Origin of the sequence: Marinobacter sp. bablab_jr003 (assembly GCF_016464245.1) — a bacterium.
GTDB lineage: Bacteria > Pseudomonadota > Gammaproteobacteria > Pseudomonadales > Oleiphilaceae > Marinobacter > Marinobacter vinifirmus.
In genome coordinates this window covers 1-56,484 of sequence record NZ_JADARC010000124.1, presented here as the reverse complement: position 1 = coordinate 56,484, position 56,484 = coordinate 1, and the positions used below count along the sequence as shown (strand labels likewise).

The 56,484-nt window shown below is 57.5% G+C and carries 54 protein-coding genes and 1 pseudogene (1 of these 55 only partly in view); 41 read left to right on the top strand and 14 right to left on the bottom strand.

The features are described from left to right. Together H3Z84_RS15540 and gmtY are read right to left on the bottom strand one after the other, a co-directional pair. A protein-coding gene (locus H3Z84_RS15540) for an integrase repeat-containing protein (protein WP_228285893.1) crosses the window boundary here: on the bottom strand, positions 1–912 show its 5' portion. 789 nt of this gene lie to the left of the window's left edge; 912 of the gene's 1,701 nt are visible here — the first part of the coding sequence; its start codon is at positions 910–912; the stop codon falls past the left edge of the window. Further along, a complete protein-coding gene (gene gmtY, locus H3Z84_RS15535; RefSeq protein WP_092033916.1) occupies positions 902–2,281 on the bottom strand; it encodes a gamma-mobile-trio recombinase GmtY in 1,380 nt (459 codons plus the stop codon). The genes H3Z84_RS15540 and gmtY overlap by 11 nt, the downstream gene beginning before the upstream one ends. A 640-nt stretch (positions 2,282–2,921) precedes the next feature. Here gmtY and H3Z84_RS15530 point away from each other — a divergent pair. Next, a complete protein-coding gene (locus H3Z84_RS15530) occupies positions 2,922–3,530 on the top strand; it encodes a hypothetical protein (RefSeq protein WP_199458113.1) in 609 nt (202 codons plus the stop codon). 277 nt (positions 3,531–3,807) lie between these two features. Here H3Z84_RS15530 and H3Z84_RS15525 read toward each other — a convergent pair whose 3' ends face one another. Both H3Z84_RS15525 and H3Z84_RS15520 read right to left on the bottom strand, forming a co-directional pair. Continuing rightward, complete coding sequence (locus tag H3Z84_RS15525; RefSeq protein ID WP_228285901.1) at positions 3,808–5,205, bottom strand: DEAD/DEAH box helicase; 1,398 nt, start codon at positions 5,203–5,205, stop codon at positions 3,808–3,810. After that, positions 5,205–5,756: a hypothetical protein gene (locus tag H3Z84_RS15520; protein ID WP_199458109.1), complete on the bottom strand. Its 552-nt coding sequence runs from the start codon at positions 5,754–5,756 to the stop codon at positions 5,205–5,207. The genes H3Z84_RS15525 and H3Z84_RS15520 overlap by 1 nt, the downstream gene beginning before the upstream one ends. A gap of 115 nt (positions 5,757–5,871) precedes the next feature. On the opposite strand from H3Z84_RS15520, the gene H3Z84_RS15515 reads away from it, so the two are divergent. The 10 genes and pseudogenes from H3Z84_RS15515 to H3Z84_RS15470 all read left to right on the top strand — a co-directional run bounded on the left by H3Z84_RS15515 (position 5,872) and on the right by H3Z84_RS15470 (position 14,354). Next, complete coding sequence (locus tag H3Z84_RS15515) at positions 5,872–6,090, top strand: helix-turn-helix domain-containing protein (RefSeq protein WP_199458108.1); 219 nt, start codon at positions 5,872–5,874, stop codon at positions 6,088–6,090. 98 nt (positions 6,091–6,188) lie between these two features. Beyond that, positions 6,189–7,173, top strand: a pseudogene (locus H3Z84_RS15510) (transposase); the annotation flags it as partial. Between the two features lie 564 nt (positions 7,174–7,737). Further along, the gene (gene glyA / locus H3Z84_RS15505; protein WP_022987739.1) at positions 7,738–8,991 is read left to right on the top strand and encodes a serine hydroxymethyltransferase; all 1,254 of its coding nucleotides are present in this window, start codon (positions 7,738–7,740) and stop codon (positions 8,989–8,991) included. A gap of 74 nt (positions 8,992–9,065) precedes the next feature. Further along, positions 9,066–9,584, top strand: a complete 519-nt coding sequence (gene nrdR / locus H3Z84_RS15500; protein ID WP_022987740.1) for a transcriptional regulator NrdR — start codon at positions 9,066–9,068, stop codon at positions 9,582–9,584. Continuing rightward, entirely contained in the window at positions 9,581–10,696 is a 1,116-nt protein-coding gene (gene ribD / locus H3Z84_RS15495) for a bifunctional diaminohydroxyphosphoribosylaminopyrimidine deaminase/5-amino-6-(5-phosphoribosylamino)uracil reductase RibD (RefSeq protein ID WP_199458107.1), read from the top strand. The genes nrdR and ribD overlap by 4 nt, the downstream gene beginning before the upstream one ends. A 63-nt stretch (positions 10,697–10,759) precedes the next feature. Beyond that, positions 10,760–11,875 (top strand): bifunctional 3,4-dihydroxy-2-butanone-4-phosphate synthase/GTP cyclohydrolase II, encoded by a 1,116-nt coding sequence (ribBA, locus tag H3Z84_RS15490; protein ID WP_022987742.1) that lies wholly within the window; start codon positions 10,760–10,762, stop codon positions 11,873–11,875. 48 nt (positions 11,876–11,923) lie between these two features. Next, the gene (ribE, locus tag H3Z84_RS15485) at positions 11,924–12,400 is read left to right on the top strand and encodes a 6,7-dimethyl-8-ribityllumazine synthase (RefSeq protein WP_022987743.1); all 477 of its coding nucleotides are present in this window, start codon (positions 11,924–11,926) and stop codon (positions 12,398–12,400) included. Beyond that, a complete protein-coding gene (nusB, locus tag H3Z84_RS15480; RefSeq protein ID WP_022987744.1) occupies positions 12,400–12,876 on the top strand; it encodes a transcription antitermination factor NusB in 477 nt (158 codons plus the stop codon). Before ribE ends, nusB begins: the two co-directional genes overlap by 1 nt. A 3-nt stretch (positions 12,877–12,879) precedes the next feature. After that, complete coding sequence (gene thiL / locus H3Z84_RS15475; RefSeq protein WP_199458106.1) at positions 12,880–13,830, top strand: thiamine-phosphate kinase; 951 nt, start codon at positions 12,880–12,882, stop codon at positions 13,828–13,830. A 14-nt stretch (positions 13,831–13,844) separates the two neighbouring features. Further along, on the top strand, positions 13,845–14,354 hold the full coding sequence (locus tag H3Z84_RS15470; protein ID WP_094625711.1) for a phosphatidylglycerophosphatase A: 510 nt from the start codon (positions 13,845–13,847) through the stop codon (positions 14,352–14,354). Between the two features lie 9 nt (positions 14,355–14,363). Here H3Z84_RS15470 and H3Z84_RS15465 read toward each other — a convergent pair whose 3' ends face one another. Next, positions 14,364–14,567, bottom strand: coding sequence for a DUF6316 family protein (locus H3Z84_RS15465; protein ID WP_022987747.1), 204 nt, complete (start codon positions 14,565–14,567; stop codon positions 14,364–14,366). Positions 14,568–14,705: 138 nt separating this feature from the next. Between H3Z84_RS15465 and H3Z84_RS15460 the strand changes: the two genes are divergently transcribed. Next, complete coding sequence (locus H3Z84_RS15460; RefSeq protein ID WP_199458105.1) at positions 14,706–14,843, top strand: hypothetical protein; 138 nt, start codon at positions 14,706–14,708, stop codon at positions 14,841–14,843. Continuing rightward, the gene (locus H3Z84_RS17140) at positions 14,833–14,940 is read left to right on the top strand and encodes a DUF2057 domain-containing protein (RefSeq protein ID WP_228285886.1); all 108 of its coding nucleotides are present in this window, start codon (positions 14,833–14,835) and stop codon (positions 14,938–14,940) included. Before H3Z84_RS15460 ends, H3Z84_RS17140 begins: the two co-directional genes overlap by 11 nt. Positions 14,941–14,977: 37 nt before the next feature. Here H3Z84_RS17140 and H3Z84_RS15455 read toward each other — a convergent pair whose 3' ends face one another. Next, positions 14,978–16,504 carry a WS/DGAT/MGAT family O-acyltransferase gene (locus tag H3Z84_RS15455; protein WP_199458104.1) on the bottom strand — a complete coding sequence of 509 codons (1,527 nt, stop codon included), beginning with the start codon at positions 16,502–16,504 and terminating at the stop codon, positions 14,978–14,980. Positions 16,505–16,597: 93 nt separating this feature from the next. Then, entirely contained in the window at positions 16,598–17,512 is a 915-nt protein-coding gene (locus H3Z84_RS15450; RefSeq protein WP_199458103.1) for a LysR substrate-binding domain-containing protein, read from the bottom strand. Positions 17,513–17,814: 302 nt separating this feature from the next. Here H3Z84_RS15450 and H3Z84_RS15445 point away from each other — a divergent pair, with 302 nt between their 5' ends. After that, positions 17,815–18,801, top strand: a complete 987-nt coding sequence (locus H3Z84_RS15445; protein ID WP_199458102.1) for a glutathione S-transferase family protein — start codon at positions 17,815–17,817, stop codon at positions 18,799–18,801. A gap of 145 nt (positions 18,802–18,946) precedes the next feature. Here H3Z84_RS15445 and ispB read toward each other — a convergent pair whose 3' ends face one another. After that, the gene (gene ispB / locus H3Z84_RS15440) at positions 18,947–19,915 is read right to left on the bottom strand and encodes an octaprenyl diphosphate synthase (protein ID WP_199458101.1); all 969 of its coding nucleotides are present in this window, start codon (positions 19,913–19,915) and stop codon (positions 18,947–18,949) included. A 241-nt stretch (positions 19,916–20,156) separates the two neighbouring features. Here ispB and rplU point away from each other — a divergent pair, with 241 nt between their 5' ends. The 4 genes from rplU to proB all read left to right on the top strand — a co-directional run bounded on the left by rplU (position 20,157) and on the right by proB (position 23,245). Next, on the top strand, positions 20,157–20,468 hold the full coding sequence (rplU, locus tag H3Z84_RS15435; protein WP_094625716.1) for a 50S ribosomal protein L21: 312 nt from the start codon (positions 20,157–20,159) through the stop codon (positions 20,466–20,468). Between the two features lie 35 nt (positions 20,469–20,503). Next, positions 20,504–20,764, top strand: coding sequence for a 50S ribosomal protein L27 (rpmA, locus tag H3Z84_RS15430; protein WP_022987754.1), 261 nt, complete (start codon positions 20,504–20,506; stop codon positions 20,762–20,764). Between the two features lie 136 nt (positions 20,765–20,900). Beyond that, the gene (cgtA, locus tag H3Z84_RS15425; protein ID WP_199458100.1) at positions 20,901–22,094 is read left to right on the top strand and encodes an Obg family GTPase CgtA; all 1,194 of its coding nucleotides are present in this window, start codon (positions 20,901–20,903) and stop codon (positions 22,092–22,094) included. Positions 22,095–22,120: 26 nt separating this feature from the next. Next, a complete protein-coding gene (gene proB / locus H3Z84_RS15420) occupies positions 22,121–23,245 on the top strand; it encodes a glutamate 5-kinase (protein ID WP_199458099.1) in 1,125 nt (374 codons plus the stop codon). Between the two features lie 75 nt (positions 23,246–23,320). Here proB and rpsT read toward each other — a convergent pair whose 3' ends face one another. Then, entirely contained in the window at positions 23,321–23,590 is a 270-nt protein-coding gene (rpsT, locus tag H3Z84_RS17135; protein WP_022987757.1) for a 30S ribosomal protein S20, read from the bottom strand. Between the two features lie 267 nt (positions 23,591–23,857). On the opposite strand from rpsT, the gene murJ reads away from it, so the two are divergent. The 13 genes from murJ (at position 23,858) to H3Z84_RS15350 (ending at position 38,347) form a co-directional block, all read left to right on the top strand. Then, positions 23,858–25,447, top strand: a complete 1,590-nt coding sequence (murJ, locus tag H3Z84_RS15410; RefSeq protein ID WP_199458098.1) for a murein biosynthesis integral membrane protein MurJ — start codon at positions 23,858–23,860, stop codon at positions 25,445–25,447. A gap of 120 nt (positions 25,448–25,567) precedes the next feature. Further along, positions 25,568–26,536, top strand: a complete 969-nt coding sequence (ribF, locus tag H3Z84_RS15405) for a bifunctional riboflavin kinase/FAD synthetase (protein WP_199458097.1) — start codon at positions 25,568–25,570, stop codon at positions 26,534–26,536. A gap of 33 nt (positions 26,537–26,569) precedes the next feature. After that, positions 26,570–29,389, top strand: coding sequence for an isoleucine--tRNA ligase (ileS, locus tag H3Z84_RS15400; protein WP_199458096.1), 2,820 nt, complete (start codon positions 26,570–26,572; stop codon positions 29,387–29,389). Further along, entirely contained in the window at positions 29,389–29,913 is a 525-nt protein-coding gene (gene lspA / locus H3Z84_RS15395) for a signal peptidase II (RefSeq protein WP_199458095.1), read from the top strand. The genes ileS and lspA overlap by 1 nt, the downstream gene beginning before the upstream one ends. A 5-nt stretch (positions 29,914–29,918) precedes the next feature. After that, positions 29,919–30,371 (top strand): FKBP-type peptidyl-prolyl cis-trans isomerase, encoded by a 453-nt coding sequence (fkpB, locus tag H3Z84_RS15390; RefSeq protein ID WP_058341551.1) that lies wholly within the window; start codon positions 29,919–29,921, stop codon positions 30,369–30,371. Between the two features lie 2 nt (positions 30,372–30,373). Then, a complete protein-coding gene (gene ispH / locus H3Z84_RS15385) occupies positions 30,374–31,327 on the top strand; it encodes a 4-hydroxy-3-methylbut-2-enyl diphosphate reductase (RefSeq protein ID WP_199458094.1) in 954 nt (317 codons plus the stop codon). Between the two features lie 183 nt (positions 31,328–31,510). Continuing rightward, entirely contained in the window at positions 31,511–31,966 is a 456-nt protein-coding gene (locus H3Z84_RS15380; RefSeq protein WP_199458112.1) for a GspH/FimT family pseudopilin, read from the top strand. 14 nt (positions 31,967–31,980) lie between these two features. After that, complete coding sequence (gene pilV / locus H3Z84_RS15375) at positions 31,981–32,370, top strand: type IV pilus modification protein PilV (protein WP_199458093.1); 390 nt, start codon at positions 31,981–31,983, stop codon at positions 32,368–32,370. After that, positions 32,371–33,450, top strand: coding sequence for a PilW family protein (locus H3Z84_RS15370; protein ID WP_199458092.1), 1,080 nt, complete (start codon positions 32,371–32,373; stop codon positions 33,448–33,450). A 15-nt stretch (positions 33,451–33,465) separates the two neighbouring features. Then, on the top strand, positions 33,466–34,032 hold the full coding sequence (locus H3Z84_RS15365) for a pilus assembly PilX family protein (protein WP_199458091.1): 567 nt from the start codon (positions 33,466–33,468) through the stop codon (positions 34,030–34,032). After that, positions 34,029–37,529, top strand: a complete 3,501-nt coding sequence (locus H3Z84_RS15360) for a pilus assembly protein (RefSeq protein ID WP_199458090.1) — start codon at positions 34,029–34,031, stop codon at positions 37,527–37,529. Before H3Z84_RS15365 ends, H3Z84_RS15360 begins: the two co-directional genes overlap by 4 nt. Positions 37,530–37,577: 48 nt before the next feature. Then, entirely contained in the window at positions 37,578–37,922 is a 345-nt protein-coding gene (locus H3Z84_RS15355; protein WP_199458089.1) for a hypothetical protein, read from the top strand. A gap of 2 nt (positions 37,923–37,924) precedes the next feature. Beyond that, on the top strand, positions 37,925–38,347 hold the full coding sequence (locus H3Z84_RS15350; protein ID WP_206769022.1) for a type IV pilin protein: 423 nt from the start codon (positions 37,925–37,927) through the stop codon (positions 38,345–38,347). Positions 38,348–38,352: 5 nt separating this feature from the next. On the opposite strand, the gene H3Z84_RS15345 is transcribed toward H3Z84_RS15350, so the two are convergent. The 3 genes from H3Z84_RS15345 to H3Z84_RS15335 form a co-directional block, all read right to left on the bottom strand. After that, positions 38,353–38,910, bottom strand: a complete 558-nt coding sequence (locus tag H3Z84_RS15345) for a GspH/FimT family pseudopilin (protein ID WP_199458088.1) — start codon at positions 38,908–38,910, stop codon at positions 38,353–38,355. Between the two features lie 82 nt (positions 38,911–38,992). After that, positions 38,993–40,375, bottom strand: coding sequence for a sigma-54-dependent transcriptional regulator (locus H3Z84_RS15340; RefSeq protein ID WP_199458087.1), 1,383 nt, complete (start codon positions 40,373–40,375; stop codon positions 38,993–38,995). Positions 40,376–40,425: 50 nt separating this feature from the next. Beyond that, positions 40,426–42,072 carry a sensor histidine kinase gene (locus H3Z84_RS15335; RefSeq protein ID WP_199458086.1) on the bottom strand — a complete coding sequence of 549 codons (1,647 nt, stop codon included), beginning with the start codon at positions 42,070–42,072 and terminating at the stop codon, positions 40,426–40,428. A 90-nt stretch (positions 42,073–42,162) separates the two neighbouring features. Between H3Z84_RS15335 and H3Z84_RS15330 the strand changes: the two genes are divergently transcribed. After that, positions 42,163–43,827, top strand: coding sequence for an NAD+ synthase (locus tag H3Z84_RS15330; RefSeq protein ID WP_199458085.1), 1,665 nt, complete (start codon positions 42,163–42,165; stop codon positions 43,825–43,827). Between the two features lie 11 nt (positions 43,828–43,838). Here the strand turns inward: H3Z84_RS15330 and H3Z84_RS15325 are convergent, their stop codons facing one another. Then, positions 43,839–44,672 carry an outer membrane protein assembly factor BamD gene (locus H3Z84_RS15325; RefSeq protein ID WP_022987773.1) on the bottom strand — a complete coding sequence of 278 codons (834 nt, stop codon included), beginning with the start codon at positions 44,670–44,672 and terminating at the stop codon, positions 43,839–43,841. Between the two features lie 63 nt (positions 44,673–44,735). On the opposite strand from H3Z84_RS15325, the gene rluD reads away from it, so the two are divergent. From rluD to clpB, 3 genes are all read left to right on the top strand, one after another. Further along, on the top strand, positions 44,736–45,713 hold the full coding sequence (rluD, locus tag H3Z84_RS15320; protein ID WP_199458084.1) for a 23S rRNA pseudouridine(1911/1915/1917) synthase RluD: 978 nt from the start codon (positions 44,736–44,738) through the stop codon (positions 45,711–45,713). Continuing rightward, on the top strand, positions 45,703–46,458 hold the full coding sequence (gene pgeF, locus H3Z84_RS15315) for a peptidoglycan editing factor PgeF (protein WP_199458083.1): 756 nt from the start codon (positions 45,703–45,705) through the stop codon (positions 46,456–46,458). Before rluD ends, pgeF begins: the two co-directional genes overlap by 11 nt. 158 nt (positions 46,459–46,616) lie before the next feature. Further along, complete coding sequence (gene clpB, locus H3Z84_RS15310) at positions 46,617–49,193, top strand: ATP-dependent chaperone ClpB (RefSeq protein WP_199458082.1); 2,577 nt, start codon at positions 46,617–46,619, stop codon at positions 49,191–49,193. A gap of 86 nt (positions 49,194–49,279) precedes the next feature. Here clpB and H3Z84_RS15305 read toward each other — a convergent pair whose 3' ends face one another. Beyond that, entirely contained in the window at positions 49,280–49,756 is a 477-nt protein-coding gene (locus H3Z84_RS15305; protein WP_199458081.1) for a DUF4124 domain-containing protein, read from the bottom strand. A 470-nt stretch (positions 49,757–50,226) separates the two neighbouring features. On the opposite strand from H3Z84_RS15305, the gene H3Z84_RS15300 reads away from it, so the two are divergent. From H3Z84_RS15300 to H3Z84_RS15275, 6 genes are all read left to right on the top strand, one after another. Beyond that, complete coding sequence (locus tag H3Z84_RS15300; protein WP_199458080.1) at positions 50,227–51,945, top strand: acetolactate synthase 3 large subunit; 1,719 nt, start codon at positions 50,227–50,229, stop codon at positions 51,943–51,945. A gap of 2 nt (positions 51,946–51,947) precedes the next feature. After that, the gene (gene ilvN / locus H3Z84_RS15295; RefSeq protein WP_036218832.1) at positions 51,948–52,439 is read left to right on the top strand and encodes an acetolactate synthase small subunit; all 492 of its coding nucleotides are present in this window, start codon (positions 51,948–51,950) and stop codon (positions 52,437–52,439) included. A gap of 64 nt (positions 52,440–52,503) precedes the next feature. Continuing rightward, positions 52,504–53,520: a ketol-acid reductoisomerase gene (gene ilvC, locus H3Z84_RS15290; protein ID WP_058341567.1), complete on the top strand. Its 1,017-nt coding sequence runs from the start codon at positions 52,504–52,506 to the stop codon at positions 53,518–53,520. Positions 53,521–53,610: 90 nt separating this feature from the next. Beyond that, positions 53,611–54,423, top strand: a complete 813-nt coding sequence (gene pssA / locus H3Z84_RS15285; protein ID WP_022987781.1) for a CDP-diacylglycerol--serine O-phosphatidyltransferase — start codon at positions 53,611–53,613, stop codon at positions 54,421–54,423. 91 nt (positions 54,424–54,514) lie between these two features. Then, a complete protein-coding gene (gene msrP / locus H3Z84_RS15280; RefSeq protein ID WP_199458079.1) occupies positions 54,515–55,486 on the top strand; it encodes a protein-methionine-sulfoxide reductase catalytic subunit MsrP in 972 nt (323 codons plus the stop codon). 50 nt (positions 55,487–55,536) lie between these two features. Further along, positions 55,537–56,103 (top strand): protein-methionine-sulfoxide reductase heme-binding subunit MsrQ, encoded by a 567-nt coding sequence (locus H3Z84_RS15275; protein WP_323127007.1) that lies wholly within the window; start codon positions 55,537–55,539, stop codon positions 56,101–56,103. The last annotated feature ends 381 nt before the right edge of the window (positions 56,104–56,484 follow it).

Sequence of the window (56,484 nt, the reverse complement as noted above, 5' to 3'; positions counted from 1 at the left end):
CTCGGCGAGCGTCGCGTACTTGCCGTCGGGGCGTTCAGTGCCAAGGAAGCTGTACCAGTTACTCCAATCTTCGGCATAGAATTGACCGGGAGAAGCTGGCAGCTTCGGGTCTTTTTGGTAGTCCTCAAAGTATTCCGTCTGTGTTTTGACCCCCAAGCGTTGAGCGGCTTCGGACGCCTCGGCAACAGTGGCGTACTTCTCACTGGGGCGTTCAGTGCCAAGGAAGCTATACCAATCATCCCAATCTTCGGCATAGAAAACTGCGGGTTGTGATGGCAGCTTCGGGTCTTTTTGGTAGTCCTCAAAGTATTCCGTCTGTGTTTTGAACCCCAGGCGCTGAGCGGCTTCGGACGCCTCGGCAAGCGCCGCGTACCTCTCGGGGCGCTCAACGCCAAGGAAGCTATACCAATCATCCCAATCTCCGGCATAACTTCGGTGGGGATTCGATGGCAGCTTCGGGTCTTTTTGATAGTCATCAAAGTATTCGGTGCGTGTTCTGAAGCCCAATCGCTGAGCGGCTTCGGACGCCTCGGCGAGCGTCACGTACTTTTCTATGGGGCGCGCATTGCGAAGGAAGTTGGGCCAATCAGCCCAATCTTCGGCATAGTGTTTGTCGGGAGCTGCTGGCAGCTTCGGGTCTTTTTTGTAGCCCTTGTTGTATTCATCTCTTATTTTGAATCCCAAGCGTTGAGCGGCCTCGGACGCCTCGGCGACAGTGGCGTACTTCTCACCGGGGCGCTCAGTGCCAAGGAAGCTATACCAATCACCCCAATCTCCGGCATAGAATTGGTCGGGATTTGCTGGCAGCTTCGAATCGTTTCGGTAGCTCTTCTTGTATTCCGGCTGCGTTTTGAATCCCAAGCGCTGAGCGGCTTCTGAGGCTTCGGCGAGCGTGGCGTACTTAGTTGTCATGAATGAGTTCTTTCTTGATTGGAGAAATTAAGCCGTGCTCGGGCGACAATCTGCTCAAATGCGCCCGCATCTGCTTATCAGTGAGTTCGGTGTAGACCTGCTGACTTTCTATCGATTTATGGTGTAGGGCGTTTTTAATGATCAGAGAATCAGCGTTTGCATCAGCCAGAGCTTGCCCATACGAGTGTCGGTGGGCGTGCGCTGTCGTTCCCGCTTCTTTTGAAAACGGTAAACCAATTCTTTCAACGGCTCTTTTAAGCGATTGGTTATAGCCTTTGATTGAGTGCGGAGCGCCTGATTGCGTCGTGAATGCAAACGGATGTTTACCGCCATCGGGGTATCGCTGGTAGGTCAGGTAAAGCCGCCAAAGGTCGTTAAAGGTTTCACCAGCACTTCTTGGAAACCACCAAACCAGAAGAAAGTGGCGACTTTCATTGTCCTCTTTGGGCGCTTTCCAACCTGCATGCAGCGTATGGGATTTCGAATATTCAAATCGCGGTTGCATCCCATACTTGTTGAGCAACTCTTCGCGCCTGCTGGGGCCGTTTAGACGGGGCCGCCCTTTATCGGGATGAAAAATTTTGACCAGTGCGGTTCCGTCCTCCCACGGCACGACATCTTCTATCCAAAGGTGAAAGCACTCGCTGAGCCTGAGTCCGCCGTAATGCATCAGCATGGTAATGAGCACATTCTTCAGGTCCAAGCGCTCATGAACTACGTCGCTCGTTTCAAAGCCATATCGCGTAAGGCCATTCCACAAGAGGTCGTCAATTCGTCCAGGAGGAAAGCTTTTCTTACCCTCATTGCCGTTCGAACGCGACACCCTCCTGGGCATAACCTTCCGGAAATAAGCAGGGGCTGGTTTGTTAGCCCAAAGGTGGGAAAGAAAAGCCCGCCGTTTCTTTTGGTAGAAGGCTGCGAGGCCCATCCACTCCTCGTAACGAGTAGGTTTTACCGTTGGGTTTATCTGAAGCTTTTTCTCTTCATACTGCTCGGAGAGCCAGTCTGTGTATTGTGTTATGAGGCTGATTAGAAAGTTCGCGTCCTTATCCTCGCGTGGTTTCCACCGCAGCCAACTCGGATCGCTACCGTCCTCGCCAATCGTTCCGGTGTAGAGGCTGTTTGAAAACTCCTGAAACAGTTGGTGAGGAGTTTCAAAGCAGTCTTTATTCTGATTCGTGTAATCGATGAGGAGTCGAACCGCAAACGCGCTCCTGTCTTTCCAGCTCCGAGACTTGTATCGATGAACGATCAAATAATCCAAATAACTTTTCAGCAAACCATCTTGGGTGACGATCACCGGAAGACTTATCTTCGTCCCCGTGTTGTCTACTTTGATATTTGCCTCTATGCAGACGCTGTTCAGCACGCAATTTCCAATTGGTCAAATAGTATATTCGTGATTCCACTATATATGCATGTATGCTCAAAAAAAACCAGATTTCGACTTCTGGCATAGGTTTTTGATGCTTTTTAGGATATTTTTTCTATTCCACTAAGTAGTAAGGGAGCTAAAGGACCCGACGAATGGCTGCCGCCGGCTGGCCAGTGCAGCTATGTAGCTCGTTTCATTCGGGTGGTAAAGTTATACGGCCTCAAGCCCTCCTCCCGGGAGTTGGAATGGTTTCGGGCGTTTCTGGAGGAGTGTCGTCGTTGAATCAATCGTCCGGGATCACCATTAGTCACGGAATTGGGGCCTGTTTTGGCTATACGTCATAGAGTCTGTGGTCAAATCTGCCAGTCTTTTTGTGTGAGTGGTAGGAAATACGGAGCCAGTTCGGTTTTCCTGTAAGCGACAAATGTTCAGAAAAAGCAGGAGAACACATCACCGGTGTGATTCTTACGTTGTCACCGAATTCAGGCAAAAGCCCCGTCAGGCATACTCTGACAAGGTGTCGTACCTTAATGCTAGTAACGAGGGGCGCTTAGCACCGACAACGAAGTAACGGTACCAAAACTGCCATTACAGGTTGAGATACACTGGTAGGAAATACGGAGCACGCACCGATATGGCTACAAAACGCCCGACCGAAAAAGAACTCCTGGACGGCCTCGATGCCCACACTGCCCATGCCGACGAGCTGGCTGAACCGCTCCCTCAGGAGCTTACGCCTCTGGAACGACTCAAGGGCTCAGTCAAACGTTACGAGCGGCCAACTGATCCTGTCTGGGACGAATACGCGGGCAAAAACAATGCTGAGCGAAACGCTGACCTACGCCTCCCTGCCGAGCTAGAAGACCTCGTCACCGAGCTTGAAAGCAAGCTGATAGATCATTTGCGCCCACTGACAGTGCAAATTTATGAAGGAGCCTTGAAGGCAGCGCAAAGGCAGGTCTCAGAGACATCTCGTGAACTGAAGCAGCTACAGTCGGACGTAGAAGCTGAAATCCAGGACGCGAAAACCATCATCGAAGAACTGGAGCAACGACTGACACACACCACTAACCAGTTGCAAGAGTCGACGTTGGAACTTAAGCAATCGCAGGAAGCGAGTTATCAGTTCGAGCGACAAGCAATTGCACTTGGGGCCGAGGTTAAACAACTTCGAGAAAACTCAACGTATGAAGAGTTGATGAAAAGAATTATTGCACTCGAAAGCAAAGGTGAGGATGACTGACCTCCATCGCACATCTTGGAAGTGATACCTCTGGCGAGGTTCCTTGTCGTGCTTCGGACACCAGAGAAATACGCTGGGTGCCCATACTATTAAAAGTGCAAAGATGTATGTAGGAGGCAGAACGAAGCCAGGCCTCTCCCTGGCAGTCACACCACTATGCAGGTGTCGCTCTCGCCTGGCATCCATGCCGGCGGTGAGTCCTACGGTCATCCTAACCAAGGAGCTCATGAATAGGTTAATTGCTTCAATCTAAATGTGCTGCGTACGGAGTCACAGGTCACACCACTTTATTTTCGAATAGTGACAGTATCTCACTCCAATAATGGTTGCTCATAGAAAGCTCCGCGGACTCTCTTCGTCCGGCAGACTCCACTTCATTATCGAGAGTGTACTCGGAGCCAAAGTTAAGATCCCACCCTGAGATCTCATTGCCCTTGGCTATAATCTGGCCTTTTCCGGAGTTATCCGGATTCTGTTTCGAAGCTTTGGGTGAAAACGAAACCACATTCTGTTCCGGAAGGTCTTCACCGATTCTTCGCGCGAATTCTGTGAGGCTCGGTTCCGCAAGAATATAAAGCCAGCCTCCAATCTCTGACGGTTCACCGGCCTGGCGCCGCAGTATTCGTCCAAGAACTTGCCGAAAATGGAGTTCGGTTCGGATTCTGCTGAGGTGGCAGCACACTTGCAGCCTCGGAATGTCCGTTCCTTCGCTAATCATGCCCACAGAGATGATCCAAGGATCTTGGGACATTCTGAACTTATTGATTGTTTCGTGAGCGTCTGGTGTTCGACAACTGACAACGACGGACCTTTCACCCAGCGCCGCAAGTCTGGTCGCAATATGCTCTGCATGTGCGACGGTCGCTGCGACAACTAAGCCGCCGGCATTGGGGATTCGATGTCGAATCGCAGATAGTTTGTCTGATGCCTCCGAGAGCGTGTGGTCGATTACCTCATCTCGAAAAAGAAAGTCTGGATAAGAAATATGACCGTGCTTGATGGTCTCGCGAATACTCGAATAGGTTTTAAGGCCGATCTCAGAAGATCTCAGGTGGATCTCTCGATTATCCGTGAGCACGATCTTTGGGGCTCTGCATACCCCATCTGCGATTGCACGCCTGAGACCGTAATCATAGTCGCAATGTAGTTCGCCGTCTGGCTGCGTATATCGAGCCAAGGCGATGGGCGTATCGTCTGTTCTCCAGGGTGTTCCAGATAATGCGATGGTAAAGGATGCATTACCCTGAATTCGGTCTAGTATGATCCTCCCCCAACTGTTACCAAGCGTAAAGTCGTCCGAGCTGACTCCTGAGCAGTGATGGATTTCGTCCAAGACTACCAGCACTCGATGATCGCTCAACACGCGCCAAAGCTCCTTTGGCAGCGTGCCCATCGATTGATAAGTATAGGACCCGCCGGCAGCGCCAATGCGCCCATTGAACGTTCGTCCAAGAATATTGCTAAAAGTGCTGGCAACGCTTTGGGATATTGCTCGTGACGGGGAAAAACATACAACGAAATCAATCTTGTCTTGCTCAAACAGCGCCTTGGCTAAAGATGCGACCATAACGGTTTTTCCTGCCGCTGGCGTAGCATGACACAGAAAATGGGTTTGGTGCTCGAGGGATAACAGGGCCTGAGCAATGCACTCGCTCTGCCAAGCGCGGAGTTTCATCATGAGGTAAGGCCAATTTTGGTGATCACAGACTCAACTGCCCGAAGTTGCCCAAGCAGTTTCGTACTCCTCTCCCGAGACTCCAAATATTGCTCCTTCACAGCACCTCGAAGCGCGGGGTATTTGTTATAGAGACGTTGATACTCCTCCGCTTCCCCAATGCTGGCGACAAGTTCAACTCTTCTTTGGGAAAGCTCTTCTTGCAGGGCCCGCTGCGTCTCCCCATCCATCGTCGACTCAGTATCATGATCACGACTTTCAAACGGGGACGGCTTATCCTCAAGCTGAACATTTGAACGCTCTGGGCAGAAAATGAATTTGCACCCGCGGCCGGTTGATCCGTGGTGTCTTTCAACCAGCTTGGCTGATTCCAGTCGCAATAGTTCTCTATAGATATATTTTCGGAGCTGGTTGCGACTTGGTCGCTGACCTTCTGAAATCTGAAGCACATAGAGATCCCGAAGATCGGTGGTTGAGAAAGGAGCGTCTGATTGCCTCAGCAACAGTTCGATCAGCGTCTTATCGACTTGCAATGACTGTAAATTTTCCATCCAAAGGCCCAGTTGGTCTGTGTGTCGATCTGGTCGACCCTGTAAAATGGGTAGTATATGCCGTGGCCCCTTATGCCTCAAGCAACCATAGTCTTGCCTTTTGCGAGGGCAAGAAATGGGCTCACCGGTTTGTGTGGCGTTTGGCCAGAATCTACGGGCTATCCGAAAATCTAAAGGTTTATCGCAAGAGCGTCTTGCTTACGAAGCAGGAATAGACAGGAGCTATGTAGGGAAGATAGAGAGAGGCGAGGTAAACGTTACAATTGAAAAGATATACATGTTCGCGAACTTTCTCGAATGTTCCCCCAAGGAATTAGTGCCCGACTTGCAATAGCCCTAGCCCGGATTTCTCGCGCGGCACAAAAAACGGCTGAAAGTGATATATTTTCAGGGTGTTACACCATCAAAAAAACGCCAGCGGCCGTTTTCAAAATGGCGCCTGAAAAACTGACTTTCTCGCCACTAGCTCGCCGTAAGATTGAAGCCGATTTTCCGGGGGGGCGCATCACCTCCGATGCCAGATTACTGCTGCTCCTGTAGTAGACAAGCAATATCGACTGACTCACCGCTTGGCCATGGTACTGCAAGATCCGAAAACGCCGCAGCTGGTGCGGCACAAGCTGGACAAGATCGTTCGTCAACGTGTATTTGGCGTGGCTGCTGGCTATAAGACCTCAATTGCCACGTAGCCTTACGCTTTGATAAGGCGCTTCAGTCGGCAGTTGGCCGCGGCAGCGATCTGGGTGGCAAATCCACGTTATGTCGGATGGATGGAGTAGCGGGCGGACCGGCAAGTTCTTCAATGGCTACTATGACTACGATTGCTACTTCCCGCTGTACGTGTTCTGTGGTCGCCACCTTCTGGCCAGTTACCTGCGCACAAGCAGCTGCAGCGATAGCCGGCACAGCTGAACTATTCTGGCGCGCTTTATCCGGCAGTACTGGCCTGATATCCGCATCGTGTTCCGTGGTGACAGTGGTTTTCATTACCCTCGGATACTGAGCTGGTGTAACCGGAACGATGCCGATTATCTTGTCGACATCAGCAAGAACAGTCATCTGTTCAAGGAGGTCGATGTGCCCATGATGCTATTACAGAGAACACTGGGCAGCTCGGCGAAAAAGTAGCGCAGACCTTCCGCTTCCAGTACCAGTCCAAGTCCTGGAAATACCCTCCCTGGGTGATGGCTTTCCTGGAGGAATGCGAGCTGGGGTCCAGCCCCCCCCCTGATTCATCATCAGCTCCTGCGGCGATGAGGGCTCTAAGCTCAATAGCCTAGCATTACATTGCCCGAGGCGGCTGATCTTGTCAGGCTTTGCCTACACCTTGTTCGAGCGTATGAACGACAGTACGCTACGACTCAAGTTGATCAAGGTCGGCGCGGTCATCATCCTCAATACCTGACGCATAAGGGTATAGAGGAGCAAGGCCTTTCTTTACCGGGACGAGCTCACGGATCTGGTTCGTCGGCTGATAAGGATAGAAAATCGAAGCCAGCACTCATTCAAAATAGATTTTTCGATATCGTCAGTCAGGGGCATGCGTTTTGTAACCTTTCGGGCCATATTTGGCATTAGCGTTACAAAAAAACGCTGAATACTAGGTTTTGTTTTTCTTGTCTTTCTTTAGGGTTATGTTTTTTAGGACTTTTCAGGTTAAATTGTGTCTCGGTTACAAAAATTCATGAGGTTTTAGGGCATACTGGGCCATGTCGGCTAAAACCTCTTTGTTCCGTGGCAAAAAGTCACTAAGGCAGGCCCACTCACAACCTGCCTGAAAACAGAACCCCGTAAGGTATCTAAACCCCAAAGGGATAGCAATTGAGCAAAAACCGGGATCACCGGTGTGCCGGTATCTGCGGACGGCATAAAGGATGATTTCTAACCCGTAATCGCGATAGAATAGCGGCCCAAAATTTCAGGGGTTACGGCCTGCACAGGGGCAGCGCCGGGCCAGCATACAGACAGGGGCAGCACATCCATGTTTAATCGTGATATGAAAATCGCCGGATTCGATGACGCATTGTGGAACGCCATGCAGGCGGAAGAGAAGCGTCAGGAAGCGCACATCGAGCTGATCGCATCCGAAAACTACACCAGCCCGCGGGTGATGGAAGCCCAGGGCAGCGTGCTGACCAACAAATACGCCGAAGGCTACCCCGGCAAGCGCTACTACGGTGGTTGCGAGTTTGTCGATATTGCCGAGCAGCTGGCCATTGACCGTGCCAAGGAGCTGTTTGGTGCCGCCTACGCCAACGTGCAGCCGCACTCCGGTTCCCAGGCTAACTCCGCCGTATTCATGGCGCTGCTCAAGCCCGGCGACACCGTTCTGGGTATGAGCCTGGCCCACGGTGGTCACCTGACCCACGGTGCCAGCGTGAACTTCTCCGGCAAGATCTACCACGCCGTCCAGTATGGCCTGAACCCGGAAACCGGCCTGATCGACTACGACGAAGTGGAAGCCCTGGCCGTTGAGAACAAGCCGAAGATGATTATTGCCGGCTTCTCTGCCTACTCCCAGGAGCTGGACTTTGCCCGCTTCCGCGCCATCGCGGACAAAGTGGGTGCCTACCTGTTTGTAGACATGGCCCACGTGGCGGGCCTGGTTGCCGCTGGCGTGTATCCGGACCCGGTTCCACACGCCCACGTAGTGGCGACCACTACCCACAAAACCCTGCGCGGTCCCCGTGGCGGCCTGATCCTGGCCTGCGACGACGAAGACCTGCAGAAGAAACTGAACTCCGCCGTCTTCCCGGGTGGCCAGGGTGGCCCGCTGATGCACGTCATCGCGGCCAAGGCTGTGTGTTTCAAGGAAGCCATGAGCGACGAGTTCAAGGCCTACCAACAGCAGGTAGTTAAGAACGCTGCCGCCATGGCCGAAGTGTTCATCGAGCGCGGCTTTGACGTGGTTTCCGGTGGCACCAAAAACCACCTGTTCCTGGTCAGCCTGATCAAGCAAGACATCACCGGTAAAGATGCCGACGCCGCCCTGGGCCGTGCTCACATCACTGTAAACAAGAACGCCGTTCCGAACGATCCGCGTTCGCCGTTCGTCACCTCCGGCCTGCGTATCGGTACTCCGGCGGTTACTACTCGCGGCTTTGGTGAGCAGGAGTGCCGTGACCTGGCCGGCTGGATGTGCGACATCCTCGACAACCTTGAAGACGACGCCGTCATCAGCCGCGTACGTGAACAGGTTGAAGCGGTGTGCGCCCGCTTCCCGGTTTACGGCTGAATCGCACGGTAGTGTGCCTGCCCGGGTGCTCCGCAAGGACCACCCGGGTTCTTCCTTTCCGGAGCCTGTGAATTATGCATTGTCCTTTCTGTGGTGAAGCCGATACCAAGGTGATTGATTCACGTCTGGTGGCCGAGGGCGACCAGGTGCGCCGCCGCAGGGAGTGCTTGTCCTGCCACGAGCGTTTTACCACCTTTGAAACCGCCGAGCTGGTGATGCCCCGAGTGGTGAAACAGGACGGCACCCGTCAGCCCTTTGATGAAGAAAAGCTGCGGGCAGGGCTGATGAAGGCACTGGAAAAGCGGCCGGTGAGCATCGAGCAGATCGATGCCGCCCTGAACCGGATCAAATACCGCCTGAGAGCCACCGGCGAGCGTGAAGTAAAATCCATGCAGCTGGGCGAAGAGGTAATGACTGAACTGCGCCAGCTCGACAAAGTGGCCTATGTACGCTTTGCCTCGGTGTATCGCAGCTTTCAGGACATCAACGAGTTCAAGGAAGAAATCGAGCGCTTGTCTCAGGGTAATAGCGATGCCGCCGTGGATGTTGCCCGTGTGCTGGCGGATAACCAGTCAGACAAAGGCAAAGAATGATTTCAGACCGTGACCGGGCAATGATGGCCCGGGCCATCCAGCTGGCGTGGCGCGGCCGTTATTCCACCCATCCGAACCCCAGGGTTGGCTGCGTGATCGCCAGGGGTAACCGGATTGTTGGTGAAGGCTGGCACGAGCGAGCCGGCGAGGCCCATGCGGAAGTGCGGGCCCTGAGCCAGGCCGGGTATGAAGCCCGGGGCGCTACGGCCTACGTTACCCTTGAGCCCTGCAGCCACTACGGCCGCACGCCGCCCTGTGCGAAGGCGCTGATAGAGGCCGGAGTTGCCCAGGTGTTTGCGGCAACGACAGACCCCAATCCCTCGGTGTCTGGCCGGGGGCTGGATATGCTGCGGGACGCCGGTATCCGGGTTACTGAAGGCCTGATGGGGGATGAAGCCGCCCGCCTGAATCCGGGTTTTATGAAACGTATGCGCACCGGACGGCCCTGGGTACGGCTTAAGATGGCCGCGAGCCTGGATGGCCGCACCGCCATGGCTTCCGGTGAAAGCCAGTGGATTACCGGGCCCGAGGCACGACAAGACGTGCAAAGGCTGCGGGCCATGAGTGATGCTATTCTGACAGGTGTCGGTACGGTTTTGGCCGATGATCCGTCCCTGACGGTGCGTCGGGACGAAATGGGCGATATCGGCGATGCCACTGATCCGTCGCGTCAGCCGCTGCGGGTGATTGCAGACCGCGATGCCCGTACACCGTCCTCAGCCCGGATTCTTCGGGGTGGTAACGTGCAGGTGTTCTGTGCCAGCTCCACCCAGGCCACCGGCCCGGCGCAGGATTTGGCGGCACTGGGTGTTCGCCTCACCGGCGTGGCCTGGAAAGACAACGGCGTGGATGTCTCCGAGTTGCTGGATGCCCTGGGTGAACTGGGCATCAACGAATTACTGGTAGAGGCCGGCCCGACACTGGCAGGCACCTTTATCAACGAGAACCTGGTAGACGAACTCTGGCTCTACCAGGCACCGGTTTTTCTGGGCAGTACCGGGCGCCCGACCGCCCACCTGCCCATCGAAGTCATGGCAGACAAAGTGCAATGGAAGGTGCTGGATCGCCGCCAGGTAGGAGAGGATCAGCGATTGATCCTGGCCCGCCACTAAACATTCAATTCATTCCTCCGTGCCTTCAATGGTGAGGGCAGGAGTGACAGGGTGCGGAACCGTATGGCACTGAACAGTATTGAAGAAATTATCGAAGATATCCGTCAGGGCAAGATGGTTATCCTGATGGACGACGAGGATCGCGAAAACGAAGGCGACCTGGTAATGGCAGCAGAACACTGCACGCCGGAAGCCATCAACTTTATGGCGAGGTTCGGCCGCGGCCTGATCTGCATGCCCATGACCCGGCAGCGTTGCGAACAGCTGGGCCTGCCGCTGATGGTTCAGCAGAACGCCTCCGGCTTCGGCACCAAGTTCACGCTGTCTATCGAAGCCCGTGAAGGCGTCACCACCGGCATCTCGGCCGCTGACCGCGCCCGCACCGTACAGGCTGCCGTAGCGCGCGATGCCAAGGCGTCTGACCTGGTTCAGCCGGGCCATATCTTCCCGCTGATGTCCGATCCCGGCGGTGTATTGAGCCGTGCCGGCCACACCGAAGCCTCCTGTGACCTGGCTGCGCTGGCCGGTTGCGAACCGGCGGGTGTGATCTGCGAGATCATGAATGACGATGGGTCCATGGCCCGCCGTGAAGACCTGGAACGCTTTGCCGAAGAGCACGGCCTTAAGGTCGGCACCATCGCAGACCTGATCCACTACCGCACCATGAACGAGAAAACCGTGGAGTGTGTGGAAGAGCACGAGCTGGATACCGAATATGGCGTGTTCAAGTTGCGCACCTACCGGGACAATGTTCAGGGTGCCACCCACCTGGCCATGGTGATGGGCGACATCAGCCCGGATGAGCCGGTGTTTGTGCGGGTGCATATTACCGACACCCTGCGCGACCTGCTGGGTGCCCGGCGCAAGGATTCCCGCAGCTGGCCGCTGCACCATGCCCTTGAAAAAGTGGCCACTGAAGGGCGCGGCGTGGTGGTTCTGCTCAACAGTGCGGAAGACACCTACAACCTGGAAGACCGTATCCAGGAATTCTACGACCAGGGCCCGAAGTCAGCAGGCAAGGGCAGCTCCGGTGTGTACTTTACCGTGGGTACCGGTTCCCAGATTTTGCGCGACATCGGCGTGGGCAAAATGCGTCTGCTGAGCCCGCCTGTGAAATTCTCCGCCATCTCCGGTTTCGACCTGGAAGTGGTGGAATACGTACCCTATACCCACGAATGATCAACCCGGCTGCCGCCCTGATTCCGGCAGCCCGCGAAGGAGCCCGAGATGGCAGATATCAAAGTAATTGAAGGTGATTTTACCCAGTGCAGCGGCCGTTACGCGCTGGTGGTTGGCCGGTTTAACGGCTTTGTTGTAGAAAGCCTGGTGGAAGGTGCGGTAGATACCCTGCGCCGCCACGGTATTGCCGATGACGACATCACCATTATCCGCGTACCGGGTGCCTACGAAATGCCGCTGGCGGTCAAGCGTGTGGCGGAAACCTCCGACTACGACGCCATCATCGCCCTGGGCGCAGTGATTCGTGGTGGTACTCCACACTTTGAATACGTAGCCGGTGAAGCCTCCAGTGGCCTGGGCGCTGTCAGCCTGGAAACCGACGTGCCGGTCACCTTCGGTGTACTGACCGTGGACTCCATCGAGCAGGCCATCGAGCGCTCCGGCACCAAGGCCGGTAACAAAGGTGCGGAAGCTGCGATTACTGCCCTGGAAATGGTCAGTCTGTTCAAAAAGTTGGGTGAGTAATGAGCGAAGCGGGTGATACCTCTCCCCAACCGGGGAAAACCAGCCAGCCAAAAGCTGGCGACCGCCGCCGGGCACGGGCCCTTGCTATGCAGGGCCTGTATCAGCGGCACTTCAGCAAGTCTCCGATCTCTGATATTGAAGCCGAGTTCATGGTTGATAACGACATGAGCAAGGTGGATATCATGTACTTCCGCGACCTGCTGCGGGGCGTACACCGGGAGCAGGCCGAACTGGACAGGCTGATCGAGCCATTCCTCGACCGTCCCCTGAAAGAGGTGGACCCGGTTGAACTGGCCATCGTGCGCCTGGGTGCCTACGAGCTGAAATGCCGTATCGATGTGCCCTATAAAGTGGTGATCAACGAAGGTATCGAAATGGCCAAGCGCTTTGGCGGTACTGAAGGCCACAAGTTCGTGAACAGTGTGCTGGACAAGCTCAGCCGCCGCCTGCGGCTGGCCGAAACCCGTCCACGCTGATTCATGGGTGAATTCGAGCTGATCCGGCAGTACTTCCAGCCGCTGGCAAGCAACGCCAGGAACGATCAGCTTGTGCTTGGCCCCGGCGATGACTGCGCCATCCAGCGGGTGCCGCCGGGCCGCGACCTGGTGTTTTCAGTGGATACCCTGGTAGAGGGTGTCCACTTTCCCCCTCACTATGCTCCTTCCCACCTTGGTTGGCGGTCACTGGCAGTAGCCGTCAGTGACCTGGCGGCCATGGGCGCCGAGCCTGTTTGCTTTACCCTGGCCCTGAGCCTGCCGGAAGCAGATTCCGACTGGCTGGCGGGCTTTGCCGAAGGGCTGTCCCGGGCCAGCCAGGCGTTCGGTATTACCCTGGCCGGCGGTGACACCACCCGAGGCCCGTTAACGATCACTATCCAGGTTCATGGCACCGTAAAGGCCGGCCAGGCTTTGTTGCGCTCCGGCGCCCGAGAGGGTGACCGGGTATGCGTAACCGGCCCGCTGGGCAACGCCGGTGCTGCGCTGGACTATCTTGAGGATCCGGAACCGGGCGCACGGCAAAGGGCCCTGCTGGCCAGCTACCATAGCCCGCAACCTCAACTGAAACTCGGGGCAAGCCTGGCCGGTAAGGCCAGCGCAGCTATCGATATTTCTGACGGCCTGCTGGCAGACTTACAGCAGATTCTGGAGGCGTCTGGTGTGGGCGCCGAACTGGATGTGGCCAGCATTCCGATGTCGGAAGAGCTCAGGCAGTTGCAGGGAGCGCGGGCGCTGGACCTGGCCCTGACCGCCGGTGACGACTACCAGCTGTGCCTGACCATCGCCCCGGAAGCACTGGCCGCGCTGCCTGCGCCAGTCCGTGAACAACTGACGGTGATCGGCCGGATTGTGCCGGAGCCGGGGCTGACGTTAGCAGGCGCGCCTGCCGGCTACCAAACCCAGGGATATGACCATTTCGGGAGGTCTGATTGACAGACGATAACTTGATGCATGAACCGGATGCTCCGGCTGCGATCCTGCCGCCGGGCTTTCTGCGCCATCCGGTGCATTTCCTGGCCTTCGGCTTTGGCAGTGGTGCTGCGCCGAAAGCACCTGGCACCTGGGGTAGCCTGGCCGCTATTCCTGTGTGGTATGCGTTCGCCTGGTTGCCACCGATGGCTTACTGGCTGGTGGTGTTGGCTGCCTTTCTGGTGGGGATCTGGCTGTGCGGTAAAACCGCCGACGACCTGAAAGTGCACGACCACGGTGGCATCGTATGGGACGAGTTCGTGGGCATGTGGATTGCCCTGGGGCTGTTCCCGGACCAGATTTACGGCGTGCTGATGGCGTTCATGCTGTTCCGCTTCTTTGATGTGCTCAAGCCCTGGCCTATAAACTGGCTGGATGCCCGGCTACCCGGCGGGCTGGGAATTATGGTAGATGACGTCGTGGCAGGCATCATGGCGCTGGCCTGCCTGTGGGGAATCGACACCTGGGTGATGCCCTATATCGTGTAACGGTGCTGTTCAGTGCAGCTGCGGCTCGTCTGGCAGCATACGCACCACGTGCAGGAACCGCTTCAGCCCGATTTCCGCTCGCTCACGGGTGGCGAAGGGGCCGCTGTCAAAGCCTTCCCGGGTGGTGAAATACCACTTGCTGCCAACACAGAAAAATCGGCTGCTGCGAAAGGGTGGTGGTCCGTCTTCTCCGGTTCTTCGCTGGGTGTCCATGGTAACCTCCCGAGCTTTGATTGCGCAGTTTAAGGTTTGACGTTCTTTCCCTGAGCCCCGGGTATGTTCAGAATGCTTGGCAGTTGTCAGTCACGTGTCCTAGCCCACTGAAGGGCCGTCCTATGGAAAAGGAGCTAAATGAGTATGTGTCACGTTCGCGGGTTTTTCAAGCTGGTGGTTTTAATGCTCAGCGTTACCCTGGTGGGCTGCGCTTCCTCCCTTGCGCGCATTGATACCTGGCAGGGTGATCCCGCCGGGTGCTGGCGTGAGCGGTGATGCGCAATCCGGATCAACGCTGGACCGTATGAAATCCCTGTGGGGCGACGCCACTGAAGAAGAAAAGCGCGAGTTCCTGCGCTGGGCGTTCGAATAAACCTGCAAAAGGCCGGGCACAGTGCCCGGCCTTTGCATTAGCGTTTGAAGCGCTTCAGACCACTCTTCAGAAAACCTTCCATGTAGTTCATCAGTTCGTCGGTCAGGCTCTGGCTGCCGCTTGCCGGCAACTCGTTACCTTCGTCCGGGCCCAGTGAGGCGACCGCGGCTTCCATGCTGGCCAGGCTTTCCTCGGTTAACGCTTTAAATGCATCGCCATCCGCGACGACATCCGGGCACAGGGTGAAGTTGAGGGTCAGCTGGCCCTGATAGCTCACCGCAACAATTACCAGCCCCATGCTGTCGAACAGCGGTGCACTGTTGAACTGCTGTACCAGCCTGGCGCCTTGCAGGAACAGTGGTACCTGTGGGCCAGGCACATTGGTAATGGGCAGGTTGAACAGGGGCTGGTAGCGCTGGGCCACCTGCAGTTCCGAATACAGCCGGGCCGAGAGCGCCAGCAGGGTAGAGGGCAGCAGTTCGGTGAGCCGGTCGGCGGCAATGGCTTCGCGGTAGGGTTCCGAATCCACCGCGTTGCGGTGAATGCGGCGAATCCGCGCTGCCGGGTTTGGCTCGGTGGTGGCCAGGTCCAGCAGCATGGCAGACATCTGGTTGCCGGTAGCCCGTCGCAGACTACTGGAGCGCACGGAGATGGGGGTCATGGCAACCAGTGAGCGGTCGGTGCCGTTATCCTGCGCAAGCAGGTAGCGGCGCAGGATTTCGGCACACAGGCCCAGAACCACATCGTTCAGGGTTACGTCAGCCAGGCTGGATTTGATGGCTTTCAGCCGGTACAGGCTTACCTGGGTGGAAACCAGCCGCCGGTTAGCGGTGATCTGCCGGTTAAACGGGCTGTGGGGTGCGGTGAACAGGGGCAGCGGCAAGGGCAGCTTGCGAAGCTGCCGGTGGACGAGCCCGCGAGCGGTGACTTCGGCGGCATTGTAAGCCAGCGAGGCAAACTGCATCGGGGTTTTCAGCATATTGGCGCCGGCCTGCAGAAACACCCGTTCTTCAGACGGTTCCGGCCGGGGCAGCCAGGGCCGGGGCTGGGGAATGGCACGCGGCTCTGGCGTGTATTCCAGCAGCTTACCCATGATTTCCTCGCCACTGAAGGCATCGATAGCCGCGTGGTGCAGCTTTACGATCAGGGCAAAGCCTTCTTTCTCGCCTTCCCGGTCGTCCAGCTTGAAGCCATCCACGAAGGTGATATGCCACAGCGGGCGGTCCCGTTTCAGGGGTTCTTCCAGGATTTTGGACGCCAGCGACATCAGGCTCGACTGCTTGCCGTGTTCGCCCAGGTTCACATAGGCCAGGTGCCGCTCGATGCTGAAATCCGGGTCATCAATCCAGTAGGGGCGCCCCAGGCGCAGGGGGATTTCCTTGAGCTTCTGCCGGAACAGGGGAACCACGTGCAGGCGGCTGCGCAGATACGCGACAAAGGTGCTGAATGCCAGGGGGTATTGCAGGTCGCTGGCGTCGAACAGATACACGCCGCCAATATGCATGGGCGTGGTTTCCGACTCCAGGTACAGGAACGAGGCATCCAGTTCCGACAGCTGACGCATTGGGCGCACTCCCTTGTGTGTCACTTTTAACGATGCGGGTGGTCGAGTATATCGCAAACACCCGGGCTGCCGGTTGGCCTGGCTGCCCGGTATTTATTCCGGCTGAAGCCAGTTCTGGATGCCGTTGTCATTGCCCAGGTAATCCCAGAACCACATCAGGGCCTTGCCCTTGTCTTCGCTGTGCCGAGCCAGGTGGATGGCAATGGCCGGCCTTGGTTCGTGCACTTCCCTGGCAACCAGAGAACCACGGGCGAGCTGCTCCCGGATGCGGGGTACTGGCAGCCAGCCAACGCCGAGCCCGGCCTCCTGAACGGCAATTTTCTGATCAATATTACTGACCGTAAGCGTTCGCTGCCTGCGGAAAATACCGGCATGGCCGGGTGGTAGTGAGCGGGAAGTATCCGCCGCAACGGCGGCCGGATAGGGTGCAATATCCGCCTCCGCCAAAGGCTCTTGCGCGTTTGCCAGCGGATGGTTGGCGGCCACCGCAAACACAAACGGCACCTCGCCCAGCGCCTTGGTAGTAAAACTGCCGGCCGGCTTGCTGAGCTGGTCTGCACCCACAATCATATCCACCCGCCGGCTTTGAAGGGCATCCCAGGCACCGGCGAAAACTTCTTCCACAATCTGCACATCCACCGGCACGCCCAGCTGGTAAAAGGCCTCGATGGCGGGAAGCAGGCAGTCTGCCGGCATCAGTGAGTTAAACCCGATCCGCAACCGCGTTTCCCAGCCTTCCGCCACCTGGCGGGTGGAGTGGGCCAGGTTCTCCGCTGCCTCAAGCAAAGACCGTCCTTCCTCCAGCAGGTAACGCCCCGCCGGAGTCAGCACGGCTTTGTGGCCGCTACGGTCAAAGATACTGACGTTGAGGTCTTCTTCGAGCTTCTGAACCGTGTAACTGATGGCCGAAGGCACCCGAAACAACTCCCCCGCCGCCCCTGCAAAACTGCCCTTGCGGTCAATGGCGTCCAGTACTTTAAGTGCGTCTATGGTGATGGCTGTATGCATGTTCGAATTATCTGAAAGTGTTTGCCAGAAATGCTTGCTATCAGCGTAGCAGGGCAGGGGTTAGTCTGTCGTCAGGTTAAAGAAATTCTTTGCCACGGAATCCACGGAAGGACACGGAAAGAGAAAAACTGAACGACTCTTAGCCACGGACACTCACGGACGCTCACGGACAAAGAAAAAGAAATCTTTTGGCTTTTCGTCCGTGTGGGTCCGTGAGTGTCCGTGGCAAAAATCAGTTCTTCTGTTCAGTAGTTTTTCCGTGTCCTTCCGTGGATTCCGTGGCCAAAAACAGGGAGTCCCACATGGGCTTACTAGTAGACGGCAAATGGCACGACCAGTGGTACGACACCGACAAAACCGGCGGCAAGTTCGAGCGTGAAGCCGCCCGCTTTCGTAACTGGGTAACCGAAGACGGCTCCGCCGGGCCTGCGGGTGAGGGCGGTTTCGCGGCGGAAAGCGGCCGTTACCACCTGTATGTATCCATGGCCTGCCCCTGGGCGCACCGGACTTTGATCTTCCGCAAACTCAAGGGCCTGGAGCCGCACATTGGTGTCTCCGTGGTGCACCCGGATATGGTCGAGAACGGCTGGGAGTTCCGGCCCGGGGATGCGGAGCATCAGGACCATCTGTACAACTCAGAGTTCATGCATCAGGTATACACCCGGGCGGCGCCGGATTATTCGGGGCGGGTGACGGTGCCGGTACTGTGGGACAAGCAGCGGGAAACCATTGTCAGTAACGAGTCAGCGGAAATTATCCGCATGTTCAACTCAGCTTTTAACGGGCTTGAAGGCGTAAACGCGGATCTGGACCTGTGCCCGGAAAGCCTGCGCAGTGAAATCGAGGCAGTAAACGAGCGGGTATACGACACAGTCAACAACGGCGTATACAAGGCCGGTTTTGCCACCGCCCAGGACAAATACGAAGAGGCCTACAAGGCGCTGTTTGAATCACTGGACTGGCTGGAAGCGAAACTGGAGAGCCAGCGCTATGTCACTGGCAGCCAGATCACCGAAGCCGACTGGCGCTTGTTCACCACGCTGATACGGTTTGATGCGGTGTATTACAGCCACTTCAAATGCAATCGCCAGCAGATCCGGGATTATCCGAACCTGTCCGGTTATTTGCGGGAGCTGTATCAGGTGCCGGGCGTGGCGGAGACCGTGGATATCCGCCAGATCAAGCAGCACTACTACGTGAGCCAGCGCACCATCAACCCCGCCCAGATTGTGCCGGTGGGGCCGGAGCTGGATTTTAGTTCGCCGCATGGGCGTGATGGTTTGAACTGAGCTTACTGAGAAGTAAGCGCGCGGGGCTGGTAGGGCTTTCCAAAACCGTGCGGAGCCAGGGATGGCGGAGCTCGAGCGGGACAGGGAGGTCTTTACAGCGTGTTTTGGAAAGCCCTACCAGCCCTGCGTGCGGAAGTCTGGCAACTCAGCTGACCCGGGCCACCGCCACTTCGGTCAGCAGCTCCAGTGATTGCCGGTGCTCGGTCTCCGGCAGGCAGGCCAGCAGGTCTTTCGCGATCTGCGCCTGCTCTTTTGCCTTGGCCATGGTGTATTCAATGGCACCGGAGGCCTTCACGATGTCCAGAACCTTCGGCAAATCGTCCAGCCCACCCTTGCGGATAGCCTGGCGAATCAGCTGGCGTTCTTCCTCGCTGCCGTTGGCCATGGCGTAAATCAGCGGCAGGGTGGTCTTGCCTTCGGCCAGGTCGTCGCCCACGTTCTTGCCCATGGCTTCGGCATCGCCCAGGTAATCCAGTACGTCGTCCACCAGCTGGAATGCCAGGCCCAGGTGCTTGCCGTAGTCTTTCAGGGCGGCTTCCTGTTCCGGGTTCGCTCCGGCCAGCAGTGCGCCGGTGTGGGAAGAGGCTTCGAACAGCATGGCGGTCTTGTTATGGATAACCACCATGTACTGGTCTTCGGTGAGGTCCGGGTTCTTCACGTTCATCAGCTGCATCACCTCGCCCTCGGCAATCACCGCCGTGGCGTGGGACAACACATTCATGATCGGCAGGCTTTCCAGCTCCACCATCATCTCGAAGGCCCGGGCATACAGGAAATCACCTACCAGCACGCTCGGCGCGTTGCCCCACTTGGCGTTGGCGGTGCTGCGGCCCCGGCGCATGTCGGAGGTGTCTACCACGTCGTCGTGCAGCAGGGTGGCGGTGTGCAGGAATTCAATGACCGCGGCCAGCTTCAGGTGGTCGTCCTGGCCGTAGCCCGCGGCCCGGCTGGACAGCAAAACCAGTAAGGGTCTCAGGCGCTTACCGCCACTCTCAATAATATAGTGGGCGATTTTTTCCACCATCGGGACATCCGAGGCAAGCCGCTTGATAATCAGGTCATTAACGCGGCTGAAGTCATCCGCCACGGTGTCATGGATACGCTGGGCTGTCATCGGGCTGAAACGTCCCTTGCTGGTGTTTTCGTTGAGTTTTCGGGCAGGTCGCGGCAATGCTAGGTATTGCTGCCTACAGTGTCAACTTGAACCGGAATCCGGCTTGTATTGCCCGGCGGCTTTTCGTACAATCACGCGCCCAACTCATCCCAACCTGCGCTCCCTGCAATAGGGTCGCCAGAGCGCTTCCCTTAGAACCAGGTGGATAAGAGCAGGGATGGGTCAATCGCGGAGACTATGAATGTACGCAGTTATTGTTAGCGGTGGTAAGCAGCACCGTGTAAAGGAAGGCGAAACTCTGAAGCTGGAAAAGCTGGAAGTTGAAACCGGCGGCTCTGTTGAGTTCGATCGTGTTCTTCTGGTTGCCAACGGCGACGACGTAAAAGTTGGCGCTCCGGTAGTTGAAGGCGCCAAGGTTACCGCTGAAGTGGTTAGCCACGGTCGTCACGACAAGATCAATATCATCAAGTTCCGTCGTCGTAAGCACCACATGAAGCGTCAGGGCCACCGTCAGTGGTTTACTGAAGTAAAGATCACGGGTATCCAGGGCTAAGCCCTCGAATAACCCCTTAATGAAGGAGGCTGGTAATGGCTCATAAAAAGGCAGCAGGTAGTACCCGTAACGGTCGCGATTCCGAGTCTAAACGACTTGGTGTCAAGCGCTACGGCGGCGAGACTGTAACTGCAGGCAGCATCATCATCCGTCAGCGTGGCACCCGTTTCCATGCTGGTAGTAACGTAGGCATTGGCAAGGACCACACCCTGTTCGCGAAAGCGGAAGGTCAGGTGAAGTTCGAAACCAAAGGCCCGCAGAACCGCAAGTTCGTAAGCATCGTTCCGGCTGCGTAAGCAGCGGCGATCCGGTTCTGTCGAACCATGGGTTTGCCTGATATGCTGATCTGATCAGCCCTCAGGTGAATCCGGAGCCCCGCAAAGCTTCCATGAGGCTGCGGGGCTTTTTAGTTTATGCAAAGGCAATTGGCGTATGAAATTTGTAGACGAAGCCACCATCATTGTTGAAGCCGGCAAGGGCGGCCATGGCTGCCTGAGTTTCAGGCGGGAAAAATACGTGCCGAAAGGCGGCCCGGACGGCGGTGACGGCGGGGATGGCGGTTCCGTCTATCTGGAAGCAGACAGCGCCCTGAACACGCTGATCGATTACCGCTTCCAGCGCAAACACAAGGCCCAGAACGGCGAGCCCGGCTCCGGCCGCAACTGCACCGGCACCAAGGGCGAAGACCTGGTGTTGCCGGTACCGGTTGGTACCACCGTGGTGGATATGGACACCCACGAAGTTCTGGGTGACCTCACCAAGGAAGGCCAGCGACTGAAAGTGGCACAGGGTGGTTTTCACGGCCTGGGCAATACTCGCTTCAAGTCATCGGTTAACCGCGCGCCGCGCCAGACCTCCAAAGGCTCTGAAGGCGAATTGCGTAACCTGCGTCTGGAGCTGAAAGTGCTGGCGGATGTTGGTTTGCTGGGTTTGCCCAATGCCGGTAAGTCCACCTTTATCCGCTCTGTTTCCGCGGCCCGTCCGAAAGTGGCGGATTATCCGTTCACCACGCTGGTTCCCAATCTGGGTGTGGTCAGTGTGCAGGCGCACCAGAGCTTTGTGATTGCCGATATTCCGGGCCTGATTGAAGGTGCCGCTGAAGGCGCCGGCCTGGGTATCCGATTCCTGAAACACCTGGTGCGTACCCGCTTGCTGTTGCACCTGGTGGATGTGGCGCCCTATGACGGCTCCTCCCCGGTTGAAGCGGTAAAGGCTATCGCCCACGAACTGGAAAAGTTCAGCGAAACCCTGGCCAGCCGCCCGCGCTGGCTGGTGCTGAACAAAGTGGACATGGTGCCGGAAGAAGACCGCGAGGCGCACTGCCAGGCCATTGTGGACGAGCTTGGCTGGGATGGCCCGGTGTTCTGGATTTCCTCGTTGACGGGTGAGGGCACCAAGCCGCTGGCCCAGGCTGTCATGCGCTGGATTGAAGAGCAGGCGGAAGCCGAAGCCGAGAACCCGGACTTCGCCGAGCAGGAAGCGGCCCGCCGTCGCCGGATGGATGAAGAGGCCCGTGCCAAGATCGAGGCAGATCGCAAGGCCCGCCGCGCCGCCCGTGAAGACGATGAAGATGACGACTTTGACGACGACGATTACGACGTTGAAGTGGTCTACGCCCCCGAGTAACAATCTGAAGAGACAGTACCGCTACCATGAGTGAACGCCTCCAGCTCCGAAAGGCCCGTCGCCTGGTTATCAAGATCGGCAGTGCCTTGCTTACCAACGACGGAAAAGGGCTGGATGTGGCAGCCCTTGGGCTGTGGGTTGACCAGATCGCCGAACTGATCGGCGAAGGTGTCGAAGTGGTGGTGGTGTCTTCCGGTTCAGTCGCTGAAGGCATGAGCCGTCTGGGCTGGCAAACCCGGCCCCAACATCTGCACGAATTGCAGGCTGCGGCGGCGGTGGGCCAGATGGGCCTGGTGCAAACCTGGGAAGCCCAGTTCAAGCGCCACGACATTCACACCGCCCAGATTTTGCTCACCCACGACGACCTTTCCGACCGCAAACGCTACCTGAACGGCCGCAGCACCCTGCGCACCCTGCTGGATTACGGCGTGGTGCCGATCGTGAACGAAAACGACACGGTGGTCACCGACGAAATCCGCTTCGGTGACAACGACACCCTGGGCGCGCTGGTGGCTAACCTGATCGAGGCCGATGGCCTGATCATCCTGACCGACCAGCTGGGCCTGTTCAATAAAGACCCCCGCAAACACGAAGACGCCGAACTGGTCACCGAGCGCAAAGCCGAAGACCGGGACCTGGATGCCATGGCCGGCGGCGGTGCCGGTGCCCTTGGGCGTGGTGGCATGCTTACCAAGCTTCGGGCAGCACGGCTGGCGGCCCGTTCCGGTGCCTTTACCGTGATTGTGGGTGGTCGCATCGAACACGCCATTGCCCGCCTGCGCCAGGGCGATGTGATTGGCACTCTGTTGCTGCCGGAGCAGGGCAGAATGGCTGCCCGCAAACAGTGGATTGCCAGCCACCTGCAAACCCGGGGCAGGCTGACCCTGGATGACGGCGCGGTAAAAGTGCTGCGTCAGGGCGGCAGAAGCCTGCTGCCGGTAGGTGTCAAAGCGGTCACAGGCCAGTTCCGCCGGGGCGAGATGGTATCCTGCACAGATCTGAGCGGTAAAGAAATTGCCCGGGGGCTGGTGAACTACGATGCCGACGAGGCCCGGGCAATCGCCGGTCGCTCAAGTGATCGCATTGCAGAGGTGCTGGGCTATATTTCCGATGAGGAAATGATTCACCGGGATAACCTGGTGGTGGTCTAGGCTTTTCCGGCGCTTCAGCCGGATTTCAGGCACAAAAAAACCGGCACGAAGCCGGTTTTTTTATGAGCGCAAGGATCAGGCAGCTTTCAGGGCCTTGATCTTGGCGTTCAGGCGGCTCTTATGACGAGCAACCTTGTTCTTGGCGAAGATGCCTTTGTTAACCATGCTGTCCAGAACAGGCTGGGCCTGCTTCAGGGCTGCCTGGGCACCTTCGTAGTCGCCAGCTTTGATCTGGGCGTCTACTTTCTTCATGTAAGTACGTGCCATGGAACGCAGGCTGGCGTTGTGCTTGCGGTTTTTCTCGTTCTGACGAGCGCGCTTTTTGGCTTGCGGGGAATTTGCCACCGTAAAACTCCTGAAATTCGTTGCTAAAAAATCGAATATGTTTAGATCGCGGGCGCGCCAAAACCAGCGCGTCGAAATAAATGACGCGGAACTATGCCGCTGAACGCCCGAAATGTCAAGGCCGAAGCCTCCGGTAATCCCTCTGCTCCGGAGGCCTGTGGTACACTCCCGCATCGTCTCACGGGGCCCGGGCCCGCAACAAGCCCCGCCTTGTGGATTACCGAAACGCCACCCCGGCCCGAAGCCGGTATTCTGGACGCTCAAACCATGTCTTCGGAACCCCAACCAACAGAACAACAGCCTCCCGTTCAGGAACCTCCGAAAGCGCCGGGATTACTGCGCTCATCCGGCGTGGTCGGCATCATGACCATGCTGTCCCGGGTGCTGGGGCTGGTGCGGGATATGGTGATTGCCCGCTATTTCGGGGCAGGTGCCGGGGCCGATGCCTTCTTCGTGGCGTTCAAGATTCCTAACTTCCTGCGCCGCCTGTTCGCGGAAGGGGCGTTTTCCCAGGCCTTTGTACCGGTGTTGTCGTCTTACCGGGAAAGCCAGGATATTTCCGAAGTAAAGCGCCTGGTGGATGCAGTGGCCGGCTCCCTCGGGCTGGTCTTGCTGGCGGTTACGCTGGTGGCCATGCTGGGTGCGCCGGTACTGACGGCGGTGTTTGCCCCGGGGTTCCTGGATGATGACGTCAAATTCGCCCTGACCAGCGACATGCTGCGCATTACCTTTCCGTACCTGTTGCTGATTTCCCTGACTGCCTTTGCCGGCGGCATTCTGAACAGTTACGACCGGTTTGCGGTACCTGCGTTTACCCCGGTGTTGCTGAACCTGGCCATGATCGCCGCCGCCATTTTCCTGACTCCGGTAATGGATGAGCCGGTAATGGCACTGGCCTGGGGTGTCTTCATCGCCGGTGCCCTGCAGCTGTTTTTCCAGTTACCGTTCCTGATGCGCCTGGGCCTGCTGCCCAGGCCCCGGGTGGACTACAAACACGAGGGTGTCAGCCGGATTCTCAAGTTGATGGCTCCGGCGTTGTTCGGCGTGTCGGTCAGCCAGATCAACCTGTTGCTGGACACGGTGCTGGCGTCGTTCCTGCAAACCGGCAGCGTGTCCTGGCTGTATTACTCAGACCGGTTGTCTGAGCTGCCGCTGGGTGTATTCGGTATTGCCATCGCCACGGTCATTCTGCCCAGCTTGTCCCGCAAGCACGCGGCGGCTTCGGAAGACCAGTTTGCCGCCACCCTCGACTGGGCCGTGCGGGCCGTTCTGCTGATCGGCCTTCCGGCGGCGGTGGCGCTGGCGCTGTTGGCGGAGCCGTTGATTGCCACCCTGTTCCATTACGGCGAAGTGACCGACCGGGATGTGGCGATGTCCGCCCAGAGTCTGCGGGCCTATTCCGCCGGTTTGCTGGCCTTCATGCTGATCAAGGTGCTGGCGCCGGGCTTTTTCTCCCGGGAAGACACCAAAACCCCGGTCAAGATCGGTGTTATTGCCATGGTGGCGAATATGGCCTTCAACCTGGCGTTAATCGTGCCCCTGGCCCATGCCGGGCTGGCGCTGGCTACATCCATGTCGGCCTGGTTGAATGGTTATCTGCTCTGGCGTGGGCTGCGTAAGGAAGGCGCCTGGAAAAGCCAGCCCGGCTGGCCGAAGTTCCTGATGCAGCTGGCCGTGGCCAATGCCGCCCTGGCCGCGGTGGTGCTCTGGCTGAATGTGCCGGTAGCCGACTGGCTGGCGGCCAGCGGCCTGCAGCGGGCAACCGATATGGGCATTCTGGTGGTAGCCGGAGTTGGGGCCTATTTCGTGGCGCTGGCGCTGGCGGGCGTGCGGGTTCGCCAATTCCGCCAGAAGTAAGCCGCCGCAAGATTTCTACCATACCCCTGCATGGGGTATAATCGCGCGTTTTATCACCAGCGTATCGCCTCTCGGGCCGGTGCGCCAAAAAGCCAGCTGGCAAGTTAAGGTTCGCAGTACATGCGTCTGATTCGAGGCCTGACCAATCTTAAGCGCCTGTCCGGGCAAGCGGGTTCCCCGCTGGCCAGCGGCTGCGTGGCCACCATCGGCAACTTCGATGGCGTGCACCTGGGCCATAAAACCATTATTGATCAGGTCAAGCAGAAAGCTGCGCAGCTGGGCGTGCCGTCGGTGGTGATGATTTTCGAGCCGCAGCCCCGGGAATTCTTCGAAGGCGCGGAAGCACCGCCCCGGCTGATGCCATTCCGCCAGAAGTTCGAAGCCCTGCTGGCCGAAGGCGTGGACATGGTGCTGTGCATCCGTTTCGATGAAACCTTCCGCAGCTATTCCGGCATGGGCTTTATCGAAGATGTGCTGATCAACGGCCTGGGCGTCCGCCACCTGGTGGTGGGCGACGACTTCCGCTTCGGTTGCGATCGGGCTGGCGACTTCAAGTTGCTGCAAAGCGTGGGGCAGGAGCGGGGCTTTACGGTGGAGAACACCCGTACAGTGACCGTTGATGGCGAGCGTGTCAGCAGTACCCGCGTGCGTAATGCCCTGAATGTGAATGGCCTGGAAGAGGCCGAGCGCCTGCTGGGACATCCTTACCGCATCCATGGCCGCATTGTTTATGGCCGCCAGTTAGGCCGGCAACTCAACGCGCCCACCGCCAACATTTTGCTGAACCAGATGCCGGCACTGCGGGGCGTTTACGTGGTGCGGGCCCGGCTGGAAACCGGCGAATGGTGCGACGGCGTAGCCAACATCGGCCTGCGCCCCACGGTCGACGGCAAGCGGCCGTCACTGGAAGTGCACCTGTTTGACTTTGCTGGCACACTTTATGGCCAGCACCTGGAAGTCGTGTTCCGCCATGGCCTGCGGGACGAAGTGAAATTCGACTCTGTTGACGAACTCCGCCAACAGATCGCCCGGGATTTTGACAACGCCCGGGCCTGGCTGGCGGATAACCCCGCCACGCCGGAAACCTGATTCAACTGACCAACCAAGAGTACGCACAAAGACATGAGCGACTACAAGCATACCCTGAATCTGCCGGAAACCGCGTTTCCCATGCGCGGTAACCTGGCCAAGCGCGAGCCGGACATGCTCAAGCACTGGCAGGACCTGAACGTATACGGCAACCTGCGCAAGCAGCGCGAAGGCCGGGAAAAGTTCATCCTGCACGATGGCCCTCCCTACGCCAACGGCAGCATTCACATCGGGCATGCGGTCAACAAGATCCTGAAAGACATGATCGTGAAATCCCGCAGCTTTATGGGCTTTGACGCACCCTACGTGCCCGGCTGGGATTGCCACGGCCTGCCGATCGAGCACAAGGTAGAGCAGGAAATCGGCAAAGCCGGTGTGAAGGTGGACTACAAAACCTTCCGCCAGGCCTGTCGTGATTACGCCACCAAGCAGATCGAAGGCCAGAAAGCCGACTTTATCCGCCTGGGCGTGATGGGTGAGTGGGACAAGCCCTACCTGACTATGGACCCGAAAGTAGAAGCGGGCATCGTGCGGGCGTTGGGCAAGATCGTGGCCAAGGGCCACCTGGTGCGTGGATTCAAGCCGGTTTACTGGAGTGTGGTTGGTCAGTCCGCACTGGCAGAAGCCGAAGTTGAATACCAGGACAAAACCTCTACCCAGATCGACGTGCGTTTCACCGCCGTCGACCAGGACGCCGTGCTGAAAACCTTCGGAACCAGCGAAGGTGAGGGCGATGTCTCCCTGGTAATCTGGACCACCACCCCCTGGACCATCCCCGCCAACCAGGCGGTGTCTATCGGTGCCGATATCGAATACGCACTGGTACAGGTAGATGTGGGCCACGGCGCCGAGCGCATGATCCTGGCCACCGACATGGTGCAGGGCATCATGTCTCGCTGGGGCGTGGAAGACTACAAGGTGCTGGCCAACGTGGCCGGTTCTGCCCTGGAAAACCAGCTGCTGCACCACCCGGTGTACGACAAGCAGGTGCCGGTGCTGTTGGGCGACCACGTCTCCCTGGACGCCGGTACCGGTGCGGTACACACCGCGCCGGACCACGGTATGGAAGACTTTGAAGTAGGCAAGGCCTACGGCATTGGAACCATCAACCTGGTAAAAGCCGACGGCACCTACACCGAAGCGGCCGGCGAATTTGCCGGTGTACACGTATACAAGGCCGACGAGCCGGTTTGTGCCGCCCTGGAGCGTGAAGGCAAACTGGTGCGCTCCGAGAAATTCCGCCACAGCTACCCGCACTGCTGGCGTACCAAGACCCCGCTGATCTACCGGGCCACCCCTCAGTGGTTCATCAGCATGGACAAGCTCAACCTGCGCGCCGACGCCCTGGAAGCCATCAAGGGCATCCGCTGGGTACCGGCCTGGGGCCAGAACCGTATTGAAGCCATGTTCGAGCAGAGCCCGGACTGGTGTATCTCCCGTCAGCGCACCTGGGGTGTGCCGATCACCCTGTTTATCCACAAGGAAACCCAGGAGCTGCACCCGAACACCCAGGCGCTGATCGAGAAAGTGGCCGAGGCGGTGGAAACCGGCGGCATCGACGCCTGGTACGACATCGACCAGAACGACTTGCTGGGCGCAGACGCCGACCAGTACGAAAAAGTCCTGGATACCCTGGACGTATGGTTCGACTCGGGTGTAACCCATGATTCTGTATTGCGGGTACGTGAGGAGCTGGGCCAGTTCCCGGCCGACATGTACCTGGAAGGCTCTGACCAGCACCGTGGCTGGTTCCAGTCGTCCCTGAAAACCTCCATCGCCATGAACGGCGTGGCCCCGTACAAGCAGGTACTGACCCACGGCTTCACCGTGGACGGCAAGGGCCACAAGATGTCCAAGTCCATGGGCAACGTGATCGCCCCCCAGGAAGTGATGAACGAACTGGGTGCCGACATCCTGCGCTTGTGGGTATCCGCCACCGACTACAGCGGCGAGATGACCGTCTCCAAGGACATCCTGCGCCAGACGGCAGACGGCTACCGTCGCATCCGTAACACCGCCCGCTTCCTGCTGAGCAACCTGACCGGGTTTGATCCGGAACAGCACATGGTAGCGCCGGAAGACATGATTGCCCTGGACCGCTGGATGGTCGACCGTGCCCTGCAGCTGCAGAACGAGCTGCACGAAGATTACGGCAATTATGCCTTCCTGCGGATTTACCAGAAGGTGTACAACTTCTGCGAAGCCACCCTGGGTGGCTTCTACCTGGACATCATCAAGGATCGCCAGTACACCACCCAGGCCGACAGCCTGGCGCGGCGTTCCTGCCAGACCGCCCTGTACCATGTTGCCGAAGCCCTGGTGCGCTGGATTGCACCGATCCTGAGCTTCACCGCCGATGAAATCTGGCAACACCTGCCGGGCAAGCGTGGCGACACCGTGTTCTACGAAACCTGGTACGAAGGCCTGACGGCGCTGCCGGAAGACTTCGAGCTGGGCCGCGACTACTGGCGTGAAATCTACGCCGTGAAAGAAGCGGTTAACAAGTGCCTGGAAGAAGCCCGTGCCCGCGGCGAGATCAAAGGCTCTTTGAGTGCGGAAGTGACCCTGTACTGCGAAGGTAGCCTGGCCGAGCGCCTGAACCACCTGGGTGAAGAGCTGCGCTTTGTGCTGATCACCTCCGAAGCCACCGTAAAGCCGGTGAGCGAGGCGGCCGGCGTGGAGCAAACCAACGTGGAAGGCCTGCTGGTGAAAGTAACCCCGGCTTCCCACGCCAAGTGCGAGCGCTGCTGGCATCACCGTGAAGACGTGGGCCAGAACGAGCAGTACAGCGACCTGTGCGGCCGCTGCGTCACCAACGTGGAAGGCCCGGGCGAAACCCGCGCCTACGCCTGATGGACGCGGTAATGACTGAGGGCAGGGCAGGCAGCAAACTGAAGTGGTTGTGGCTGGCAGTACTGGTGGTCGCCATCGATCTGGGTACCAAGGCCATGGCCACCGCCATGCTCACCTACGGTAACCCGGTACCGGTGCTGCCCAGCTTCAACCTGACCCTGCTGCACAACACCGGCGCCGCGTTCAGCTTCCTGGCGGACGCCGCCGGCTGGCAGCGCTGGTTCTTCGTGACCCTGGCTGTTGTGGTCAGCGTGGTGCTGACAGGCTGGCTGAGAAAACTCAAAGCCCATGAAACCTGGACCGCCATCGCCATCGTATTGATCCTCGGTGGCGCCATCGGCAACGTGTACGACCGGGTGGTGCATGGCTACGTGGTGGACTTCCTGCATTTCTACTGGCAGGACTGGCACTTCCCGGCCTTCAACCTGGCCGACACCGCCATCACCATCGGCGCTGCCATGATGATCATCGACGCATTCCGCAAACCCGCTGACGACAGCGGCGATGCCGACAGGAGCAACTGATTGCCATGAAAGAACTGCCCATCGACAAGGGAACCCGCGTAAAACTGCACTTCGCCCTCAAGTTTGAAGACGGCGAAACCGTGGACACCACCTTCGACAAAGAACCGGCCACCCTGGAAATCGGCGACGAAAACCTGCCGGAGAACTTTGAAGCCTACCTGGTGGGCCTGAAAGCCGGTGACCACAAAACCTTTGAAGTACCGCCGGAAAAAGCCTTCGGCCAGCACAACCCCAGTAACGTGCAGACCTTCAAGCGCCACGAATTCAGTGCCGACATGGTGCTGGAGCCCGGCGTAGTGGTCTCCTTCGCCGACGCCCGCCAGCAGGAACTGCCCGGGGTGGTCAAACGGGTGGAAGGTGACCAGGTGGATGTGGACTTTAATCACCCGCTGGCAGGGCATACACTGCAGTTTGAAGTGCAGATTATCGACGTTGAACCAGCAGGGCCGACACACTGACTATGCAAATCCGACTCGCTAACCCCCGTGGCTTCTGTGCCGGCGTAGACCGCGCCATAGAAATCGTAAACCGCGCGCTGGACGTGTTCGGTGCACCCATCTACGTGCGCCACGAAGTGGTCCACAACAAGTTCGTGGTGAGCAACCTGCGGGAGCGCGGCGCCATCTTTGTGGACGAGTTGGACGAAGTGCCGGATGACAAACTGGTGATCTTCAGTGCCCACGGCGTATCCCAGGCGGTACAGAACGAAGCCGCCCGCCGCGGCCTGAAAGTGTTCGACGCCACCTGCCCGCTGGTCACCAAGGTGCATATGGAAGTGATGCGCTACAGCCGCGACGGCCGCGAATGCATTCTCATTGGCCACCATGGCCACCCGGAAGTGGAAGGCACCATGGGTCAGTACGACCACAGCAACGGCGGCGACATCTACCTGGTGGAAGACGAAGCCGACGTACAAAAGCTGGACGTAAAAGACCCCAGCCGGCTGTCCTTCGTTACCCAGACCACGCTGTCTATGGACGACACCGCCCGGGTAATCGACGCCCTGCGCGCCAGGTTCCCGCAAATCGAAGGCCCCCGCAAAGACGACATCTGCTACGCCACCCAGAACCGTCAGGATGCCGTAAAACAACTGGCCGGCGACTGCGACCTGATGCTGGTTGTCGGTTCCCCCAACAGCTCCAACTCCAACCGCCTGCGGGAGCTGGCCGAACGCATGGGCACCCCCGCCTACCTGATCGACGAAGCCGACCAGATAGAGCCTGAATGGCTGGCGGGTAAAAAAGCCGTAGGCGTAACGGCCGGTGCTTCCGCCCCGGAAGTGCTGGTGGCCGAGGTGATCAATCGCCTGAAGGAGCTGGGTGGGGAAGAACCGCAGGAAGTGGCAGGCAGGGAGGAGAGTATTGTGTTTTCCATGCCAAAAGAGCTGCGGATTGATGCGGTGAATGTTTCCTGATCCGGTTATCAGACCGCCTCTCTAGAAGTCGTTTCAAAAAGGGTGCGCCTGTTTTGTGATCCAGGTCTTGTTTCGGGCGCCTCGCTACCGTTTATCCCTTCCGAATGTCCGTTTGTCCTTCTGCAATGAAATGATTGTGGCAGGCTGGCTATCCTCTGAATAAATGAACAGGATGATGATTCTATGTCTGGCAAGTTCAGAAACGGTTTCACGCTGGTAGAGCTTCTCGTGCTTATAGCTGTGCTCGGAGTTGTAGCAGTTATTGCAGTACCCAGTTTTTCCGGACTGATACAGCGCAACCAGCTAACGACAACCAATAATGATCTGGTGGGTGCGTTGAATATGGCACGGGCCGAAGCCGTGCGGATTAGTGCGCCGGTATCCGTGGTGCCAAACGCCACATTTACGGATGGCTACCAGATTACTGCCGGGGGCGGGGCTGTCATTAGTGAGTTTGGTGGGGCTTCCGGGCCCTATACGATTGCTCTGACCGGCAATAATCCCAGATTCAGTGCGACGGGCCTGTTATTGAGTGGTGGCTCCAGCTTCGACGTCTGCAGGGCGTCCGGTGAGGACGGAACCCGGATTACACTGACAGCGGGCGGCCAGATCAGGTCTATCGGGATCACTTGCCCATAAATGAGGTCGTATCGATGATCAAACCCTTTTTGTCCGGAAAACCTCAACGTGGTTTCACCATGATAGAGGTTCTTGTGGCCGTTCTCATTCTCGCCATTGGCCTTCTGGGAGTTGCCGGTGTTCAGTTGGTTTCCATGCAGCAAACAGCTAATTCAACGCTTCGTTCCGAGGCAAGCATGTATGCCCAGACAGTTGCTGAAAGGTTGCGCGCAAACGGTAATACCGCGTTGACAACCGCCGAGCTGACGGTGCTGAAAAAGCAGATGCTGGCAAACCTGGGAGCAGGCGCTGATCTCAAGGTGACCATGAATGGCTCAACTGCTGAAGTTGAAGTGACATGGACAGAGCGGGATCCGTTTGCTGGAGTATCCACCCAAACACTAACCATGGATGCGAGACTGTAAATGAAGCGCATAGACCCTACTCCAGTCAGCTCCGGTTCACAGGCAGGATTATCGCTCGTTGAGCTGATGATCGCATTACTACTCGGTGCTTTGTTGACTGTCGGGCTGATTCAAGTCTTTACATCGAACAGCCAGTCATTTCGCCATAATGAAGCTTCGGCCCGCGCGCTTGAGTCCGGGCGGATTGCCGTGGACATCCTGTCGCGTGCTATACGCAATGCCGGTTTTTTTGGTTGTTACCCTATAAATGGTATCACCAACAACCTTGACAGCTCAGATCAGGAATATTTAGCCACACGGCACGGTTTTGCCAATCTGGGCGTGTCTGCAGCCGCAGCTGAAAGGCCCGGCTCGGCTCTTGCCAACACGGACTTTTTCAACGTTACTGGCGTGAGTCGCCCCGGGGCGATCGTCAAGCTGGATGCCGATATCACAGCGACCAGCAGTATCTTGCTGACCGATGCGGGGAATCTGTCAGCACGGGACCTGGTTTATATATCGAATTGCGAGTTTGGTGATGTTTTTCAGATTACAGCCCCAACCAACGCGGGTGGCAACATACAGGTAACCGCAAATAATGATGCCGGGGTCTCCAAGTCCGGCGCTCCGGGCAACGATCTGACTGCTAACGCACCGCCGGGATGCACCACAGCGAACCTTTGCCTGAGTGCGGACTACAAGAGCGGCACGGAGATATTCCGGCCCTATAGTGAGGCCTATTTCATTGGCAATGCTGCTGGTGGCGGCCGTTCACTGTTTATGAGGCGCGCCGATGGAGTAAATGTTGAGCTGGTCGCGGGTGTTGAAGATATGCGGCTGCGATTTGGAGAAGGTACCGCAGCAACAGGCGTGCAGAACTGGCGCTCTGCTGCCGCGGTCACCAACTGGAATAACGTGATTGCGGTGGAGGTGAGCCTGCTCGTTGCGGCACCGAGCAACAACATTATGGAAAGTGCGCAAACCTATTGTTTCCCGGGCTGGCAAGACTGTGTTGCTAATGCTGGCCTACTGACAACAGCAGCGGACCGGCGGATGTACAGGGTATATACGTTTACCAACGCGCTGAGAAATCCGTTCTAGTGAGGTGGCATTGATATGCAAGCGATGATTAAACAGAAGGGTGCAGCATTGTTGCTGTCCCTGGTTATTTTGCTGGTACTGACGCTTCTCGCTGTTTCGGGGATGCAGGGCAGTACCATGCAGGAGCGAATGTCGACAGCCCAGAGAGATGGCATGCTTGCACTGGAGATTGCAGAAACCGCCATGCGCGAAGCGGAGTCGACTCTGGATAACCTGAGCGACTTGTCAGATTTTGGCTCAACTACCGGCTTTTATGATGGCACGCTTTCCAGCACTACAGTTCCATCGCCCTTCACCAAGGCGACCTGGTCCCCGGACCCTGCCGACCCCAACAACGCGATTGACGGTACGGCTGTAAATGGCGTCACCCCGCAGTTTTTATTCGAGTATAAAGGCAAGGTTGTTGTGGACTCCCAGGGTCAGTTGCCCCGTGATTTCAGCCAATATGGCAGCGCCGGCCCAGCGGAATTCGATTATGCACGCATTCTTGTAAGGGCAGAGGGGCCATCTGGCTCCAGCAGGCGCTTACTTGAGGGTTTTTATGTATTTCAGCCCGGTGGGCTGGCAGGAGGCAATCCATGAACACGCTTAACCTGAAAGCTATGCTAGCTGCTATTTTGCTGGTTCTGCCCACGGCGGGTTACTCCGCCAGGCCGGATTTTGCACAAGAGCCCTTGTTTATCGGGAGTGCGGTGGCACCGAACCTTATGTTTATTCTTGATGATTCCGGTTCTATGGAGTACGCCTTCATGCCGGATGAGTTATCCGATGAATTTGCGGACTCCAATGGTTACATCGGTGAATGCAAGGGGGGCACCTTCGTTTGGGAAAACCGGCGTTTCTGCGCCACAAATATTGGCAGCCGGGCCTATCTTGCATCGAGTGATGTAAACAAAGTGTATTTCAACCCGAACATAACCTATGCGGCACCAGCCGGGACTGCAGGGGATGTGCCGTTCAAGAAAGCGCCTTATGATGGATATGACACTTCGTCGGAGAAGATCGATCTGTCAAGTGAGTATCGTGCGATTATAGACCAGTACAGTTGGTACTACGGGTATTATGATGGTAGATACTATGACGACTTCACAATAAGCCCGTACGGCAAGGCTGGTGCAGCATTTTATTATCAGCAATCAAGCAACTGCACAAGCCAATTTTCGAGCAGTTGTTATTCCCTGGTGCAGCCGATCCCGGATGCTCAGAAACAGAATTTTGCCAACTGGTTTTCTTATTATCGCACCCGAATGATGGCGGCCAAGGCCGGCATTGGTGAGGCATTCAAGAATTTGCCTGATAATTTCAGGCTTGGCTGGGGCCGGATAAACAAGGGATCATCCACCGTTGATGGTGCCAGTGTGAGAGCCATTGTAGAAGGTGTCAGGCCTTATGATTTCGTTCATTCGGATAACGCGAGTACGGTTCATAAAGCCAAGTTTTATAACTGGCTTTACAATCGCTCCGGAAGCGGGGGGACACCACTGAGGCAAGCCCTTGAGGGCGCGGGTGACTATTACGAAGGTAGCAGGCGTGCATGGGCAGACAACCCTGATGCTAGTGTAAGCAACACTAACCCTGTCAGAGAATGTCGGCAAGCCTATACAATTCTTATGTCAGACGGGTATTACAACGGTAGCGATCCAGCAGATGCGGTTAAAAAAGCAGACGATAAAGACGGGGCCACAATTACCAATAACAGGGGAGATTCATACAAGTATGTCGCAAGCAATCCGTTCAAGGACGGAGTAAACGACAAAACCCTTGCTGATGTTGCCATGCATTACTGGAAGCGTGACTTGCGGACAGATTCTGACATGCCTAATTATGTTCCCAATTCTCAGAAGAATCCCGCATTTTGGCAGCATATGGTGACTTATACTGTGGGCCTTGGTGTGGAAGGCTCGGTTGGTCCTGTTGCAGCCTTTAAAGCCCTTGAGGACGGCACCTATATAAATTGGTGGGGCGGGACTTCCAAACAAAACAAAGTAAATGACATGCTCCATGCTGCTGTCAACGGCAGAGGCGGGTTCTTTAGTGCGTCAGATCCGAAAACATTTGCTGACGATCTCACTGGAACCGTGAATGACATTATTGCTGAAGCAGGCTCATCAACAGCGGTTGAGTTCGACGTTTCCTCTTTCCAGCAAGGTGCGCTGATCTTCGCATCCCAGTTCGACCCTAATGGCTGGACGGGTGATCTGAAAGCCGCAAAGCTGGGTGGAACCAACAGCCCTATTGTTCCAGACATAAATGAAGCTGTTAAAAAAGGTGATGGCTGGTCAGCACGCTCCATTCTGGACAAACGTGATCTGTCTGCGGATGACCGAGTAATTATTACCTACGGCAATGGAGCCGAAGGCTTCCGCTGGGGGAACCTGTCAAATGCCCAGAAGAATGACCTCCGGTACGGTAGTGTAGGCGATACGGTTGCAGAACAGCGGCTCGATTATATCCGGGGGGACACATCCCTTGACGGAACAGCCGGCTGGCGCAAGCGCGGTAGTCGCCTTGGTTCAATCGTTAACTCCTCACCGGAATTTGTCGGCGAGCCACGGGCAATATGGCCAGACGAGGCACCCTTTGGCACTAATGCCAAGCGCTTCTCCGATTTTGCGACAAACAAAAAATCCCGCGCGCCTGTTGTATACACAGGGTCAAACGATGGCATGCTCCACGGCTTCAACGGAGCTGTGAATGGCGGTGATGAAGTGCTCGCCTATATTCCCGGATTTGTTTACAACTCGACAGCGAGTAATGCCGGGCTGCACTTCCTCACGGACCCGGCGTATCAGCACCGGTACTATGTGGATCTTGAAATTCGCCAGCAGGATATCTTCACCAAAGGCAAGAAAACGGATGGGTCTTTGACCTCAGACGAGGCCTGGAGAAGCATCATTGTTGGAGGCGGACGCGCAGGCGCGAAGGGAATTTTTGCACTGGATGTAACAGACCCATCAGCGTTCACTGAAGCAAATGCAGAGAAAATTATACTCTGGGAGTTTGCGGGCACCGACGATGCTAAGATGGGTTATGTAACCCAGGCACCAATAATCGGCATGACCAAATGGGGCGCTGATGAACGGTGGACTGCTTTTGTGTCGAATGGATATAACTCGGCAACCAAGAGCACAGGCTTTTTCATGCTTGATATCGAAGGCGGAATGGACGGAACCTGGGATTCTGGCGATGTTCGTTATGTTGAGTTCGAGTCTGCAACCGGAACTGGTCCTCAACCCGGCGGGCTATCGCCACTGACGGCTCTGGATACGACCGGTGATTATCTGGTGGATCGGATATATGCGGGCGATCTGGATGGTAATGTCTGGGTAGCCAGCCTGGATAAAACCAAAGGTACCTGGGCACCGACCTATAAGACAGGTACAACGCCGTCTTCGCCGAAACCTCTGTTCACCACGCAGTCCAACCAGGCGATTACAGCAGCGCCGGTTGTTGCTGCAAACAAAACCATGACACGGGTAGGGAATATGCCCAACCTGATGGTTTATTTTGGAACTGGTCAGTATCTGGAGTCCAATGACGTTACTACCAATGACAAACAGTCCGTCTATGGTATTTGGGATCATGGGAATTCAGGCCTGACAACGAGTAATCTGGAGTCCCGCAGTATCAGTGAAGGAAATATATCCGGTACAAACTCCGCGAAGGTGCGCTATTCCACTGGTAAGGTGATGGATTTTGCAGCGGCACAAGGCTGGTATGTTGACCTGCCTACGAGTGGCGAGAGAGCGGTTGTCAGCCCCCAGATCCGAGGCGAGTTTCTGTATCTTAATACCATGATCCCGGATCAGAACCCTTGTCTGGGTGGTGGTAATGGATGGCTGATGGCATTTGGTCTCGATGGCCTGACGCCCACTAAAAAGGCTTTCCTGAAGTTTGGAGCCAAAGTTGCGGGTTACAAGAGTGTCGGTCTGCCAAACCAGTCCACCATTCTGGGTAATTACCGGTTTACTCCGGGCAGCAACAACAAAGACCCGGTAGACGTTATGGAGATTCCACCTCTTAGCGGGTCCACAGCGAATGCCGGACGTCGTGGCTGGAACGAACTGGTCAACGAGTAGTGGTGGAGGCCTGGCACTGCCTGCAAACAGACAACAGAGGGTAACAGCATGAAAACATTGCTTTCGATTATACTGGGCGTGTCACTGGGTGCCTGGAGCTTGAGCTCCACGGCACAGGAAGGTGCGGGCAGTGAGGTTCAACGCTTTAGCGATTCCGGCCTGGAAGCGGAGCGCCCAAGCTCAATGCTTGATGGAGTTTACCCTGAAGATATGAGGGTGGTTATCGGTGACAGGGAGTACTTTCTGGAGGGCCCGGTAGCCATTAACGGGCAGGAGGTTTCTGCAAGAGGCGCGATAGCGGTTTTAAGAGAAGGGCAGCATCTGTCGAATATTGTTGCTGACAGGGAAGGTGGAACCGGGCGCCTGATTCTGAAGGGAGTGGATACGTTTTGAGCTTGAGTACAGGTATCAGTCGCCCTGGTCGCGATGCGGGATTTACGTTGATCGAGCTGATGATTGTCGTCGCAATTATCGGCATCATTGCAGCCATCGCTTATCCATCCTATCAGGATAGCGTCCGTAAAACCCGCAGAGCGACAGCTCAGGCGGAGCTAATGGAACTGGCGCAATGGATGGAAAGGCAGTATTCGGCAGACTTCTCGTATCTTGAAGGTGGAAATCAGCCGGTATTGCCATTTACCCAGTCCCCGAGAACCGGAACAGCGTTCTACAACTTCGGTTTCAACGGTGCTGTGTCGGCAAATGCGTATACAGTGCAAGCCGTTCCGGCCGGGGACCAGGCAAAAGATGCGTGTGGGACGTTACGTTTGACTCAAACCGGGGCCAAATCATCAACATCGGGAACCGGCTGTTGGTAGTGCTGTCAGCAGCGGAGTGGGCGACCCTTTGAATCCTCGGGGATACCGTCGTTATCCGTGTCCCTGGCGATTCTTACCCGGCCGCCTCTGCTGATGATAATCTGGCCTGCTTTTTTGGTATCACCTGATTCCGGGCACCAGGTAATGTTGCCAAGGTCACTGTGGATGAATCCGTTGGGTTTGAACTGAAAGTAGCTTCGATTCAGTGAGCGGGTAACGATATGCCCGTTCCCGCCTGGTGAAATTGTTCTGAGAAGGTTCCCGCTGGTGCGCAGTTGTCTCGTATTGTCAGGATCCAGAAACGCGTGGATATCGCCGTTCCAGTTCCTGCCACAAGTCAAAGCTGCGTCAAGTGGGCAGACGGTGACAATTGCTCCGCTCATTACGGAATGTTGCCGCGCAAATGCAAAGACGCCTATGAGGTCATGCAATGCGCCTTTTCGCCCCTGATTGTCTATGAACGATGCAAATGAAGGGAGAGCGATATTTGCCAGTATTGCGGCAATAACCACTACAATCATTAATTCCAGAAGCGAAAAACCACGGTTTTTGTGTAAAAGCATTTTTTAAACTTCCATGTCTCAGTACTTGTAAAGCGATCGCATCCTGCATATCGCCGCTGTTCTGTAAAAATATACCTAAAAACTACTCCATTCCCAACTTCTTCAACCTGTACCGCAATGCCCGAAAACTGATCCCCAGCTTCTTCGCTGCCGCCGTCTTGTTCCAGCGAGTGGCCTCCAGTGCTTTTTCAATTGCCTGACGCTCGATAGACTCCAGATAACCTTCCAGATCGATATCTCCTTCCGGCACCAAGGTCGGGCCCGCCTCTGAGATGGCGTTGCCGCTGGCATTTGTTTGCCCTTCCGTTGCCAGGGTGCCGCCCAGGTGCAGGTCAGAAGCGCTGATCCGATCTGCGTCGCACAGCGTAAAAGCGCGCTCAAGAATGTTCTCCAGTTCCCGCACGTTGCCGGGGAAGTCGTGTTCTTTCAGCCGATCCACGGCATCTTGCGTCAGGCTTGCCGCATCGCACTCATACTCCCGGGCAATACGCTCAAGAATGTGATTGGCCAGCAGTTCGATATCATCCGTACGATCCCGCAGTGGCGGTACGGCCAGCTCAATCACGTTAATCCGGTAAAACAGATCCTGCCGGAAGCTCCCGTCCTGAACCAGTTCCGCCAGGTTCTTATGGGTGGCGCTCAACAGGCGTATGTCCACGGGCAGTTCCTTGGTATCACCTACTGGTCGCACGGCTTTTTCCTGAATGGCGCGCAGCAGCTTTACCTGCATCGCCAAGGGCAAGTCGGCCACTTCGTCCAGAAACAAAGTGCCGCCGTCGGCGCTGCGGAACAGGCCGGGTTTGTTGTCGATGGCGCCGGTGAAGCTGCCTTTCTTATGGCCGAAGAATTCGCTTTCCATCAGTTCAGACGGTATGGCTCCGCAGTTGACGGCGATGAACGGGCCGTCGGCGCGCGGGCCCTGCAGGTGGATCATCCGTGCCACCAGTTCTTTACCACTGCCGGATTCGCCGCTGATAAACACCGGTGCCTGGCTGCGGGCCAGTTTGCGGGTCTGGTTGCGTAGTTTGCGGATTTGCGGGGACTCGCCCAGCAGCAGGCCGGGTTCGTCGTTCTCTTCGGCCGGTTGCAGTTTGGGTTCGGACAGTTTCAGGGCGCTGTTTACCAGTTCCCGCAGGCGGGGCAGCTCCACCGGTTTGGAGACAAAATCAAAGGCACCGGCTTTTAGCGATTCAATGGCAGTGTCCATGCTGCCGTAAGCGGTAATCACCGCTACCGGGGTGCAGGGGCTGTGTTCCTGAATCCACTGCACCAGCTCTATGCCGTTGCCGTCGGGCAGGTTCATGTCGGTCAGGCACAGGTTGGGCTGGTGCCGGGCCAGTAAACTCCGGGCGCTGGCCAGGTCGGGCGCGGTGTAGGCCTCTATGCCCATGCGGGTGAGGGTGATTTCCAGCAGGTCCCGGATATCCGGTTCGTCGTCTACAATCAGCGCGGTCTGTTTTGTCATTATCTGTGTTCAGTTCTTTGATGAATGGCAGTGCGTTGGCAGCCCGGCGGTCAGATCATCCGGCCCGGATGGGCGAAGGTGATCCGGAAGCGGCACCCGGGTTCGCCATCCTCCACCAGCGACAGGTGCGCCTGGTTGGCTTCGCACAATTCCCGGGCCAGGTACAGGCCAAGGCCGGTGCCGCTTTTGTCGGTGGTGAAAAACGGCTCGAACACGGAGTTACGGTGTTCCGGCGCTATACCGGGGCCGAAATCCTTAACATCCACAAAGGCCCGCTCGCCATCGGCACTGGTGCCTGCGGCTAATTGTATCCTGTTTTGGCCGCTGTGCTGTTTGCTGTATCGCAAACCGTTGTCACACAGGTTTACCAGCACTTGTTCAACCTGGCTTTTATCGAACCGGGCGGCGGGTATGGCTGCGTCGCAGAAGAGTTCAATCTTTACGGGGGTGTCGTCGTCCAGGGTTTGCAGGAAGTCCTGGCGGAACTCTTCAAGCCAGCTGGCTACATCCACCAGTTCGGTATCTGCTGCCCGGCGGCGGGACAAGTCCAGTACGTTCTCGATAATGCCGTTCACCCGCCGGGAATGGCGCCGGATGATGTCCAGCATCTGCAGGTCGCCCTTGTCCAGGTTGGGGGATTCTTCCATCAACTGGGCGGCGTGGCTGATGGCGCCCAGCGGGTTGCGGATTTCATGGGCGATGCCGGCGGTCAGGCGGCCCAGTGAGGCCAGCTTCATTTGCTGGGCCTGCTGGGTAACCTTACTCATGTCTTCGATGAACACCAGTATCAGGTCGCCTTGCTCCTGGTCCAGCTGGGTCAGGCTGGCCTGTAATAACGGAGAGGTGGTTGACGGCTGGAAGGGCTCGATGCTTCGGCCGGGGTTACTCAACCAGAGTTCCAGGCCCTTTTTCAGGGGTGGGGGCAGTTCCCGGTGGTGGCCGGATTCGCCCGCCTGGTGGCTGGCAGCGCCGAACAGCAGTTCCTCGGCCGCCGCGTTGGCCAGGCGAATGTACCCGTGCCGGTCCAGTACCAGGATGCCGGTGCGCATGCGCTGGATAATTTGCTGGTTGATCTGCTCCAGCTCGGCAATGCTCCTGGCCCGGCTGCTGGCCAGTGCTTCGCTGCGGATCATTCGCTTGGAGATACCCTGCAGAATCACCGCCGTGGCAAAATACAGGATGCCCAAAGAACCGGCCCGAACAATGTCGTCGGCACTTTCGTTGATGGTGATCACCGCCCAGCCGGAGATGCCCAGCGAGCAGATGGCCGCCAGTGCGGCGTAGAAGGTGCCCATGCGGGTGGGGGTCAGGATGTTGCCGGCGGCAACCGCGACAATCACCAGGTTGGCCAGCCCGTTGGTAATGCCGGAACTGGCCAGCAGCAAGCCGTGCATCACCAGGATGTCTGCCAGTATGGACAGGGTGATATGCCGCTGCCGAGGCTGGAAGCCGGCCAGCAGGAGCAGGGCGATAAAGCCATTCAGGGCCAGGTACGAAACCACCCCGGCCTGGTAGTAGTCCAGCCAGCGGAAACGGGTGTCTGCGGTGAACGGGTCTACAAACAGCAGGGCAACCAGCAGCAGGCTGATGACTACCCGGTAGTGGTTGTAGATCCGGAACAGGCGCGCCTGCTGGTATTTTGCCGGTGGCCCGAACGGGGAGCGGGCATGGGTTGTGTTGGTAAGCTCGGTTGCCATGAAGGGGTTATTGCCTCTGCCCGGAAGAAATCCTTGCCTTTGCGGGGTTATAATAGCCTTTTCATGGCAACAAGTTACAGGAGCCTTTGCATGGCCACACCCGGAACCGCATCCGCCGATTCAGACTCCCCCCGCAAGCTGCGGGTGGTTATGGCCCAGCTGGACTTTCTGGTTGGTGACATTCCGGGTAATACCGAGCTGGTACTGAAGGCCACCCGGCAGGCGCACGAGCAGCACAAGGCAGACATCGTGCTGTTCCCGGAGCTGTGCCTGACCGGCTATCCGCCGGAAGACCTGCTACTGAGGCCGAGCCTGGACCTGCGCATTGCCGAGGCCCTGGAGCGTTTGCAGCAGGCCAACCTGGAGCCGGCCATGGTGATCGGCGCGCCGGTGCGTTCCGGCGGTTTGTTGTATAACGCCGCGGTGGTTGTCGAGAAAGGCGAAATCCGCGGCCGGTATTTCAAGCGTTGCCCGCCCAATTACCAGGTGTTCGATGAAAGACGCTACTTCGCTGAAGGCCGCGATACTCTGGTTATGGATATAAAGGGTGTGTCGGTTGGCATCACCGTGTGTGAAGACATCTGGAAAGACGGCCCGCTGGAAGATGCCGCAGCCGCCGGTGCGCAACTGATCCTGAACCTGAATGCCTCGCCCTACGATATCGACAAACAGGCCCGGCGCAAGGCGCTGCTGGAACGCAAGGCGGCGGATAACCGGGTGAGCATTGTGTACACAAACCTGGTGGGCGGGCAGGACGAGCTGGTGTTTGATGGTGGCTCCATGGTGGTCGACCACGCCGGTGCGCTGGCGGTGGAGGCACCCCAGTTTGCCGATGGCCTGTTCCCGGTGGAATTCCTGTGTGAGCACCACTGCCAGCCAATCTCTCAGCCCTTGCCGGAGGAGCCTTCCCTGGAAGCCAATGTGTACAGCGCACTGGTGACGGGTGTTCGGGATTACGTGAACAAGAATGGCTTCAAATCTGTGGTGCTGGGTTTATCTGGCGGTATCGATTCTGCTGTGACCCTGGCGGTGGCTGCCGATGCCTTGGGCAAGGACCGGGTAAGGGCGGTGATGATGCCGTTTCGTTATACCTCCAGCGCCAGCCTTGAGGATGCCGAGGCCCAGGCCAGTGCCATGGGCGTTCAGTACGATGTGTTCTCCATCGAGCCCATGTACGACGTGTTCATGCAAACCCTGGCCAAGCCCTTTGAAGGCACGAGGCCGGATACCACGGAAGAAAACCTGCAGGCCCGCCTGCGGGGCGTGTTGCTGATGTCACTGTCCAACAAGTTCGGTTCTCTGGTGCTGACCACCGGTAACAAGAGCGAGATGGCAGTGGGTTATTCCACCCTGTACGGCGACATGGCCGGCGGTTTCGATGTGCTGAAAGATGTGCCGAAAACCCTGGTGTTCCGCCTGGCCTGGTACCGCAACAGCCTGTCGCAGGTCATTCCGGAGCGGGTGATTACCCGGCCGCCGTCCGCAGAGCTGGCGCCGGATCAGAAAGACGAGGACAGCCTGCCGGGATACGACATTCTGGACCAGATCCTGAACCTGTACGTAGAGCGTGATTACAGTGCCGAGGCCATTGTCGCGGAAGGTTTTGAGCGGGCGGATGTCGAACGGGTGGTAAGGCTGGTGGACATCAACGAATACAAGCGCCGGCAGGCACCCATCGGGGTGCGCATTACCGAGCGCGGGTTTGGTAAAGACCGCCGGTATCCGATTACCAACGGCTGGAAAATTGGCAAGTAAGGCTGCGGGCCTTACTCGTCGCCCATCAGGCCGAAGGTGACCACGTTGGTGAGGGATCGGTTCTGGCGGCGCAGGCGGTCAGACTGGAACTCACCGTTCTCATCAAAGGCTTCGCTGTTGGGGAAGTTCTGCCGCAGGGTAGCGATGGCATCGCTGGCGCCTTTCTTCAGGTCCATAAAGCGGAAAGTGTCGGCCAGCAGAATCAGGGCTTCTTCAACCGCCGGGGAAGACGGGAAGTTCTCCACCACGTACCGTGCCCGGTTGTTGGCCGCCACAAAGGCCTCACGCTTGATGTAGTAGCGGGCTGCGTGCAGTTCCAGTTCGGCCATGCGGTTGCGGATGGCGATCATGCGCTGGCGGGCATCCGGGGCGTATTCGCTGTCCGGGAAGCGGTTCAGCAGCTGGGAGAAATCCCGGAACGCCTGCAACTGTTCGCCGGGGCTGCGGGCGGCCACATCAATCGGGAAGTAGCGGGCAGCCAGGCCCATGTCCAGGTTGTAAGACGCCAGGCCGCGCATGTACATGGCGTAGTCCAGGTGGTCGCTCTGGGGGTTCAGGCGCATAAAGCGGTCAGCCGCCGCCCGGGAGCCTTCCAGGTCCAGGTTCTGGTAGCGGGCGAAGATCAGGTCCAGCTGGGCCTGTTCGGCGTAGCGGCCGAACGGATAATAGGTTTCCAGGGCGTCCAGGTTTTCTTCGGCTTCGTTGAAGTTGCCGGAGTTCATGGCCTGGCGGGCGTTGTCGTAGTATGTCTCTTCCGGCAGTACTTCCACTTCGCGATTAGAGGCGCAGCCGCTGGCCAGCGCAATGATAGTGGAAATTAGCAGTAATCGGACAACTGATCTCATGCCGGAATCCCGTATAATGGTCGCAACTTGAATGAACCCCGCATTGTAGCAAAAAGAGGCCGAATGTCTTCCGATAACCGTATTACCGGACATTACACCATCCCCCCGGAACTGAGCGACCGGCGGCTGGATCAGGCTGCGGCCGAACTCATGCCCGAGCATTCCCGCTCGCGCCTGCAGTCCTGGATCAAAAGCGGGGCGCTCACGGTGAACGGCGAAGCCCGTAAGCCCAGGGACAAAGTCATGATGGACGACGTTCTGGACCTGGACGCCGAGCCGGAAGTGCAGGTTACCTGGGAAGCCGAGCCGATCACCCTGGATATCGTGTACGAAGACGAGCACCTGCTGGTGATCAACAAGCCTGCCGGGCTGGTAGTGCACCCGGCGGCGGGCCATGCCGACGGCACCCTGGTGAATGCGCTGCTGAACTATGCGCCGGAAGTGGAAAACCTGCCCCGGGCCGGCATTGTGCACCGGCTGGATAAAGACACCTCCGGCATTATGGTGGTGGCCCGCAGCCTGATTGCCCACACCTCGCTGGTTAACCAGCTGCAGGAACGTACCATGGGCCGGGAATACGAGGCCGTGGTAGTGGGTTCTCTTACCGGTGGCGCTACGGTGGATGCGCCCATTGGCCGGCACCCGCAGGATCGCAAGCGCATGGCTGTGGTGTCGTCCGGTAAGCCGGCAGTGACTCATTACCGGCTGATTGAGCGCTTTGCCGCCCATACCCATGTTCGTTGCAAGCTGGAAAGCGGCCGCACGCACCAGATTCGGGTACACATGACCCACGTGCGCCATCCGCTGGTAGGTGATCCTGTTTATGGCGGTCGTCTGCGTTTGCCCAAAGGCACCACCGAAGAGTTGCGGGATGTGCTGGCGGCATTCCATCGCCAGGCCCTGCACGCCCGGCAGCTGACCCTGGAGCATCCGGAAACCGGTGAGATTCTGAGCTGGGAAGTGCCCCTGCCAGAAGACATGGTTCACCTGATCGAAACCCTGCGCAAGCATGCCCGGGAACTGGACGAGAATGATTACTGAGCACGACGTACTGCGCCCGGACTGGCCTGCGCCACGCCGGGTGCGGGCCTTGTGTACTACCCGTAAAGGTGGCGTCAGCCGGCCGCCCTGGCGCAGCCTGAATCTGGGCGACCACGTGGGTGATAATCCTGGCCATGTGCAGGAAAACCGCCAAACCCTGGCCCGCTTCGCCGGGCTGGACAGCAACCGCATTGGTTGGCTGAACCAGGTGCATGGCACCGAAGTGGTTGAATTAACGCCTGCCACCGTGGGTTCCCGCCCGGATGCAGACGCCAGCTTTACCCGTATTCCCGGAATGGCCTGTGCCATCCTGACGGCCGACTGCCTGCCGGTGCTGCTGGCGGACCGCAAGGGCACGGTGGTGGGCGCGGCCCACGCCGGCTGGCGCAGCCTGTGTGGCGGTGTACTGGAAAACCTGGTGGCCGCCATGGCGGTGGAGCCTTCGGAGCTGGTGGCCTGGATGGGCCCCGCCATAGGCCCGAAGCAGTTCGAAGTGGGCCCGGAAGTGCGCGAAGCCTTTATCGAGCAGTCCCCGGAAGCCGCTAATGCCTTCAAATCAGCCGGTGCCCGCCCCGGCCATTTCATGGCCGATATCTACCACCTTGCCCGCCAACGCCTGCAGCGCACCGGGGTTAGCTCGGTATCCGGTGGTAGCCTGTGTACCGTGCGCGACCAGGACTGGTTTTTCTCCTACCGCCGAGATGGCCAGACTGGCCGTATGGCGTCGATTATCTGGCTGGGCTGACCGGCCGAAGCTGACGGCCGTCAAGTTTTCGTCGAAATAGTCAGCCCCCAGCTTGAAGTCCCCCTACCTGCCCCTACATTAAATGTCAAAGCAATCGGAATACGCCGAAGGCAGCGTGCCGTGTTGCGTATTCGCAAAAAATTCGGGGAACTGAACTCATGAGAATCGACAAGCTGACCAGCAAACTGCAGTCCGCTTTGGCGGATGCGCAGTCGATCGCGGTAGGCAAAGACCATAATTTTATCGAGCCGGTGCATCTTATGCAGGCACTGCTCGATCAGCAGGGCGGATCGGTAAAGCCGCTGCTGCAACAGGTGGGTGCAGAGGCTGGCCGGGTGCGCCAGGCCGTCGCCCAGGAAATTGAAAATCTGCCGGAAGTGCAGGGCAACGCCGGCGATGTGTCGGTGTCGAACGATCTGGGCCGGCTGCTGAATATGGCAGACAAGCAGGCCCAGAAGCGGGGCGACCAGTTTGTTTCCAGCGAGTTGATCTTGCTGGCGGCGCTGGAAGACCGGGGTTCTCTGGGCCGCATTCTGCGGGAGCAGGGCGTAGACAAAGCCGCCCTGGAAAAAGCTATTGATCAGGTGCGTGGTGGTGAAACCGTGAATGATGCAGGTGCAGAAGAAAATCGTCAGGCGTTGTCCAAGTACACCATCGACCTGACCGAACGGGCCGAACAAGGCAAGCTGGACCCGGTGATCGGTCGGGACGATGAAATCCGCCGTACCATCCAGGTGCTGCAGCGCCGGCGCAAGAATAACCCGGTGCTGATCGGTGAACCGGGCGTGGGTAAGACTGCCATTGTGGAAGGCCTGGCCCAGCGCATTGTGAACGGCGAAGTGCCCGATGGCCTGAAAGACAAGAAGGTGCTGTCCCTGGATATGGGCTCGCTGATTGCCGGCGCCAAGTTCCGGGGCGAGTTCGAGGAGCGCCTGAAGGCGGTGCTGAACGAGCTGTCGAAGCAGGAAGGGCAGATCATCCTGTTCATCGACGAGATTCACACTATGGTGGGCGCCGGTAAGGCGGAAGGCTCCATGGACGCCGGCAACATGCTCAAGCCGGCTCTGGCCCGGGGTGAGCTGCACTGCGTGGGTGCCACTACCCTGAATGAATACCGGGAAAACATCGAGAAAGACGCCGCCCTTGAGCGCCGGTTCCAGAAGGTGCTGGTCTCCGAGCCCAGCGAGGAAGACACCATTGCCATCCTGCGGGGCCTGAAAGAGCGTTACGAAGTGCACCACGGGGTTGAGGTAACTGACGGCGCCATTATTGCTGCCGCCAAGTTGTCGCATCGCTACATCACCGACCGCCAGTTGCCGGACAAGGCTATCGACCTGGTGGATGAAGCCGCCAGTCAGATCCGCATGGAGATGGATTCCAAGCCGGAAGCGCTGGACCGCCTTGAGCGCCGCCTGATTCAGCTGAAGATCGAGCGCGAGGCCTTGAAGAAAGAGAAAGACGACGCCTCCAAGAAGCGACTGGCGGAGTTGTCGGATGTGATTGCCGGCGTGGAACGGGAATACTCGGACCTCGAAGAAGTGTGGAATGCCGAGAAAGCTGCCCTGCACGGCTCCCAGAAGATCAAGAGCGACCTGGAGCAGGCGCGCATTGACCTGGAAACCGCCCGCCGTTCCGGTGACCTGGGGCGGATGTCGGAACTTCAGTACGGCAAGATTCCGGAACTGGAGCGCCAGCTGGAAATGGCTGGCCAGGCCGAGATGCAGAAGATGGAACTGCTGCGTAACCGGGTAACCGATGAGGAAATCGCCGAAATCGTTTCCAAGTGGACCGGTATTCCGGTGTCCAAGATGCTGGAAGGCGAGCGCGACAAGCTGATGCGCATGGAAGAGGCGCTGCACGGCCGGGTGATTGGCCAGGAAGAAGCGGTAGAAGCGGTATCTAACGCCGTGCGCCGGTCCCGGGCCGGGTTGTCGGACCCGAACCGCCCCAACGGTTCCTTCCTGTTCCTCGGCCCCACCGGCGTGGGTAAAACCGAGCTGTGCAAGGCGCTGGCATCGTTCCTGTTTGATACCGAAGAGGCGATGGTGCGCATTGATATGTCCGAGTTCATGGAGAAGCACTCCGTGGCGCGGCTGATTGGTGCGCCTCCCGGATACGTGGGTTACGAAGAGGGTGGTTACCTGACCGAAGCGGTGCGCCGCCGGCCCTATTCCGTGCTGTTGCTGGATGAGGTGGAGAAAGCCCACCCGGATGTCTTCAATATCCTGCTGCAGGTGCTGGACGACGGCCGCCTGACCGATGGCCAGGGCCGCACCGTGGACTTCCGCAACACCGTGATTGTGATGACCTCCAACCTGGGCTCTCACATCATCCAGGAGAAGGCGGGCGAGGAGAACTACGAAGATATGAAGTCTGCGGTGATGGAAGTGGTGGGTACTCACTTCCGCCCTGAGTTCATCAACCGAGTGGACGAAGTGGTGGTGTTCCATCCGCTGGCGGAAAACCAGATCCAGGGCATTGCCCGCATCCAGATCGCGAACCTGGCGCAGCGCCTGAAGGATCAGGATATGAAACTGGAGATCGCCGAAGATGCCATGCAACTGCTGGCCGAGGTGGGCTACGATCCGGTGTATGGTGCCCGTCCGCTGAAGCGGGCGATCCAGCGGCTGATCGAAAACCCGTTGGCGCAGAAACTGCTGAAAGGGGAGTTTATGCCGGGGGATACCATCGTGGCGACGGTTCAGGACAACGCCGTGGTGTTTGCCAGCAAGTAATTGCTGCGCACTGCCGGGGCTTCGTGGCCCCGGCTATCAACCGGGAATGAAAAAGCCAGTCGGATTGCCCGGCTGGCTTTTTTGTTTTATTGCTGCTCGGTTCGTTCTTCCATCGGGCCACAGTTCTCGGCGGCAATCTCTTCAAACTGCTTGCGCTGTTCCTCGATTTCTCCCGGCGTGAGATAGCGCATCTCGCCGTTTTCTTCCACCCGGATCCTGGCGTTGCTGTTGATCACATCCAGGTTGGAGCGGGCGGTGGCGCAGTTGGCTTCACGCTGTTTGCGCAGGGCTTCTTCCTGGGCGGTTTCCTGGCGCTGCCGGGCTTCAGCCTGCTGGCGCTCCTGGATTTCCTGAACCTGCTGTTGCGGGCTCACCCGGGACGCCTGGCCGCCGGAACTCTTGCCGGTGCGCACGTTAACGATCTCTGCAGATGCACCATTAGGCTGGCGATCCCCGAAGTGGGTTACGCCGCTGTCGTCGGTCCATTTGTAGACGGAGGCACCGGCGGCGAAGCCCGGGGCGGCGGCCATGATCGCGGCCAGCATCAGGATTTTTCGGTTCATAGGTCCACTCGTTATTCGATTACTGCCTGGTGACATGATGCCACCCCGAATGCGGATTTTCTTCTGTCTGGTTCAAATCTCTTGCACCATTATTGGCCAACCGGGGCCCTGTGTCTAAGAAAATGGTGGCAATTAAGCCACAGCGCCTATTGACAGTGAGTTTCGCGCTGTCAGAATTGCAGATTGCCTGAAGACTGGGGTCAATACGGCAGGCAATCCCGAGCGAGTATCCCCCGTTAATCACCACACTGCGTTCGCCACCCGCTGGCGGGCACTGGTTGTTGCTTACGTGCAACCCGTTGATTGGTCGTTCTCCGCAACCCTCAGGAGGGCGGCTGGCCAGGAGACAACCTCTTAAAAATGGTGTGGAGGAGTACGCCGGTTCCGCTTTCACAAGAAGCAGGGAAACCGAGAATCCAGGCAACCGGGGCGTAACCCGGCTCATTCACTCGTAGAAGAGGGTAGAAATCGTGGAGTTATTGTCTGGCGCCGATATGCTGATCCGCTCCCTGCAGGATGAAGGGATCGAATACATATACGGCTATCCGGGTGGTGCAGCCCTTCATATTTATGATGCGCTGTTCAGGCAGGACAAAGTCAAGCATATTCTGGTGCGGCACGAACAGGCGGCGGTCCACATGGCCGACGGCTACGCCCGTGCAACCGGAAAACCAGGTACCGTACTGGTGACCTCGGGTCCTGGAGCCACCAACACTATTACCGGCATTGCCACCGCATTCATGGATTCCATCCCCATGGTGGTTCTGTGCGGCCAGGTTGCATCTACACTGATTGGTGAAGATGCCTTCCAGGAAACCGACATGATCGGTGTTTCCCGCCCGGTGGTTAAGCACAACCTCAGTGTGCGCCATCCGGAAGAAATTCCTGAAGTGATCCGCAAGGCTTACTACATTGCCTCTACCGGCCGCCCCGGCCCGGTTGTGGTGGATATCCCCAAGGATATGACCACCCCGAACGAGCGCTATGAGTATGCCTATCCGAAGAAGGTCAAGCTGCGCTCCTATAACCCGGCAGTTCGTGGCCATGCCGGCCAGATCAAGAAAGCCGTAGACATGCTGATGGCGGCCAAGCGCCCGATCATCTATGCCGGCGGCGGTGTGATCCTGGGCAAGGCCTCCAGCCAGTTGACCGAGCTGACCCAGACCCTGGGCTTCCCTATCACCAACACCCTGATGGGCATCGGCTGCTATCCGGCGACCGACAAGCAGCATTTGGGCTGGCTGGGTATGCACGGCACCTATGAAGCCAACATGGCGATGCACCATTCAGACCTGATTCTCTGTGTGGGCGCGCGCTTTGATGACCGCGTAACCAACGCCACCGAGAAGTTCTGCCCGGGTGCGCGCATTATTCATATCGATATCGACCCGGCATCTATCTCCAAGACCATAGATGCAGACGTGCCCATTGTTGGCCCGGTGGATGCGGTACTGAAAGAAATGCTGTCGCTGGTCAAAGAGTCGAAGGACAAGCCGGATGCCGAAGCGCTGGGGTCCTGGTGGAAGCAGATCGAAGAGTGGCGTGCATTCCACGGTATGCGTTACGAAACCAGCCCGGATGTGATCAAGCCGCAGGAAGTGGTCGAGATGCTCTGGAAGCTCACCAACGGTGATGCCTTCGTAACCACCGATGTGGGCCAGCACCAGATGTTTGCTGCCCAGTACTACAAATTCGACAAGCCCAACCGCTGGATCAACTCCGGTGGCCTCGGCACCATGGGCTTCGGCCTGCCGGCCGCCATGGGTATCAAACTGACCCATCCGGAAGATGAAGTGCTGTGCTTCACCGGTGAAGGCAGTATCCAGATGAACATCCAGGAGCTGTCCACCTGCAAACAGTACGATCTGCCGGTGAAGATCATCAATCTGAACAACCAGGCCCTGGGCATGGTCAAGCAGTGGCAGGACATGAACTACGAGTCCCGTCATTCCCAGTCTTACATGGAGTCTCTGCCGGACTTCATCAAGCTGGCGGAAGCCTATGGCCATGTTGGCGTGCGCATTGATCGCAAGGAAGACCTGGAGCCCAAGCTCAAGGAAGTCCTGGCGATGAAAGACAAGCTGGTATTTGTGGATATTTACGTGGACCGCTTCGAGCATGTGTACCCGATGCAGGTTGCCCGTGGTTCCATGAAAGATATGTGGCTCAGCAAAACGGAGAGGGTGTGATCATGCGTCGAATCATTTCTGTTTTGCTTGAAAACGAGCCGGGCGCACTGTCCCGCGTGGTTGGGCTGTTTTCCCAGCGCAACTACAACATCGAAACGCTGACCGTGGCGCCGACCGAAGACGAGACCCTGTCTCGCCTGACCGTCACCACCAGCGGTTCCGACAAGGTTATCGAGCAGATCACCAAGCAGCTGAACAAGCTGATTGAAGTGGTCAAGCTGGTAGACCTGACCGAAGGTGCCCACATCGAGCGTGAGCTGATGCTGGTCAAGCTGAAGGCAACCGGTTCCCAGCGTGCGGAAATCAAGCGCACCGTGGATATCTTCCGGGGCCAGATTGTCGACGTAACCAGCTCGGTTTATACCGTTCAGCTGGCCGGCGACAGCAGCAAGCTTGATGGCTTTATCCAGGCTGTAGGCACGTCTGGCGTGCTGGAAGTGGTGCGTACCGGTGTATCCGGCATCGCCCGTGGCGAAAAAGTTCTCAGCCTGTAAGGGCTGCCCGAAAAATTTGAACACTATGGCCCCGAAGGGCTGTTACTGATAACAGAGGTTTCTCATGCAGGTTTATTACGATAAGGATTGTGATCTTTCCATCATCCAGGGCAAGAAAGTTGCCATTCTGGGCTTCGGCTCCCAGGGCCACGCGCACGCGTGCAACCTGAAGGACTCCGGTGTAGACGTAGTGGTTGGCCTGCGTGCCGGCTCTTCCTCCATCGCCAAGGCTGAAGCCTACGGCCTGAAGACCAGCGACGTGGCTTCTGCCGTTGCTTCCGCCGACGTTGTTATGGTGCTGACTCCGGACGAGTTCCAGGCCCAGCTGTACCGCGACGAAATCGAGCCGAACCTGAAGCAGGGCGCTACCCTGGCGTTCGCTCACGGTTTTGCTATCCACTACAACCAGATCGTTCCGCGTAAAGACCTGGACGTGATCATGGTTGCTCCGAAGGCGCCGGGCCACACTGTACGCACCGAGTTCACCAAGGGCGGCGGTATTCCTGACCTGATCGCGATCTTCCAGGACGCTTCCGGCAACGCCAAGAACGTAGCCCTGTCCTACGCCAGCGGCATCGGCGGTGGCCGTACCGGTATCATCGAAACCACCTTCAAAGACGAAACCGAAACTGACCTGTTCGGTGAGCAGGCGGTTCTGTGTGGTGGCGCGGTTGAGCTGGTTAAAGCCGGTTTCGAAACCCTGACCGAAGCGGGCTACGCTCCGGAAATGGCGTACTTCGAGTGTCTGCACGAGCTGAAGCTGATTGTTGACCTGATGTACGAAGGCGGCATTGCCAACATGAACTACTCCATCTCCAACAACGCTGAGTACGGCGAGTACGTAACTGGCCCGGAGGTGATCAACGAGCAGTCCCGCGAAGCCATGCGTAACGCACTGAAGCGCATCCAGAGTGGTGAATACGCCAAGATGTTCATCTCTGAAGGTGCCCTGAACTATCCGTCCATGACTGCTCGTCGTCGCCAGAACGCGGCTCACGAGATCGAGACTGTGGGCGAGAAGCTGCGTTCCATGATGCCGTGGATTTCCGCGAACAAGATCGTGGATAAAGAAAAGAACTGATCCGGAATTTCCGGTACGGTTTGAAAGCGCGGCCCTAGTGGCCGCGTTTTTCGTATATACTCCGCCCAAATGCTTTCCGGAGTTTATGGAATGACTGAAGAGAATAAATCTGTCGACAAGCCTGAACCGAACAAGGCTGCAGAGCTGGACCTTGAAAGTGGCGAGGTTGTCGAGGAAGAGTTGGTTGAGGGAGCCAAGGTGCGCCGTAAGGGCATCTACCTGCTGCCCAATGCCCTGACCACCGCATCCCTGTTTTCCGGGTTCTATGCCATTGTCTCTGCCGCCAACGGCGTGTTCGATAACGCCGCCATCGCTATTTTCGTGTCGATGGTTCTGGATGGTCTGGACGGCAGGGTGGCCAGGATGACCAACACCCAGAGCAAGTTCGGTGAAGAGTATGACAGCCTGGCCGATATGGTGGCCTTCGGCGTGGCTCCGGGTATGGTGGCCTTCTTCTGGGCCCTGAACGGGCTGGATAAAGTGGGCTGGGCTATTACGTTCATCTACGTGGCCGGCGCGGCATTGCGGCTGGCTCGCTTCAACACCCAGATTGGCTCTGTTGATAAAAAGTTCTTTGTGGGTTTGCCGAGCCCGGCTGCAGCCGCCTGTGTGGCAGGCCTGGTCTGGTGCTTCCATCAGTTTGAACCGTCCGCCTGGCTGACCTTGCTGTCCATTGTGGTCGTCGGCGGTGCCGGCGTGCTGATGGTGAGCAACGTTCTTTACCGCAGCTTCAAAGACCTGGATTTGCGGGGGCGGGTGCCTTTCGCCGCTATCTTGCTGGTGGTTTTGATACTGGTAGTGATCGCTGTAGACCCGGCCACCGTATTGTTCACTGCGTTCCTGATCTATGCGTTGTCGGGACCGGTCCGCGCCTTGTTCCGGAAAAAGCCAAAGCGCGCCTGACGACAACTGCCTCCCGCCCGGATCCTGCCCGGGCGGGAATTTCTCCGGGAATGTTCGGTCTATCTGCTAACCGCGAACTCTGGAGCCTCCGATGTTTATCAAGCAACGCCCTTCCTGGTCTGTCCCTGAATCTGAAGTAACCCCGGAATCTGTCTACCTGAATCGGCGCAAATTCATGACCGGTGCCATTGCTTCAGCCGCTGCGCTGTCGATTCCGGGACTGGTTCGGGCGGAAGATACCCGGCCGGGAACGGTTTTGGACTACAAGGCTGCGCCGCAATTCTCCACAGACGAGAAACCGGCCCCGTATGATGCCATCACTACATACAACAATTTCTACGAATTCGGCACCGGTAAGCAGGACCCATCCCGCTACGCTTCGGAAATGTCCGTGGACCCCTGGTCCGTTGAAGTAGAAGGGGAGTGTGCGAATCCCGGCACGTACGCGCTGGAGGATTTGCTGAAGCCTCACCAGTACCAGGAGCGGATCTACCGGTTGCGGTGTGTTGAGGCCTGGTCAATGGTGATCCCGTGGGTGGGTGTACCGCTGGCGGAGGTGATCAAACGCCTGGAGCCGAACTCGGATGCGAAATTTGTTTATTTCGAAACGCTGAATGCCCCGGAGCAGATGCGCGGACAGCGATCTCTGTTCAGTACCATCGACTGGCCCTATCGGGAAGGCCTGCGTATGGATGAGGCGATGAACGAGTTGTCGTTTCTGGCGGTAGGTCTGTATGGAAAGACCTTGCCCAACCAGAACGGTGCGCCGATCCGCCTGGTGGTGCCCTGGAAATACGGTTTCAAGAGTATCAAGTCGATTGTGCGTATCCGCTTTATGAAAGAGCAGCCGAAATCCAGCTGGGAAATGATTGCGCCAAGCGAATACGGCTTCTACGCCAACGTGAACCCGGAAGTGGATCACCCGCGCTGGAGCCAGAAGATGGAGCGCCGTTTGCCTTCGGGCGTGTTCCGGCCGAACTGGATTGAGACTGAAAAGTTTAATGGCTACGGCGAGCAGGTGGCCGGCCTTTACAAGGGCATGGATCTGTCCAGGTATTACTGATGGCGTCTGCTGTGGCAAATAGGTGGCTCGGTATTGCCGGAAAGTGCCTGGTGTTTGGTTTGGCCCTGCTGCCGCTGGGCTTTCTGGCTGCTGATATTGTTAATGCCAATCTGGGGCCGGACCCTGGACAGGTGATTACGGAGGCGCTTGGCATTGCCGCATTCCAGCTGCTTCTGGTTACGCTCGCCATTACCCCGTTAAAGAAAGTAACCGGCTGGTCGGGCTGGTTGCGTTACCGGCGGATGCTGGGGTTGTTTGCCTTTTTCTATGCCGTGTTGCATCTGCTGGCCTTCCTTCAGCTGATTCTGGGCTGGATGGATCTTTGGGCGACCTTTACCAAGCGCCCGTACATCATTGCGGGTGCTGCCGCATTTCTGGCGATGGTGCCCCTGGCGATCACATCCACCCGGAGAATGATGAAGCGTACCGGACGGTGGTGGAAGCCGTTGCATCGTTTGATTTATCCGGCTGCGATACTCGCGTGGGTGCATTTCCTCTGGCAGGCGAGAAGTGACATTACCGAAATGGTGGTTTACGCGGTAATTCTGGCGGGATTGTTGGTGGTGCGGGCAAGGTGGTTTGGTGTTTCGTCTCTGGTGCCACTAAAAAGAACTTGAAATACGTCACAAAATGAACAATAAATAGCCATTGTGGTGAGTGATTGATCAGGCGTGTAGGTGGAAACCGAAGCCTGTCAGGTTTTTTCGGAAAAGGGCGTTGACAGTTTTTCTTACGCCTGTAGAATGCGCACCACTTCTGAGGGACAAGCCGCTTACGGCAACTTTCGGAAGGAATGCAACCGATTGAAAGTATTCGAAAAATTGCTTCAGAAATTATTCGAAATCAACGGTTGACAAGGCGGCGGAACGATGTAGAATACGCGGCCTTGATTGAGCAACAGCTCAAACGCTCTTTAACAAGTTAACCAAGTAATTCGTGTGGGCGCTGGCCGAGGTATTTCGGATACGAAATATCAGGACAGTGACTCGTCGAAAATT

What these genes read in the sequence shown, in the direction of transcription:
- H3Z84_RS15530 (WP_199458113.1), top strand. Translation starts at nt 2,922, where the DNA reads ATGGCTACAAAACGCCCGACCGAAAAAGAACTCCTGGACGGCCTCGAT.
- H3Z84_RS15525 (WP_228285901.1), bottom strand. Translation starts at nt 5,205, where the DNA reads ATGAAACTCCGCGCTTGGCAGAGCGAGTGCATTGCTCAGGCCCTGTTA.
- H3Z84_RS15520 (WP_199458109.1), bottom strand. Translation starts at nt 5,756, where the DNA reads ATGGAAAATTTACAGTCATTGCAAGTCGATAAGACGCTGATCGAACTG.
- H3Z84_RS15515 (WP_199458108.1), top strand. Translation starts at nt 5,872, where the DNA reads ATGGGCTCACCGGTTTGTGTGGCGTTTGGCCAGAATCTACGGGCTATC.
- glyA (WP_022987739.1), top strand. Translation starts at nt 7,738, where the DNA reads ATGTTTAATCGTGATATGAAAATCGCCGGATTCGATGACGCATTGTGG.
- nrdR (WP_022987740.1), top strand. Translation starts at nt 9,066, where the DNA reads ATGCATTGTCCTTTCTGTGGTGAAGCCGATACCAAGGTGATTGATTCA.
- ribD (WP_199458107.1), top strand. Translation starts at nt 9,581, where the DNA reads ATGATTTCAGACCGTGACCGGGCAATGATGGCCCGGGCCATCCAGCTG.
- ribBA (WP_022987742.1), top strand. Translation starts at nt 10,760, where the DNA reads ATGGCACTGAACAGTATTGAAGAAATTATCGAAGATATCCGTCAGGGC.
- ribE (WP_022987743.1), top strand. Translation starts at nt 11,924, where the DNA reads ATGGCAGATATCAAAGTAATTGAAGGTGATTTTACCCAGTGCAGCGGC.
- nusB (WP_022987744.1), top strand. Translation starts at nt 12,400, where the DNA reads ATGAGCGAAGCGGGTGATACCTCTCCCCAACCGGGGAAAACCAGCCAG.
- thiL (WP_199458106.1), top strand. Translation starts at nt 12,880, where the DNA reads ATGGGTGAATTCGAGCTGATCCGGCAGTACTTCCAGCCGCTGGCAAGC.
- H3Z84_RS15470 (WP_094625711.1), top strand. Translation starts at nt 13,845, where the DNA reads ATGCATGAACCGGATGCTCCGGCTGCGATCCTGCCGCCGGGCTTTCTG.
- H3Z84_RS15465 (WP_022987747.1), bottom strand. Translation starts at nt 14,567, where the DNA reads ATGGACACCCAGCGAAGAACCGGAGAAGACGGACCACCACCCTTTCGC.
- H3Z84_RS15460 (WP_199458105.1), top strand. Translation starts at nt 14,706, where the DNA reads ATGAGTATGTGTCACGTTCGCGGGTTTTTCAAGCTGGTGGTTTTAATG.
- H3Z84_RS15455 (WP_199458104.1), bottom strand. Translation starts at nt 16,504, where the DNA reads ATGCGTCAGCTGTCGGAACTGGATGCCTCGTTCCTGTACCTGGAGTCG.
- H3Z84_RS15450 (WP_199458103.1), bottom strand. Translation starts at nt 17,512, where the DNA reads ATGCATACAGCCATCACCATAGACGCACTTAAAGTACTGGACGCCATT.
- H3Z84_RS15445 (WP_199458102.1), top strand. Translation starts at nt 17,815, where the DNA reads ATGGGCTTACTAGTAGACGGCAAATGGCACGACCAGTGGTACGACACC.
- ispB (WP_199458101.1), bottom strand. Translation starts at nt 19,915, where the DNA reads ATGACAGCCCAGCGTATCCATGACACCGTGGCGGATGACTTCAGCCGC.
- rplU (WP_094625716.1), top strand. Translation starts at nt 20,157, where the DNA reads ATGTACGCAGTTATTGTTAGCGGTGGTAAGCAGCACCGTGTAAAGGAA.
- rpmA (WP_022987754.1), top strand. Translation starts at nt 20,504, where the DNA reads ATGGCTCATAAAAAGGCAGCAGGTAGTACCCGTAACGGTCGCGATTCC.
- cgtA (WP_199458100.1), top strand. Translation starts at nt 20,901, where the DNA reads ATGAAATTTGTAGACGAAGCCACCATCATTGTTGAAGCCGGCAAGGGC.
- proB (WP_199458099.1), top strand. Translation starts at nt 22,121, where the DNA reads ATGAGTGAACGCCTCCAGCTCCGAAAGGCCCGTCGCCTGGTTATCAAG.
- murJ (WP_199458098.1), top strand. Translation starts at nt 23,858, where the DNA reads ATGTCTTCGGAACCCCAACCAACAGAACAACAGCCTCCCGTTCAGGAA.
- ribF (WP_199458097.1), top strand. Translation starts at nt 25,568, where the DNA reads ATGCGTCTGATTCGAGGCCTGACCAATCTTAAGCGCCTGTCCGGGCAA.
- ileS (WP_199458096.1), top strand. Translation starts at nt 26,570, where the DNA reads ATGAGCGACTACAAGCATACCCTGAATCTGCCGGAAACCGCGTTTCCC.
- lspA (WP_199458095.1), top strand. Translation starts at nt 29,389, where the DNA reads ATGGACGCGGTAATGACTGAGGGCAGGGCAGGCAGCAAACTGAAGTGG.
- fkpB (WP_058341551.1), top strand. Translation starts at nt 29,919, where the DNA reads ATGAAAGAACTGCCCATCGACAAGGGAACCCGCGTAAAACTGCACTTC.
- ispH (WP_199458094.1), top strand. Translation starts at nt 30,374, where the DNA reads ATGCAAATCCGACTCGCTAACCCCCGTGGCTTCTGTGCCGGCGTAGAC.
- H3Z84_RS15380 (WP_199458112.1), top strand. Translation starts at nt 31,511, where the DNA reads ATGTCTGGCAAGTTCAGAAACGGTTTCACGCTGGTAGAGCTTCTCGTG.
- pilV (WP_199458093.1), top strand. Translation starts at nt 31,981, where the DNA reads ATGATCAAACCCTTTTTGTCCGGAAAACCTCAACGTGGTTTCACCATG.
- H3Z84_RS15370 (WP_199458092.1), top strand. Translation starts at nt 32,371, where the DNA reads ATGAAGCGCATAGACCCTACTCCAGTCAGCTCCGGTTCACAGGCAGGA.
- H3Z84_RS15365 (WP_199458091.1), top strand. Translation starts at nt 33,466, where the DNA reads ATGCAAGCGATGATTAAACAGAAGGGTGCAGCATTGTTGCTGTCCCTG.
- H3Z84_RS15360 (WP_199458090.1), top strand. Translation starts at nt 34,029, where the DNA reads ATGAACACGCTTAACCTGAAAGCTATGCTAGCTGCTATTTTGCTGGTT.
- H3Z84_RS15355 (WP_199458089.1), top strand. Translation starts at nt 37,578, where the DNA reads ATGAAAACATTGCTTTCGATTATACTGGGCGTGTCACTGGGTGCCTGG.
- H3Z84_RS15345 (WP_199458088.1), bottom strand. Translation starts at nt 38,910, where the DNA reads ATGCTTTTACACAAAAACCGTGGTTTTTCGCTTCTGGAATTAATGATT.
- H3Z84_RS15340 (WP_199458087.1), bottom strand. Translation starts at nt 40,375, where the DNA reads ATGACAAAACAGACCGCGCTGATTGTAGACGACGAACCGGATATCCGG.
- H3Z84_RS15335 (WP_199458086.1), bottom strand. Translation starts at nt 42,072, where the DNA reads ATGGCAACCGAGCTTACCAACACAACCCATGCCCGCTCCCCGTTCGGG.
- H3Z84_RS15330 (WP_199458085.1), top strand. Translation starts at nt 42,163, where the DNA reads ATGGCCACACCCGGAACCGCATCCGCCGATTCAGACTCCCCCCGCAAG.
- H3Z84_RS15325 (WP_022987773.1), bottom strand. Translation starts at nt 44,672, where the DNA reads ATGAGATCAGTTGTCCGATTACTGCTAATTTCCACTATCATTGCGCTG.
- rluD (WP_199458084.1), top strand. Translation starts at nt 44,736, where the DNA reads ATGTCTTCCGATAACCGTATTACCGGACATTACACCATCCCCCCGGAA.
- pgeF (WP_199458083.1), top strand. Translation starts at nt 45,703, where the DNA reads ATGATTACTGAGCACGACGTACTGCGCCCGGACTGGCCTGCGCCACGC.
- clpB (WP_199458082.1), top strand. Translation starts at nt 46,617, where the DNA reads ATGAGAATCGACAAGCTGACCAGCAAACTGCAGTCCGCTTTGGCGGAT.
- H3Z84_RS15305 (WP_199458081.1), bottom strand. Translation starts at nt 49,756, where the DNA reads ATGAACCGAAAAATCCTGATGCTGGCCGCGATCATGGCCGCCGCCCCG.
- ilvN (WP_036218832.1), top strand. Translation starts at nt 51,948, where the DNA reads ATGCGTCGAATCATTTCTGTTTTGCTTGAAAACGAGCCGGGCGCACTG.
- ilvC (WP_058341567.1), top strand. Translation starts at nt 52,504, where the DNA reads ATGCAGGTTTATTACGATAAGGATTGTGATCTTTCCATCATCCAGGGC.
- pssA (WP_022987781.1), top strand. Translation starts at nt 53,611, where the DNA reads ATGACTGAAGAGAATAAATCTGTCGACAAGCCTGAACCGAACAAGGCT.
- msrP (WP_199458079.1), top strand. Translation starts at nt 54,515, where the DNA reads ATGTTTATCAAGCAACGCCCTTCCTGGTCTGTCCCTGAATCTGAAGTA.